The 57,671-nt window shown below is 60.5% G+C and carries 50 protein-coding genes and 1 tRNA gene (2 of these 51 cut by a window edge); 33 read left to right on the forward strand and 18 right to left on the reverse strand.

Translation table 11 applies throughout. The features are described 5' to 3' along the window. On the reverse strand, positions 1-1,652 hold the 5' portion of the coding sequence (locus tag ACTHXA_RS09450) for a DUF222 domain-containing protein (RefSeq protein ID WP_441671702.1). The gene continues 73 nt to the left of window position 1, outside the view; only the first 1,652 of its 1,725 coding nucleotides appear in the window; it begins with the start codon at positions 1,650-1,652; the stop codon falls past the left edge of the window. A gap of 265 nt (positions 1,653-1,917) precedes the next feature. Then, positions 1,918-2,436: an SRPBCC family protein gene (locus ACTHXA_RS09455; protein ID WP_441671704.1), complete on the reverse strand. Its 519-nt coding sequence runs from the start codon at positions 2,434-2,436 to the stop codon at positions 1,918-1,920. A gap of 211 nt (positions 2,437-2,647) precedes the next feature. Here ACTHXA_RS09455 and ACTHXA_RS09460 point away from each other — a divergent pair, with 211 nt between their 5' ends. Continuing rightward, positions 2,648-4,066 carry an aldehyde dehydrogenase family protein gene (locus ACTHXA_RS09460; protein ID WP_441671705.1) on the forward strand — a complete coding sequence of 473 codons (1,419 nt, stop codon included), beginning with the start codon at positions 2,648-2,650 and terminating at the stop codon, positions 4,064-4,066. Between the two features lie 214 nt (positions 4,067-4,280). Continuing rightward, positions 4,281-4,763 carry a hypothetical protein gene (locus ACTHXA_RS09465; protein ID WP_441671707.1) on the forward strand — a complete coding sequence of 161 codons (483 nt, stop codon included), beginning with the start codon at positions 4,281-4,283 and terminating at the stop codon, positions 4,761-4,763. Between the two features lie 81 nt (positions 4,764-4,844). On the opposite strand, the gene ACTHXA_RS09470 is transcribed toward ACTHXA_RS09465, so the two are convergent. Together ACTHXA_RS09470 and ACTHXA_RS09475 are read right to left on the reverse strand one after the other, a co-directional pair. Continuing rightward, on the reverse strand, positions 4,845-5,639 hold the full coding sequence (locus ACTHXA_RS09470; protein ID WP_441671709.1) for a thioesterase family protein: 795 nt from the start codon (positions 5,637-5,639) through the stop codon (positions 4,845-4,847). Between the two features lie 16 nt (positions 5,640-5,655). Continuing rightward, positions 5,656-5,727 (reverse strand) — tRNA-Arg (locus tag ACTHXA_RS09475). A 124-nt stretch (positions 5,728-5,851) separates the two neighbouring features. On the opposite strand from ACTHXA_RS09475, the gene ACTHXA_RS09480 reads away from it, so the two are divergent. Genes ACTHXA_RS09480 through ACTHXA_RS09490 form a run of 3 tightly spaced genes read left to right on the forward strand, consistent with a single transcriptional unit; the run spans position 5,852 to position 11,759 of the window. Next, positions 5,852-10,141, forward strand: coding sequence for an AAA family ATPase (locus ACTHXA_RS09480; protein WP_441671711.1), 4,290 nt, complete (start codon positions 5,852-5,854; stop codon positions 10,139-10,141). A gap of 9 nt (positions 10,142-10,150) precedes the next feature. After that, complete coding sequence (locus tag ACTHXA_RS09485; protein WP_441671713.1) at positions 10,151-10,402, forward strand: hypothetical protein; 252 nt, start codon at positions 10,151-10,153, stop codon at positions 10,400-10,402. Next, complete coding sequence (locus tag ACTHXA_RS09490; RefSeq protein WP_441671715.1) at positions 10,395-11,759, forward strand: MFS transporter; 1,365 nt, start codon at positions 10,395-10,397, stop codon at positions 11,757-11,759. Before ACTHXA_RS09485 ends, ACTHXA_RS09490 begins: the two co-directional genes overlap by 8 nt. 119 nt (positions 11,760-11,878) lie before the next feature. Here the strand turns inward: ACTHXA_RS09490 and mscL are convergent, their stop codons facing one another. Beyond that, positions 11,879-12,283 (reverse strand): large conductance mechanosensitive channel protein MscL, encoded by a 405-nt coding sequence (mscL, locus tag ACTHXA_RS09495; RefSeq protein ID WP_441671717.1) that lies wholly within the window; start codon positions 12,281-12,283, stop codon positions 11,879-11,881. Between the two features lie 78 nt (positions 12,284-12,361). Next, positions 12,362-12,952, reverse strand: a complete 591-nt coding sequence (locus ACTHXA_RS09500) for a 5-formyltetrahydrofolate cyclo-ligase (RefSeq protein ID WP_441671719.1) — start codon at positions 12,950-12,952, stop codon at positions 12,362-12,364. 48 nt (positions 12,953-13,000) lie between these two features. On the opposite strand from ACTHXA_RS09500, the gene galU reads away from it, so the two are divergent. From galU to ACTHXA_RS09515, 3 genes are read left to right on the forward strand one after another with little or no spacing between them, the layout of a single operon-like run. After that, positions 13,001-13,945 (forward strand): UTP--glucose-1-phosphate uridylyltransferase GalU, encoded by a 945-nt coding sequence (galU, locus tag ACTHXA_RS09505; RefSeq protein ID WP_441671721.1) that lies wholly within the window; start codon positions 13,001-13,003, stop codon positions 13,943-13,945. After that, the gene (locus ACTHXA_RS09510; protein WP_441671799.1) at positions 13,945-14,565 is read left to right on the forward strand and encodes a GNAT family N-acetyltransferase; all 621 of its coding nucleotides are present in this window, start codon (positions 13,945-13,947) and stop codon (positions 14,563-14,565) included. The genes galU and ACTHXA_RS09510 overlap by 1 nt, the downstream gene beginning before the upstream one ends. Beyond that, positions 14,565-16,586 (forward strand): hypothetical protein, encoded by a 2,022-nt coding sequence (locus ACTHXA_RS09515; protein ID WP_441671723.1) that lies wholly within the window; start codon positions 14,565-14,567, stop codon positions 16,584-16,586. The genes ACTHXA_RS09510 and ACTHXA_RS09515 overlap by 1 nt, the downstream gene beginning before the upstream one ends. A gap of 62 nt (positions 16,587-16,648) precedes the next feature. Here ACTHXA_RS09515 and ACTHXA_RS09520 read toward each other — a convergent pair whose 3' ends face one another. Beyond that, entirely contained in the window at positions 16,649-17,422 is a 774-nt protein-coding gene (locus ACTHXA_RS09520) for a DUF6891 domain-containing protein (RefSeq protein WP_441671725.1), read from the reverse strand. Between the two features lie 265 nt (positions 17,423-17,687). Between ACTHXA_RS09520 and ACTHXA_RS09525 the strand changes: the two genes are divergently transcribed. From ACTHXA_RS09525 to wecB, 11 genes are all read left to right on the forward strand, one after another. Then, a complete protein-coding gene (locus ACTHXA_RS09525) occupies positions 17,688-19,052 on the forward strand; it encodes a hypothetical protein (protein ID WP_441671727.1) in 1,365 nt (454 codons plus the stop codon). Positions 19,053-19,130: 78 nt separating this feature from the next. Further along, positions 19,131-20,189 (forward strand): hypothetical protein, encoded by a 1,059-nt coding sequence (locus ACTHXA_RS09530; protein WP_441671729.1) that lies wholly within the window; start codon positions 19,131-19,133, stop codon positions 20,187-20,189. Between the two features lie 106 nt (positions 20,190-20,295). Then, positions 20,296-21,741: a hypothetical protein gene (locus tag ACTHXA_RS09535; protein ID WP_441671731.1), complete on the forward strand. Its 1,446-nt coding sequence runs from the start codon at positions 20,296-20,298 to the stop codon at positions 21,739-21,741. Between the two features lie 169 nt (positions 21,742-21,910). Further along, positions 21,911-23,317, forward strand: coding sequence for a hypothetical protein (locus ACTHXA_RS09540; RefSeq protein ID WP_441671733.1), 1,407 nt, complete (start codon positions 21,911-21,913; stop codon positions 23,315-23,317). Between the two features lie 702 nt (positions 23,318-24,019). Beyond that, positions 24,020-25,579: a polysaccharide biosynthesis protein gene (locus ACTHXA_RS09545; RefSeq protein WP_441671735.1), complete on the forward strand. Its 1,560-nt coding sequence runs from the start codon at positions 24,020-24,022 to the stop codon at positions 25,577-25,579. Continuing rightward, the gene (locus ACTHXA_RS09550; protein ID WP_441671737.1) at positions 25,576-26,799 is read left to right on the forward strand and encodes a DegT/DnrJ/EryC1/StrS family aminotransferase; all 1,224 of its coding nucleotides are present in this window, start codon (positions 25,576-25,578) and stop codon (positions 26,797-26,799) included. The genes ACTHXA_RS09545 and ACTHXA_RS09550 overlap by 4 nt, the downstream gene beginning before the upstream one ends. Next, on the forward strand, positions 26,796-27,911 hold the full coding sequence (locus ACTHXA_RS09555; protein WP_441671739.1) for an ATP-grasp domain-containing protein: 1,116 nt from the start codon (positions 26,796-26,798) through the stop codon (positions 27,909-27,911). Before ACTHXA_RS09550 ends, ACTHXA_RS09555 begins: the two co-directional genes overlap by 4 nt. A gap of 72 nt (positions 27,912-27,983) precedes the next feature. Then, positions 27,984-29,381 (forward strand): glycosyltransferase family 4 protein, encoded by a 1,398-nt coding sequence (locus ACTHXA_RS09560; protein WP_441671741.1) that lies wholly within the window; start codon positions 27,984-27,986, stop codon positions 29,379-29,381. Beyond that, entirely contained in the window at positions 29,378-30,478 is a 1,101-nt protein-coding gene (locus tag ACTHXA_RS09565; protein WP_441671743.1) for a polysaccharide biosynthesis protein, read from the forward strand. The genes ACTHXA_RS09560 and ACTHXA_RS09565 overlap by 4 nt, the downstream gene beginning before the upstream one ends. Continuing rightward, on the forward strand, positions 30,475-31,569 hold the full coding sequence (locus tag ACTHXA_RS09570) for a polysaccharide biosynthesis C-terminal domain-containing protein (protein WP_441671745.1): 1,095 nt from the start codon (positions 30,475-30,477) through the stop codon (positions 31,567-31,569). The genes ACTHXA_RS09565 and ACTHXA_RS09570 overlap by 4 nt, the downstream gene beginning before the upstream one ends. Position 31,570: 1 nt before the next feature. Next, positions 31,571-32,710: a non-hydrolyzing UDP-N-acetylglucosamine 2-epimerase gene (wecB, locus tag ACTHXA_RS09575; RefSeq protein WP_441671747.1), complete on the forward strand. Its 1,140-nt coding sequence runs from the start codon at positions 31,571-31,573 to the stop codon at positions 32,708-32,710. A 41-nt stretch (positions 32,711-32,751) separates the two neighbouring features. On the opposite strand, the gene ACTHXA_RS09580 is transcribed toward wecB, so the two are convergent. From ACTHXA_RS09580 to ACTHXA_RS09590, 3 genes are read right to left on the reverse strand one after another with little or no spacing between them, the layout of a single operon-like run. Further along, a complete protein-coding gene (locus ACTHXA_RS09580) occupies positions 32,752-34,098 on the reverse strand; it encodes an O-antigen ligase family protein (protein WP_441671749.1) in 1,347 nt (448 codons plus the stop codon). Then, positions 34,091-35,434: a flippase gene (locus ACTHXA_RS09585; protein WP_441671751.1), complete on the reverse strand. Its 1,344-nt coding sequence runs from the start codon at positions 35,432-35,434 to the stop codon at positions 34,091-34,093. Before ACTHXA_RS09585 ends, ACTHXA_RS09580 begins: the two co-directional genes overlap by 8 nt. A 26-nt stretch (positions 35,435-35,460) precedes the next feature. After that, the gene (locus ACTHXA_RS09590) at positions 35,461-36,645 is read right to left on the reverse strand and encodes a glycosyltransferase family 4 protein (protein WP_441671753.1); all 1,185 of its coding nucleotides are present in this window, start codon (positions 36,643-36,645) and stop codon (positions 35,461-35,463) included. Positions 36,646-36,814: 169 nt separating this feature from the next. Between ACTHXA_RS09590 and ACTHXA_RS09595 the strand changes: the two genes are divergently transcribed. The 8 genes from ACTHXA_RS09595 (at position 36,815) to ACTHXA_RS09630 (ending at position 44,246) form a co-directional block, all read left to right on the forward strand. Continuing rightward, positions 36,815-37,399 (forward strand): arsenate reductase/protein-tyrosine-phosphatase family protein, encoded by a 585-nt coding sequence (locus ACTHXA_RS09595; RefSeq protein WP_441671755.1) that lies wholly within the window; start codon positions 36,815-36,817, stop codon positions 37,397-37,399. After that, positions 37,380-37,955 carry a YdcF family protein gene (locus ACTHXA_RS09600; protein ID WP_441671757.1) on the forward strand — a complete coding sequence of 192 codons (576 nt, stop codon included), beginning with the start codon at positions 37,380-37,382 and terminating at the stop codon, positions 37,953-37,955. Before ACTHXA_RS09595 ends, ACTHXA_RS09600 begins: the two co-directional genes overlap by 20 nt. Positions 37,956-38,080: 125 nt before the next feature. Continuing rightward, positions 38,081-39,652, forward strand: coding sequence for a polysaccharide biosynthesis tyrosine autokinase (locus ACTHXA_RS09605; RefSeq protein WP_441671759.1), 1,572 nt, complete (start codon positions 38,081-38,083; stop codon positions 39,650-39,652). A 599-nt stretch (positions 39,653-40,251) separates the two neighbouring features. Further along, complete coding sequence (locus ACTHXA_RS09610; protein WP_441671801.1) at positions 40,252-42,009, forward strand: sodium:solute symporter family protein; 1,758 nt, start codon at positions 40,252-40,254, stop codon at positions 42,007-42,009. Then, positions 42,009-42,140: a putative transporter small subunit gene (locus ACTHXA_RS09615; RefSeq protein WP_441671761.1), complete on the forward strand. Its 132-nt coding sequence runs from the start codon at positions 42,009-42,011 to the stop codon at positions 42,138-42,140. The genes ACTHXA_RS09610 and ACTHXA_RS09615 overlap by 1 nt, the downstream gene beginning before the upstream one ends. A 40-nt stretch (positions 42,141-42,180) precedes the next feature. Then, the gene (locus ACTHXA_RS09620) at positions 42,181-42,948 is read left to right on the forward strand and encodes a DsbA family oxidoreductase (RefSeq protein WP_441671763.1); all 768 of its coding nucleotides are present in this window, start codon (positions 42,181-42,183) and stop codon (positions 42,946-42,948) included. After that, positions 42,941-43,123, forward strand: a complete 183-nt coding sequence (locus tag ACTHXA_RS09625; protein WP_441671765.1) for a hypothetical protein — start codon at positions 42,941-42,943, stop codon at positions 43,121-43,123. The genes ACTHXA_RS09620 and ACTHXA_RS09625 overlap by 8 nt, the downstream gene beginning before the upstream one ends. A 130-nt stretch (positions 43,124-43,253) precedes the next feature. Beyond that, complete coding sequence (locus tag ACTHXA_RS09630) at positions 43,254-44,246, forward strand: MDR family oxidoreductase (RefSeq protein ID WP_441671767.1); 993 nt, start codon at positions 43,254-43,256, stop codon at positions 44,244-44,246. Positions 44,247-44,353: 107 nt separating this feature from the next. Here ACTHXA_RS09630 and ACTHXA_RS09635 read toward each other — a convergent pair whose 3' ends face one another. From ACTHXA_RS09635 to ACTHXA_RS09645, 3 genes are all read right to left on the reverse strand, one after another. Then, positions 44,354-45,421 (reverse strand): 2,3-butanediol dehydrogenase, encoded by a 1,068-nt coding sequence (locus ACTHXA_RS09635; RefSeq protein ID WP_441671769.1) that lies wholly within the window; start codon positions 45,419-45,421, stop codon positions 44,354-44,356. A gap of 179 nt (positions 45,422-45,600) precedes the next feature. Continuing rightward, positions 45,601-46,848, reverse strand: coding sequence for an SLC13 family permease (locus tag ACTHXA_RS09640; protein ID WP_441671771.1), 1,248 nt, complete (start codon positions 46,846-46,848; stop codon positions 45,601-45,603). A 145-nt stretch (positions 46,849-46,993) separates the two neighbouring features. Then, positions 46,994-47,332: a hypothetical protein gene (locus ACTHXA_RS09645; protein ID WP_441671773.1), complete on the reverse strand. Its 339-nt coding sequence runs from the start codon at positions 47,330-47,332 to the stop codon at positions 46,994-46,996. A 21-nt stretch (positions 47,333-47,353) separates the two neighbouring features. Between ACTHXA_RS09645 and ACTHXA_RS09650 the strand changes: the two genes are divergently transcribed. Further along, a complete protein-coding gene (locus ACTHXA_RS09650) occupies positions 47,354-48,538 on the forward strand; it encodes an FAD-binding domain (RefSeq protein ID WP_441671775.1) in 1,185 nt (394 codons plus the stop codon). 93 nt (positions 48,539-48,631) lie between these two features. Here the strand turns inward: ACTHXA_RS09650 and ACTHXA_RS09655 are convergent, their stop codons facing one another. Next, a complete protein-coding gene (locus ACTHXA_RS09655; RefSeq protein ID WP_441671777.1) occupies positions 48,632-49,873 on the reverse strand; it encodes a flavin monoamine oxidase family protein in 1,242 nt (413 codons plus the stop codon). Positions 49,874-50,018: 145 nt separating this feature from the next. Here ACTHXA_RS09655 and ACTHXA_RS09660 point away from each other — a divergent pair, with 145 nt between their 5' ends. Continuing rightward, on the forward strand, positions 50,019-51,503 hold the full coding sequence (locus ACTHXA_RS09660) for a PucR family transcriptional regulator (protein WP_441671803.1): 1,485 nt from the start codon (positions 50,019-50,021) through the stop codon (positions 51,501-51,503). Here the strand turns inward: ACTHXA_RS09660 and ACTHXA_RS09665 are convergent. Then, complete coding sequence (locus ACTHXA_RS09665) at positions 51,500-52,666, reverse strand: DUF697 domain-containing protein (protein WP_441671779.1); 1,167 nt, start codon at positions 52,664-52,666, stop codon at positions 51,500-51,502. The genes ACTHXA_RS09660 and ACTHXA_RS09665 overlap by 4 nt on opposite strands. Before the next feature lie 210 nt (positions 52,667-52,876). Between ACTHXA_RS09665 and ACTHXA_RS09670 the strand changes: the two genes are divergently transcribed. From ACTHXA_RS09670 to ACTHXA_RS09685, 4 genes are all read left to right on the forward strand, one after another. Beyond that, on the forward strand, positions 52,877-53,398 hold the full coding sequence (locus ACTHXA_RS09670) for a PadR family transcriptional regulator (RefSeq protein ID WP_441671781.1): 522 nt from the start codon (positions 52,877-52,879) through the stop codon (positions 53,396-53,398). Positions 53,399-53,488: 90 nt separating this feature from the next. Then, positions 53,489-54,295, forward strand: coding sequence for an alpha/beta fold hydrolase (locus tag ACTHXA_RS09675; protein ID WP_441671783.1), 807 nt, complete (start codon positions 53,489-53,491; stop codon positions 54,293-54,295). Positions 54,296-54,369: 74 nt separating this feature from the next. Further along, positions 54,370-54,576, forward strand: coding sequence for a hypothetical protein (locus tag ACTHXA_RS09680; protein WP_441671785.1), 207 nt, complete (start codon positions 54,370-54,372; stop codon positions 54,574-54,576). A gap of 35 nt (positions 54,577-54,611) precedes the next feature. Beyond that, positions 54,612-55,262: a hypothetical protein gene (locus ACTHXA_RS09685; protein ID WP_441671787.1), complete on the forward strand. Its 651-nt coding sequence runs from the start codon at positions 54,612-54,614 to the stop codon at positions 55,260-55,262. On the opposite strand, the gene ACTHXA_RS09690 is transcribed toward ACTHXA_RS09685, so the two are convergent. The 3 genes from ACTHXA_RS09690 to ACTHXA_RS09700 all read right to left on the reverse strand — a co-directional run. Further along, a complete protein-coding gene (locus ACTHXA_RS09690) occupies positions 55,252-55,851 on the reverse strand; it encodes an FMN-binding negative transcriptional regulator (protein ID WP_441671789.1) in 600 nt (199 codons plus the stop codon). The two genes, ACTHXA_RS09685 and ACTHXA_RS09690, sit on opposite strands and share 11 nt — an antisense overlap. Before the next feature lie 19 nt (positions 55,852-55,870). Beyond that, entirely contained in the window at positions 55,871-56,920 is a 1,050-nt protein-coding gene (locus tag ACTHXA_RS09695; protein WP_441671791.1) for a GNAT family N-acetyltransferase, read from the reverse strand. Positions 56,921-57,043: 123 nt separating this feature from the next. Beyond that, positions 57,044-57,671, reverse strand: partial view of a helicase HerA-like domain-containing protein gene (locus ACTHXA_RS09700; RefSeq protein ID WP_441671793.1) — the 3' end only. Its footprint extends 1,160 nt past the window's final position; the window shows 628 of its 1,788 coding nt (coding positions 1,161-1,788); its start codon lies beyond the right edge, outside the window; it ends in the stop codon at positions 57,044-57,046.

Genomic DNA, 57,671 nt, shown 5'->3' on the forward strand with positions numbered 1-57,671 from the left:
GACGCGGATGCCGGTGTGCGTTTTGGTGTTCGCGGGGTGTTTGCCCGCAGGGCAGTTACCGGGACGTTCGAAGGGCCTGACTGAGTCGAATTTTTTGGGGCCGCATGTTCAGGTGGCGGAATCGGTGGGTGCTGGGACCGAAATACCGGATCAAAGCGCTTGCGCCCGCCGAGCCGGGGTGTGCGCAACGGGTCAATTCGTCCAGGTGGCAAGAACCATACTGTTCCAGCACCGCGATTGTTGGTCTCGCCGGGTTCGGGAATGACCACGATGTCCCAGCCTTCGTGGGCGCGGTGGTGGCAGGTCATGCACAGGAGAACGCCGTTGTCGAGATCGGTCTTGCCCGCGTGAGCCTTCCACCAGCGTCGGTGGTGAGCTTCCGTCATCGCTGCGGGTAGGCCGCAGAATGCGCAGCCGCCATCACGCTCGGCAAGAATCTGCCGCTGCTGGGCTGTGAAATGCCGGATCTCCCGACCGTGGTCGACCACGACGCTCTTGGAATTGAACACCGACGGGATGACTCCGGAGGTCGCGGCGAGCAATCGAGCAGTTCCGGGGTCGATGACGCCGCCGCCATCGATCTCACCAAGTGTGGAGGCATCACCCGACATGGGTTCAGCGCCGAGCGCCGCGAGTGGGATACGCACGATGGTCTTAGCCGCAGAGCCGGGAACTTTACTCATATCGCAACCGAGGCTGTGCTTGAAGATGGCACTCAGCGCATCCGCCTGTAATTGGTGTAACGGCACCGCGACGAGGCTGTCCGGCAGTCCATCATTCCCGGTCGGGATGTTCTCGCCCCGGTGAGTGCGCAAGTGGTGATTCACGTCGCCCGTGAGCGCGGTGCGGATTGGTGCTGCGCTGATGGGGTCAAACCGACCCTTGAGCGTGAGGCTGCCATCGGCGTGATCCTTGAGAGTGAGGGATCGGCAGTCGCGTTTCGTTTCGATCGCCGGGGCGACACCGTTCGGATCGATCCACTTCTCGGCGCGATCAATCGCCACTTGTAAGCCGCGCCAATTCAACGAGGGAGCACTCTTGACGAGCAATTCCTCCGCCACGGCAATGTCTTCGCGGCCGGCGCGAGGTGCAACGCGCTGCGTAAACTCGACAATTTCGTGTGCGGCACTGAGCCCGATCTCACCGCGAGCGAAGGACGCCGCTACGTGTTCGGTCTCCGCCGGTCCGCGCTCATCGTGCGGTCGAAACGGGCCGGTAATCGAGCAGCCGACAGCGATCAATGAACGCGCGTCGCTAATGCGAATCTGCAGCCGTTCTTCAAGCAACTGTGCGGGATTGCGGTGTCCAGCGGCTCGCGCTAGCGCGTCCGCCCCAAGAGAGCGGTCCGAGCGACTATGGATGCTGTGGGCGAGGCTCGCGAGGAAACCGTCAAGTTGGCGTTTGAGTACACCGGCCGCGTCGAGGAGTGACACCACTGTCGCATCATCGCAGGCCGCGAGTACATCGGCGACAGCATTGACCTCATTCGCAGCATTGATCTCATTCGCAGCAGCGCCCTCACCGGCTGCTGCGCTGGCGGACTGCCAGGCATCGGTTAGTGCGGTGACGCCGCGATGAATCATCGGTGCGTGCGTGGCGGTCGGCTCCGGAAATGGCACTCTGGACGGCTCGGAGGCGTTGTTGGCGGTCACGGGTTCACCTCCTTGCACAGAGGCTCGATAGCGGTTGGAGCTTCGGACAATGCGCGCTAAGCGCGGTGAGCGTATTGCGGTCGGCAAGATCGAAGAAAAAGGAACCCACGCCAGGAGACGAGTGAAGGACGGTGTCGCTCGGTCATGAAAAAAGATTAAACCGAGCCACCGACATATCTTGTTCTCCGCTGCAAATAAGCGGAACGCAGCACATCATCGGCCGAAAACCAAACCGCGACGCTGCACTACCGATTGTGACGCTGCGCTACCGATCGCGATGCCGCGCGAACCTCGGCAACTGACCATGCAATGCATCCACCGAATCGCGAACCAGGTCGGCGTCGAGGCTTGCGGCAACGTAGTCGTCCATGCGCTGATCGAGTTCGCTGCGGAAGACCAATTTCATCACGCCGCCAATCTGGTCGCCTAGCGCGCGGGCGGCGTGCTTGTACGTGATCTTCCACGTGACTTTCGTGCCGCCATCAACTTCGGTGAAATGCCAGCCCTCGCCATAGTCGGCGAGCCACCATGGTCCCTTGACCATCCGATTGCTCGAGACCTGACCGGGAAACCAAACGTCATATTTCAGGATCACTCGCCGACCGTCATTGACCCGCTCGAACACCTGCACGCCGCGCCCGAGCTCCTGCGCATCCCGAAGCAGCATGCGCTTTTCTACGTGACTATCCCACGCGATTCGGTCCGCACCGAGGGTGTGTGCGAGTGCGAATGCCTCTTCCGGGCTGAGGGCAACGGTTGCGGACGCTTCAAGAGATTGGGCCATGCGACCAGTCTAAGAAAGGAATTGCCCTCGAGGCTGACACCGAGACGTGATGAGTCGAGCGGCAAATTGACCCAGGGTGACCGACTGTTGTCTGACCGCGCCGCCACCGCTGCAGTTCCTTGCTCGTGCACAAGCGCAACGCATACGGTGACAATACCTGGCGCTGCACGCCCCGCGGCCGCGCTCAATGAAGAGAAGAAGGGTAAATTACATGTCGTTTAACTCTGTTGACGAGCTCCTCGCCGCTATTCAGCCAACTGACGGTGGTCGTGAAGTATTCGATCCGGCCACCGGCGAGGTCGTAGGCCGCGCACCGCAGGCCACTTCGGAAGAACTTGAGGATGCGATCAATCGTGCCGAGGCAGCGCAGGTTGCGTGGGCAAAGCTCTCGCACACTGAGCGCAGTGACTACCTGAACAAGGCAGCGGACGCCATCGAGGCTGCTTCAGAGCCGCTCGCAGAGCTGCTTTCTCGAGAGCAGGGCAAGCCGCTCAACGGACCCAACGCGCGCTTCGAAGTCGGTGCCTGCGCCGGCTGGCTCCGCGCCAACGCAGCGTTTGAAATTAAGCCCGAGCTTATCGTTGAAGATGACAGCGTCCGCTCCGAAATGCACTACGACCCCATCGGCATCGTCGGCGCAATCAGCCCCTGGAACTGGCCGATGATGATTTCGATCTGGCAGTGGGCACCTTCGCTGCGCATGGGCAACGCGATCGTGGCAAAGCCTGCGAGTTCCACCACGTTGTCGGTGCTGGCACTCGAAGCCGTCATGAACGAGGTACTACCCGCAGATGTCCTCAACGTCGTCGCCGCAAACAGCAAGGTTGGTGCGGCAATTTCGAGCCACCCGAAGATCGGCAAAGTCATGTTCACCGGTTCGACTGAGGTCGGCAAGATCGTCGCCCGTGACGCGGCAGACTCGATCGCTCGCCTCACGCTCGAGCTCGGTGGGAACGACGCCGGTATCGTCCTTCCCGGTACCGATGTGAAGTCGATTGCTGAAGACCTTTTCTGGGGTGCATTCATCAACACGGGACAGACCTGCGCCGCGATGAAGCGCCTGTACGTACACGAAGACGACTATGACGCAGCGGTCGAAGCGCTCGTTGAGGTCGCGAAAAACATGCCGATGGGGAACGGTCTCGATGAGCAGAACGTGCTCGGACCGCTCCAGAACAAGGGCCAGTACGAAGTAGTGTCGAAGCTTGTTGACGCAGCTCGCGACTCCGGTGCGACCATCCTCCTCGGTGGCAACCCCGAAGAAGACCAGCCCGGTTACTTCTATCCGACGACTCTCGTTGGTGACATCGACAACGACAATCCGCTCGTTGCCGAAGAGCAGTTCGGCCCGGCCCTGCCGATCATCAAGTACTCAGACCTCGACCAAGCAATCGAGTGGGCAAACGGTGTCGAGGTTGGCCTTGGTTCCTCAGTATGGGGTTCGGATGCATCCGCGGCAGTCGAGGTCGCAAAGCGTCTTGAGGCTGGTACCACTTGGATCAACGGCCACGGCGGCGTTGACCCCCGCATCCCCTTCGGTGGCGCGAAGTCCTCTGGCTACGGTCTCGAGTTCGGCGACGCCGGCCTCAAGGCTGTCGCGCAGCCGCACGTGATCACGATCAATAAGTAACCGCCGCGATAGCAGAAAAGGGCCGCCTTCGGGCGGCTCTTTTTTTCGTACGAACGCCCGACATGGGCATTCGCTTGCAGGTGGAAGCACTGAGCCGAAGGATGCTGAACCCACTGGGCTACGATCGACGTTGAGGAATACCGGTCAACGTTGACCGTCATGTGTCCGACATTTCGACGTAGGTCTTTATGCGTCCCGGATGGAAGGCTGCCAATTGAAACGACGAGCTATCCCGGTTGCCGCAGCAGTGCTCCTCCTGGCTGGATGCGTTCCCGCTGCCGACGAGGACCCGGTTGAAGGGGAAGAAATCAGCACCCCGGCAGAAGCTGTCGTGAATGACGATCAAGATACGTCAGAACCCGATAGCGACACCGGTATCGGCGAGATTGCCAGTGTCGAAGAACTTCGCGATGCCTATATCGCGGCGGGATTTGAGTGCGATTGGCAAGAGGATATTGCTGTTGGGCTCGCTGTAGAGCAGGGATATTGTTCCGAAGGAAAGAACAACATTCTGGTGATGTATGCGAGCGAAGCTGACACCCAACAGCAGCTCAAACAGTCTCAAGAGGGCCTTGCCGATTTGGGAATGATCGCTACCTATGTCGTCGGACCGAATTGGATCATCAATTCTGACAACGGCGCGGCTGTTGCCGCTGCACTCAATGGTGAGCTCGTCGTAATCGGCGACGAGGAGTAAGCGAAGCACAGCGCGAGCGCGTTTCCTGATCGAATTCGGTCGCCGCCCGGTGCCTGTGCTGAACCACGGGCGGCGACCCCGTTACACGAGCGGCCGCAGCGTGAGGGACTGTTGCAGCGTCCCCACCGGTCCATCGAGATCGTGCACCACCGAACTCGTGAGGCCCTGACCCGAGGGGCCAAAACTTACCGTCACGTCGAGGCCGGTCCAGTCGCCGGTCGGTTGCCGAAACAGGTGCAGCGTGAAATCAACGTTGGGGAACATCCAGGTCCCTGGATCTTCACGAACCGCCACACCGTTGGCCGCGTCGAGCACTCGCGCGAAATGGGCCAATGGCGTGTCAACCTCACCGGCAACGAGCGGCAGCTCGCTGCGGAGCCAAGCTCTGCCTCGCCCCGCCGCTGTTGGGCTCGAAGCCCATGCCTGCAGGCTGCTGATGAATCCGCCCGGCCACGTGTTTTGGATGTCGAACTCCGGCATCGTGTCCGGGTTTGGCATCGGCTCGTAGCTCGTACCTTCAATCACCGCCGTGCCGGATGCCTGTAGCAACCACGCCCGCCCTCGAATAATCGCGCGTTCGCCAATTGTCGCGGTTGTCTCGATGAGTTCGATCGTGCGGCCGGGACGAATGACTTCGGTGTGAAGCGTCATTGGCTCGCGCATTATCTGGCCGAGCACTTCCAGCGAGACGCGAGAAATGAGCATCCCAGCGCCCTTGTGCTGCAGCCGCCACTGGTCCATGACTTGGATGACGAGGCCGGCGACCGGGGCGAGGTGCAGCTCATCATCTCGCCACGCCCCACCGGAGTGTTCGGTCGGGACGAACACGGATTCCGACTCGCGGGTGAAATAGGCTGCGGTGCTCGTGTCCGACATGGTGGTCCTCCCTCAGTGCCCCCGGCGAGAATCGAACTCGCGCGCACCCTTTAGGAGAGGGATGCTCTATCCACTGAGCTACGGAGGCAGTGGCGCTACGAAAAGCGCAAAAGCCATCGTACCGCCCGTCTGGGCCTGAATTCTTCCCGTGGATGCGTGAAACTCCCGCGGGGTGCGTGGTTCGACACTACTCTTCCCTTATCTTGAAGAGCGTGTGGGGGTTTTTCCGTAAGCGAAGCGATAGCCGGTCCGATGCTGATCGAGACCAGGTCGATAACGCTGCGCAAACGCAAGAGACCGATGAGATCGCCCGCGATCTCGAACTCGACGAGGGTGTCGGCGTTGGCGAAGACCCGTCGCGCTGGCTCGATCAGGTAAAAGAGGCCCGCGCGACTCGTCCCGAGGCCGATGAGTCTCCCTTCGCTCCCGAATCCGAGGGCGCGAAGGATGCCGTGACGGTCTCGAGCGACGGCGAGCAGCAAGCCGAAATCCCAGCACTGGCTGCTTCCGAGACAGCCCGGCCGGCTGCAGACGCCAGGAGCGGGCGGGAAACGGACTCCAGAGACGCGGAGCCAAATAGCAAGTTCAAGCCGAACGATGAATCGGCACCATTTGCGCGCTCGAGCAAGACCCCAACGCAACGTCCTTCACCTCAACCCACAGACGCCGCATCCGCCCGCCCCGCCACCGAGCATCCGGCCCCCGAACCACTGACACCGGACCGCCCCATCAGCGAAATGCTCGCGGAGGCACACGAGCACTGGCGGTCTGAACTCGCAACGATCGGCGGCCCGGGCCCGCAGCGCACTTTCCGGAGCCGACGCGGCACCTATATTGACCTCTCAACCGCCCACCCTTCCGGAATCGCGCCGCTACTCTCGGGCCGTCCCACAATGCTCTCGAGCTTGCTGCGGGAACCCCTTGCGTTCCGCAATGCCCTCGACGCCGCGATGCTGGTCTCGCAAAAGGGCGTGGAGCTGGAGGCCAGTCGCGGGCTGAACACGGTCAAGCTGGCCATCGGCTTCGCATCCTGGACCTCAAAACACGGTGAGGTCAACGCGCCAATCTTCTTGCGCTCCGCCACGGTCCGACGCCTCGGCCGCGACTATGAACTGCGGATCACCGGCGCGCTCTCGCCGAATGGCACCCTGTTGCGGTCGCTTTATGACGAGGGCGTGACCCTGCGCGCGAGCGAACTGATGACGCTTGCCGGTCCCGACGCGACGCTGTTCCCCGAGGATGCGTTTGACCGGCTTCGTGAAATCGGTCACGTCTTGCCCGGATTCGAAGTGAGCGCGCGGGCGGTCGTCGCGACGTTTGCTGAAGTCGCGGAATCACTGGTCAACGACGCGAACAACCTCAACCATCCGATCCTCGATGCGCTCGCGGGGCACCCGGGCGCGCGTGCGCAGCTCGGCGCATCCATGCACACCGAAACGAGTGTCAACCCCGATCGCCGCGACCCGTCCAGCGATCGGCTCTTGCTGGATGCAGACACCGAGCAAGAGCGTGTGGTCGACACGATTCTGGGTGGCTCCAACTTCGTGGTTGAAGCACTTCCCGGCACCGGCGTCACACAAACCGTCGTCAACGCGATCGGTCAGCTCGTTGACCGTGGCCGCAGCGTGCTCATGGTGACGCCACGATCGGCGTCGACTCGCGCGATCCGCTCACGCCTTAAGCAAGTGGGTCTTGACGGGCTCGCCGTCACCCCGCGAACACTGCGCCGTGACCTGATCGCAGGAATCAACCGCAATGAGCGGGCGGAGCGTCCCAGCACCGCTGAGCTCGATGACGCCCTGGTGCGACTGCGGCACGTCCTTGCCGACTACCGCAGCGCCCTGAGCAAACAAACCCCGGAATTCGGTGTCTCGCCGCTGGATGTGCTGGAAGAGCTGAGCCGACTCGAATTGCTCGATATTCCGCCATCGACCACTGCGCGACTCGACCGCGAGGTGCTCATCCGACTCGCCGACCGCCAGGAGCGCGATGCGGTTGCGAAGCGACTCCAAGAACTCGGCGAACTCGGCCAGTTCCGCTTCGGGCCCAGTGACTCACCCTGGTATGCGGTGCAGTTCACCTCGACCGAGGAAGTCGCACAGGTCCACGGCGCCGCGGTTCAGCTCGCCGACGGTCGCACGGGTGACGCCGTCGACCAGGGGCGCAAGATCGTCGCGCAAACCAATTTGCGCGAGCCCCGCACCTTCGCAGAACTCGGCGTCTACCTACGCCTGCTCGCGGACATCCGCGAGACCCTCGATCGATTCACCCCAGAAATATTCGACGCGGAACTGTCGGAACTCATTGAGGCGACAGGTTCGCGACGCGAAGGATCGAACATCCCGAACTCTCGACGCCGGGAGCTGCGCAACCTCGCACGCGAGTACGTGCGCCCCGGTGCGCCGGTCAGCGACCTGCACGAGTCGCTGAAATATGTGCAGCGCCAACGTATCCTCTGGCACCGCTATGTGCAGGACTCGGCGCAACCCAATGTCCCGACCGGAATCGAGCAGGCGCGCACGCAGTGGCGCGAGGTCTCCGCGCTCATGCGCACCGTGGACGATGCGCTCAGCGATGTCGATGAAGCAACGCTCGCCGATACTCCGCTCGAAGAACTTGACGAGCGTCTCGAATCCTTCGCGGCACAATCCGAGGTGCTGGATAACGCCGTGGAAAGGCTCAACCTCAGCGAGGCGCTGTATACAGAGGGGCTCGGTGGCCTGCTTGATGACCTCGCGGACCGTCACCTCGAAGCCGAGGTCGTCGGCGATGAACTCGAACTTGCGTGGTGGCAGTCGGTCCTCGAAGAGCAGCTGTCTTCCGAAAAGGCACTCCTCAACGCGAACACGCGCGTACTGACCCGTCTCGAGGGTGACTTCCGGGTGGTGGATGATGCCCACACGGAATCGAGTTCCAAGCAGCTCGCCTGGCAAATCGCGCAGGCGTGGAAGGTTGCGTTGGTCGACGAGGCCGATGAAGCCAAAGCCCTCCGCGAATTGCTCCGCGGCTCCGGCGTCTCATCGAACCGTCTCATCAACCGCTCCGCGAACCTTGCCGGCACGGTCGCCCAGGTATGGCTTGCGTCACCCTACGATGTGCCGCGAATCGATGAGCGCATCCGCTTCGACACCGTAATCCTCGTCGACGCGGCCGCCTGTTCGACCGCTGAGGTGGTTGGCGCGATCCGACGTGCGAATCAGGTCGTGGCCTTTGGTGACCCGGTAACGCAGTTCCCCTCCCCGTTCACGGTCGGCGTCCGTCCGCTTCTCGAGCAGAAAAATGAGCTCCACGGGATGGATGCGCCGGAGCTCGCGCGCCGAGAGCAAGACTCCGCGTTTGCCCGGCTCGCTGAATTCCTGCCGACAGTGTCGCTCACCCGCTCCTACCGAGCCGGGGGAGAAGACCTCGCCGAACTCGTCAACGAACGCTTCTACGGCGGCCGACTCCAGTCGATGCCGTGGGCCGGCGCATTCCTGGGCCATTCATCCCTTACCTATTCCTATGTCGAAGGCGGCTCGGGACTGCCCGACCCGGACTCGGGCTCGGTGGAAGCCACCGACGCCGAGGTCACGCGAGTCGTGGAACTCGTGATCGATCATGCGCTACGCCGCCCCCGCGAATCGCTCATGGTCGTGAGTGCCTCGACCGCGCACGTGCAGCGAGTCGAGCAAGCCGTGTGGTCGGCAGTGTCGAAGCGCTCGGATGTGTCGGAGTTCTTTACGCGACCGCGAAACGAACCGTTTGTGGTCACCACCATTGAGGGTGCCGCGGCGCAGTCACGCGACCGGGTGATTTTCTCCCTCGGCTACGGCATCACCCCGCACGGTCGAGTGCTCTCTGAGTTCGGGGTGCTTGGGACTCCGCTCGGGGAGAAGGCACTCGCCATTGCAATGACTCGCGCCCGCCGCTCACTGGTGATCGTGACCTGTGTGCGAGCCGATCAGCTCGATATCCAGCGCATGACAGCGGGCGCGATTGGCTTTGCGCAGATTCTTGCCGAGCTGGCCAGCCGAACCGAGCGTCCCGGTGGCGCGGCACCGCTGGATGAGCAGCGTGCGCCGATGCTCGTAGACCTCGCGCGTAGGCTCGGGAGCTTTGGGATGCGCGTCGCACTCGACTATCGCGGACGAATCCCGCTTGCCGCGGCCTACGGTAATCGCGCCATTGCCATCGACCTGGAAGGTCGCGTGCACGCCACCGGGCAGACCACGCTGCGTGAGTCACTTCGCCTGCGCCCCGACCTGCTCAAGCGGCTCGGTTGGTACTACCTCCGCGTTCACGCGTTTGAACTCTTCGCGAACCCGGAATCGGTAGCGAGGCGAATCGCGGTGGCGCTCGAAGTGCCGATGCCCGAGGAGCAGGCACCGGTCGCTGGAGAGATCACCGACGGAACTGATACGGTTCAACCGCGTGCGGAACTCGAAGTGGGGACCAGTTCGGTTCCCCGCCGACCAGAATCTTTTGATGACGTGGTTGCCGATTCGGAGACCACGCAGGAGTAGAAACTAGCTATGGCACGTCAACCTCGTCGTGTGCGCACCGAACCGAAACCCGGCGTCGACCCGACTCCGCAGCGTTTCCCTGCGACCAATACGCAACCCGAAACCATCCGGGCCACACTCGCAAGCGAAGACCAGCTTGATGTCTGGGGCGGCGCCGTCGTCGACGTGGATGCGGAAGAGAGCCTAATCGTTCGCGAAGACGTCGCCAGCGACTCCAACGATGAGCGGCTCTTGGACAACGTGCCCCCGCACAATGTCTAAGCGCGAACAGGTCACGGGGAACGAAGAAGACGATCGTGAGGCTGAACCCCAACCGAGCACCGCGGGCCAGCGCAATGAACGCGAGGACACCCGCCGAGAACTCGAATCGCTAGAAACCGGCAAGATTCCGCTGCCGAACCCGCGCGACATCAAACCCGAGCGCATCCCCACCGAAATCTGGCTACTGCTCGGAGCGACGTTCTTCGTCGCGGTGGGCTTTGGCCTCGTGGTGCCCGTGCTACCGCAGTATGCGGAGTCCTTCGGTGTGGGCGCAACCCTGGTCAGCGTTGTCGTCAGCGCCTTCGCGTTCATGCGACTCGTTACCGCTCCCATCGCCGGACCACTGCTCGACCGCGTGGGTGAGCGGTTCATGTACGTATCGGGGCTGCTGATTGTGGCGGCTTCGAGTTTCGCGACTGCCTTCGCTGCCGACTATGTGCAATTGCTCATCTTCCGCGGGCTCGGCGGCATCGGGTCGGCGATGTTCACGATTGCCTCCTCGTCAATGGTTGTGAAGTTCGCGCCACCGTCGCTACGCGGTCGCGTGTCTTCGCTGTGGGGCGGGATGTTCCTGGTCGGCAGCATTTCTGGTCCGGTATTCGGCGGATTGCTCGGGCAAGCAGGGATGCAGGTGCCGTTTATCTCCTACGGCATCGCCTTGTTGATTGCCGCCGGAATAGTCGGGGTCATGCTCGGTCGCAACGCCGGCAAGAGCGATGCCTCGCAGCGCTTGAAGAAACGGTTGCCGCCGTTCTATTTGCAGGATGCACTGAAGATTCCCGCGTATCGCGCGTCGTTATCCTTCGGGTTCGCGAACGGCTGGGCGAATATGGGGATGCGCTCCGCAGTCGTGCCGCTCTTCGTGAGCCAGATCATCAATAATGAGCCGTGGGCCGCCGGTGTTGTCGTCGCCGCGAATGCGGTCGGAAACGTCGCGGCCCTGCAGTGGTCGGGCCGCGCGAGCGACCGCATCGGTCGCAAACCGCTTATCATCGCGGGACTGGTCGTGTCATCGCTCGGGATGCTCGGGCTCGCGTGGGGTGCAGACCTCTGGTACGTCTTGCTGATCAGTGTCATCGCGGGTGCCGGTTCGGGACTGTGTTCGCCAACGCAACAAGCGGCAGTTGCGGACATCATCGGTCGAGAACGTTCGGGCGGCCGGACCCTCAGCACCTATCAAATGTCGCAAGATATGGGCTCGATCTTCGGACCGGTTGTCGCCGGGATCATTATCGACTTTGTCGGCTTCAGCTGGTCATTTGTATTGGCAGCCGTGATATTGCTCATCCCGGTGATGTTCTGGATCGCTGCGCGCGATACGCTTCCGCCCGAGACCGAAGAGTCGGCGAAAGCCTAAGCACCGCGGCCAGTCACGAGCATCCACCGCGGTTCAACTCAATTGCGGCTTGACTCAACGCAAAAATCCCCGCCCAACTCCATCCGGAGCGGGGCGGGGATTAATTCGACTCGAGCGGACTATTTGCCCTGGCCCTCGCGAGCTGCGAGCAGGTCGCGGATCTCGGTGAGAAGGTCGGTCTCGGTGATCGCCGCTTCTTCCTCGTCGGGCTTGTGACCGTGCTTGCGTACGTACATGGTCTCGTTGAGCTTGTTCATTGGCATCACGATGCAGAAGTACACGACCAGCGCAATGAGCAGGAAGTTGATGACGGCCGCGATCACGAGGCCAATGCCGAGCGATACGTTACCGATCTGCCAGGTTGCACCAGCAATTTCATCGGCGTTGAAGATCGCCGCGATAATGGGGTTGAAGATCCCATCAACAAGGGCGTTAACAATTGCGGTGAAAGCCGCACCAATAATGACGGCTACTGCGAGTTCAATAACGTTACCGCGTGCGATAAATTCTTTGAAGCCCTTCACGGCTCCTCCTTATCTCGTTCATGCAAGTGCGAATTCAAATTGCGGTGTAAAGCATAGTCGGCTACTGACGCGATTTCGTCACTCCTGCGACCATTTACCGAAGGAAAGAATGCGGGCAGGGGTGATTACCCCGGGCACCGGTTGATCGTGATCTTCTACTGGAACAGAGTCAACAATTTCATTCTCGTGCACAATTGCGATCACGAGTGTGTCGAGCCCTGCTAATGCGCGGTCGTAGAATCCGCCGCCCCAACCAAGTCGATACCCGTTCCGGTCGACGAGCGCGGCTGGCACGAAAATCAAGTCAATATCTGCCAACGGTGAGCCCGGTAGCGCCACACCGATCGGTTCGGGTACCTGCAGTGAAGGATGCATCCGAGCAGCTCCCGTATCCACCACCCAGTCGAGTTGGCCGTGCGGTCGAGCCGCGGGGAGCAGCACCTCAATACCTGCGGATTTTGCCTGCTCAAGAAATGTGTGGGTAGGAACTTCGACGGGAGAGGAAAGGAAACACGCCACCCGTCGAGCACCGACCTCCTCGACGAGATCAGTCATGAAGGCCGCCACGGGTTCGGCCATCCGCGTGATTTCTGCGGGCGTGCGCTGCGACCGTGATTCCCGAACAAGCGCACGCAAACGGCGTTTCTCGGCCGCGATGGTTTCATCCATGGCTTTAGCGTAAGGTGCTGGCACTTACGTGCGGGTAGGATCCCCAACATGACTTCACAAGTGACAAAGGCGGTAATTCCTGCCGCGGGTCTGGGAACGCGATTCCTTCCGGCCACGAAGGCCATTCCGAAGGAAATGCTTCCCGTCGTGGATCGTCCGGCAATTCAGTATGTCGTTGAGGAAGCCGTGCAAGCGAATCTCACCGACTTGCTGATGGTGACCGGTCGCAATAAGACGCCGCTGGAGAATCACTTCGATCGTGTTCCGGCACTCGAAGACGCCCTCGAAAAGCGCGGCGACGAATCACGGCTCACCGCTGTTCGCCGCACTTCTGAGTTGGCAGATGTGCACTACCTTCGGCAGGGCGACCCGCTCGGGCTCGGTCACGCCGTGCTGCGTGCCCATCAGCACGTTGGCAAGAATTCCTTCGCAGTCCTCCTCGGTGATGACATCATCGATGATGGCGGTGAGCTCCTGCGGGAGATGCTGACATTGCACGAGAAAACCGGTGCGAGCGTCGTTGCGGTCCAGGAAGTTCCGACCGAACAGGTCTCTTCTTACGGTGTTGTTGCACCGCACCTCGTGGACGGCGCACCGGAGTCGATCGAGTCGAATGACGCGTGGCCAGCAGTGTGGGTGGACGGCCTCGTTGAGAAGCCCGCACCCGAGCAGGCTCCCTCGAACCTTGCCATCATCGGTCGCTACGTGCTCCGTCACGAGGTCTTCGAAGTCCTGCAACGCACCTCGCCCGGTCGGGGCGGCGAGATTCAGCTGACGGATGCGATGCAGGAGTTGGCAGCGCGGCGTGAGGAACTTGGGGGAGTGGTGGCGGTGGTATTCCGCGGGCGCCGCTACGACACCGGAAACAAATTCGACTACCTCAAAGCGAATATTGAATTGGCTGCAGCCCACCCCGAGATTGGTGAGCAGGTGCGAGAGTGGATTCAGAGTTACGCATCGACTTTGACGAACCGTCCAACGCAAAACCGATGATGTCCACCGGGGCTGCTTTCGTCCCCACGATCGACGATGGCGTGCTTCGGATGCGGAGTATTCGAACGCGTGATGCGAGGGAACTCGAACGGGTATTGCTCGACAATCGGCCCTGGCTGCAACCGTGGGAAGCAACGCTCCCCGGGAATCAGGGCCGCTGGAATGTGCGCGGTTCGATCCGCTCGCTGCTTGACCAAGCGGCGGCACGGACGGCGCTCCCCTTTATTCTCGAGTACGAAGGCGCTCTCGCAGGCCAGCTCACGGTCTCGAGCATCCAATACGGTGCGGTGTCATCCGCGACACTCGGGTATTGGGTTGCGCAGTCCGTCGCGGGGCGGGGGATTACGCCAACTGCGGTCGCGGTGGCGACCGATTACTGCTTTCGCACCATTGGCCTGCACCGGATGGAGATCTGTATCCGTCCCGAAAACCTCGCCTCGCTCCGAGTCGTTGAAAAGCTCGGATTCCGCTACGAAGGCAAACGTGACCGGTACATCCACATCGACGGCGACTGGCGCGATCACTACTGCTTCGCGCTCGTGCAAGAGGACGTTCCCGAAGGGGTGCTCAACCGGTGGCGAAACGGCAACGTCGATGAATCGGTGGCGGCGAGGGACTGATGTCGACGGATCGCGAACAGATCGAGCAGTGGTGGCAAACACTGGGTGATGCGCAATTTCTTGCACCGCCCCAACCACTCCCGCCACGATCGAGCGACGGTGATGCGCACGATGCGGCGCTCGCGGTCATCCGCAACAACGGGCTGGACCCAAACATCGCCTACGCGGTGTGGCCTGAACGAGGCTGTTTTGATGCCGCGGGCGCGTTGACGCAGCCGGCCCGTTTCGTGACCGATGGGGATGAACAGGTCATCCAACGCAAGCTCCAGACCGTTATCAAGGGTTATCGCATTCAACGAAGTGGCTCGAGTCTTGTCTTCACGCTCGTGCACGACCGAAATGCCGAGGACGTGGATCCAGCGTCACCGGATGCTGCGACGTACCTCGCTGAACTGCAGGCCAACGAGCCCAGGGGTGCGATCGACACGTCGCAGCAGCAGTGGTGTCGCCGAGCTCTCGCCACCGGCTCAGTCTCCGACACGGTCAAAGTCGGCGCGTTCCAACTCCTCAAGTTGGCGAAGACACTCACTGATGAGGACCTCTCGCTCGCGACCCGTGAAGAGAGCCTCGGGCGAGCCGAAGCCTGGCAAGGCAACGGCATCGTGCTGCGTGTGCTCGCGCGAGAGCTCCTTGACCGCAAGCACCCCGACACGGACGTGTTTTTCAACCGGGTCGCGACGGTGCTTGGCGGACTCGAGCTTGAAAACTGGGATCACCCACGCGCCATTGCGGTGCTTCGTGAGAGAGCGCTTCAAGGTGAGGACCTGCGCACATTCTTCCGCGCGGAGGCCGCCTCTCGCGGGCTCACACCCCGCGAAGTCGGCTACGAGTTTGCCGCCGAAATTATCGAACCGTCGACGCAAGCCAAGGTGTCCGACCTGCTCTCACCGATGGCGAGACACCCGCTGCCGGAGACGCACCGATTCCGCACGGTGATTGCGATGATGCGCGATGAGCGGCTGCCAATATGGCTCCGCGTCGAGATGACCGATCACAGTGAACTGCTGCTGCCGCACGAGCTTCGTGAAGAAGAACGTGATCTGCAGGCCGGATACGACAGTCGCCACGGACTCACGCTCACCGAAGCGCGTGAACTGAGGGCGGCGTGGCAGGATGCGACGGTAGCGGTTCGGACAGCAGCCACCGACCTTCCATGGCGCGGCCCGCGCTTCGATAAGTTCGTCTCGCTCCACGATCAACTCGAGCTCATGGCGACACCTTCGGCACGGCAGCTTGAGTGGTGGCGAGCACAGCTGTTTGATCGCGGGGTGACGGAGCCCACACTGGGTTTCGCGCTCAATCTCGTCTTTGATGCGGGGCGACTCACCCGACAAGACCTCGACGAGTTGCTCACCGATTGGCAGCAACGGCTTCTGGTCAAGCCTGACAAGGCTAGGCGGTTCAACCCAGGCCTAGTAACGCTCGGCATCGCGCTTGCGAGTGATGAGCATCCGGCGGCGCGCGAGTTCTGGCGGGTCATCGACAGCCTTACCCAAGACTGGGCGCAAGACACGAAACAAATCTTGCGCGGCTGGTACGGAGAGGAAGCTGACCTCGAGGAACTCTGGGGGAAATTGCGGAAAGGCTCGATCGAAGTATCAACCGGATGGGCCGCCTTGATGGCACGGACGCGCGGAATCAGCATCCTGGATGCGTGCATGATCGGAATCGATCGGGCACTGTCTGAAAGGACGCAACCGTACGTTCGAGGAACCTTCGCAACCGTCGTGATGGCGATGGGAAATGATCCGGTGATCGCACCATTGAATCAAGCGACCTCGAGGATTCCCGGGGAGTATTTCGGTCAGCAATCGATGCGATGGGCAAACCGTGCCTTGTCGATGGCGGAGTCGGAGCACCTGCCAGAGATTCTTCGATCATGGGCAGTACGAGATCTGGAGCGACACTCACTCCTTCGCAACCCGAAACAGGTCCTGCCGCCGATGGGTGCAGCTTCGGCTGCAGACGCGGCGAATCGCATCAACGCGCTGAAGCAGCGGATTGACACCTCGATTCGTTAGCTCGTGACTCGATCGCCGACGCCAGCGCAGGCCGAGCCGCGCATTGCCTGCAGCGCTCGTGGCTACCGCTCGACCGGCATTGCATACCAGGCCATATCGTGAATCGCGATCGCCCCGGTGCCCTTGCCGTTCCAATCGGGATCGAACCCCGCATCCCGCAAGAAATCCATGAGCTTGCGTCCGACCGCTTCGTCTTCCGCCGTCTTGCCGGCGGCATCAGTCGAGTCGTAGGCGATCTTGCCGTATCGCAGGTGTAGCGTCGCCGGCCCATCGACGAGCGATTCCGTGTCCTGCGCGTGGAAGAACACGTAGCCCGCGGGGACCGGGTTCATCCCGCGAGCGATGTTACGCATATAGGAGTGACCATCGCCGGTGCTGATCCCAAAGTGCTCGCGCGCGAGAAACCCGTACTCCTCAATACGAAAGAACGCTTGTCGCAATTGACCGGACATATCGGCATCCGCGTATCGCGTTGCCCAGCGTTTCCGGAGGTCGTAGGCGCCGCGGATGATGTGCAGTGCCTGCTCGGTGGATAGACCCTCCTCCTCACCAATTTGGACGAGGCCGGATTCGATCATCGCGTAGGACTGGCGATTGTTCGAGTCCCGGGAATTGATCATGAAGTTGACGTGCGACTGCTCTCGTAGCCAGTCGGTGGTGTGGGCGAGCTCTTCCGGATCGAGCCCGTCGGGCTCTGGCGCAGATTCGGCTGCGGGATGAGTCGCGGGTGCAGGCTCTGGCACAGCGTCCTGCGTAGTTTCACTTGCTACGCCGGGATTGGGGTCGGCAGGTTCGTCGCGCTTCCGGCCGCCAAAGAGTCGATCGAAGAATCCCATGCGACCAATTTAGCGAGCGCAGTCCGAGCGAAACTGGATGTCAGCGATGGCTGCCAACGCCAACGCCCACGTCAACACCAACGCTAACGCCAACGCCGTACCTGTTCGACAGAGCGAAGGAAATCGATCAAACCTCAGAATCTACGCGCTCAGCGGTCGAAATCTGTTTCGAAGATCCGCAGATCAAACTGAGTTTTCGCTCAGAACGACGGACACTCCATTCACAATCGTCACAATATTCACAACCGCTCCTACGGTTATCTCCATGCAGGAATTCGGAGGGGCCAGCAGCATCGCACTTGCGCTGGTCGTGTTGCTTGGGGTGGGGATGCTCGCCCCATCTTGGGTGCGCGAGCATAACGCGCGCTCTTCGCAACGCAACGCCATCCGCCTGCAGCAAACGCTTCGCGCCATGGCTTCAACCAGCGAGGTCCCGGAGGTCGTAACCCTCGAAGCGAAAGCTCGCACGGTGCACGCCAAGCGCAAGGAATTGCGCAAGGTGCAGCAGATTGAGGCCGAAGCAGCACGCGCAAAAGCGCGCGCCGAGGCGGAACGCCGGGAGACGGAAGCCAGGTTGGGGATCGCGCAGGCTGAGCAGGAGCTTCGCGAATCACAATTGCGCGCCGAGTCGTGGCGACTTGCGGCCGAGGCGCGCGAAGCCAGACTTGAAGAGGAAAGAAAAGCAGCGGAGGAAGAGATGGCAGACGCGAACGCACGACGGGAAGCTGCGGCACGGGCTCGAGCTGCCGCCGCAGCGGCAGCAGCGCGTGAAGCAGCAGCACGACCCGGGAGCGCATCCGCTGCTGATCGCTGGGCCAATGGCGCATCCGGTGCTGAACGTGCCGTCGAACGTCGCCTCACCGGCGAACAGCCCACGCTCTCCGAGCACAAAAAGGTAACTGCAGCGGCCCGTCGCCGGCGCGGCAGACTGACCGCAACATCCTTTTCCGGGGCGGGACTCATTGCCGCCGTAATTGGGATTGTTGGTCTCACCGCCGGGTGGGGCCTCGCTTTGCTCATTATTGGTGTGGCGGTGCTGACGGTATCGAGTTGGATGCTCGTGCGGATCAACAGCGTGTGGAAAGCTCAGCTCGCGGCTCGAGCGGAGGTGCCGGTAGCTCGGGCAGCGACCGAGCCCGTGGTGCAGGTGGCACCAGAGCCTCAGGATCTGGTCATCTATGACGTGGAGCCGGAGCATGTTGCCGCCGCAGCTGCGCCAGACGACGCATGGACCCCGGTGCCGGTGCCCCGGCCGCTTTATCTTGACCGTGCCCACGCACAGACCCCGCCAGGCGGACCAGACAGTGATGGCCCCAAGGTCACCGATGCCGAGATAATGGAACTCCTTCGCGAAGAAGCTCGGAAGTCAGCGCAGAATATTCGGGATGCACAGGCCGACGTGCCCACGCTGCCCAACCGTGCTGTTGCGGAACCGAACACTCCGGTGCTAAACACCGATACCACGATCGCTGAACTTGACACACCCGAGGCTGAACGCATCCAGCCCATCACGGTGAACTCGGCGAGCGCGTGGTCCGAGATCGGCGACCTCGACGCACTCGTGGGCGAATATGGCGAAGGTGAGCTCGCGAATCTCGATAGCGTGTTGCGCCGTCGCCGCGCAAGCTAGTTCTATGCCGGAGCGCTCCCTTTGACATAGGATGGGGCGCTGTACGTAAAGACGTGCTGATGATTTCCGGGAGACACAGTGGCAAAAGACGAAATGGATAATCCATTCGGCGCGACCGACGACGCTTCGTTGTCGGTACCCACCGGTGTCTTTGACTCCAATGGCCCTGTGAAGTCTCGCACGGGTGCAACGAACGCGCGCGTCGCTAGCGGCGGCGCGTTTGCATCCTGGAAGGCCGCGTCGCGACAAAAGAAAGTCAATGTCATCGCGGCAATTGCTGCTGCGCTCGTGGTATTGCTGGTGCTGCCCACAGTCATCTCGGTGATCGGTATTGGTCGTCGGGATGCATTGCTCGCGCAGGCTGCTGAAGATCAGCAGATCAATATTGTCGTGGTCTCCGAGGAAGTCCTCGAAGCTGAAGACTCGGCATCGGTGGTACTCGGTGCCTACGCGATGTCCTCGGCGTTCACCCCCGAAGACGAGCGAGTTGAATTGCGTTCTCGTCTTGATGAGGTGAGCGAGGCTGTTGCGGAGAACGATGCTTCCGCAACGCAGAATGCAGCAGACCGCTCCCGTGAATACTTCGTCGACACCTATGCTCCGGCCCTGATCGGGAACGTCGATAGTTTGAAAGAAGAGTGGGGCAGCGCGAACTACACCACCGTCACCGAGGTGGATGAAGCGGTTGAGACCATTTCTTCAAACCTCGAGCTCGATCGAATCGACGAGCTCGGTGCAGCAGTAATTGAACTGTCGAACGCGCTCGGTTTGCTTCGTGAAGAGCACTACTCCAACCGCTCGACGTACGTGCCGCCGCCGCGCGATTCGAAGCCGGACAACAGCGATGATGACGTTGTTGAGGATGCGCCTGAAGAAGAGCCTGAGGCCCCGGCCGAGACCGAAGCTCCGCCCGAAGAGGGCGACCCCGAGGGCCCCGGTGCGTCCGAGGGTGATGAGAACGCGGACGCCTCCGGTGCGGAGTCGGACGCCGGTGTCGAGGCAAATGGTGATGCTGACTCCGGCGGTGGCGGTGAAGACGGTGCCGAGGGACCCGGTAACCGGGACGGCGGCGCCGATACCAGTGGTGAGCCACCAGCACCCGAGCCAGAACCCACTTCAGGATTCGGCGGACGCTAGACCGAAAGTTGCATCCCAACGTCATTCTTCGTTGAATTGGTGCGGATGTTGTCGGAAGTTGCTAGATTTACCCGCGAGTGCAGTTGCCACTTGATAAGGGGAAGACATGCGCAGATTCTGGCGAGGGGCGATTGCCACCGCATTAGGCGCTCTGCTCATTGCCTCGGGCGGCACGATCGCTGCCGCCGCTGAGGCTGGACCGCCAGATCTCCCCTTTGATCCGCACGAATACGGTGATCGACAGTGGGTTGGGATGCCCAGCCACACACAGTGCGCGGCCGACGGCACCGGATCGAACGAACTCGTCATCAGTTTTGCGGAGACCTGGACTGGTCCCACTGAAATCGAGATTAAGGCCACGTCTTCGATCTCCGACTCGGCTGCCGATTCGGAAGTGATCTGGGAAGAGACGGCCAAGATCGAGCCGGGAGAATGGGACTCCTTTACCGTGCCTATTGAAGACGGTGGCGTGCGCATTTGGATCGACGAGGCGGGCCTGAACTATAACGGCAACATTGGCAGCGAATGTCAGAGCGCTCCGGTGCAGCCCGACCGCGATGGCAACACAATCGAAATCCCGGACAACGACGACCTACAGTACTACGTCGCGCCGCGGAGTGTGAACGGGGAAGCGGTCCAGGGAAAGTGGGGCACGACCACCTTCTCAGGGTTCTATGCGGGTGAGCAGCTGCTGGAAGAATTTGCCACACCGGTCACCGGTGAAATTGCCATCCCTGAGGAGGGACTGCGCGTATTCGCAACCGGCAAGTACGGCGTGAAGATGCAGTTCTCCTGGACCGACGCCACGGTGTCCGATTGGGAGTTCGACTACGAAACGAGTCCCGAGACGCCGCAGACTCCGGGTACACCCACCCAGGATGGCAACACTGTGACCATCCCCGAGTCGCAGAGCTTCACGTATGAGGATGCGAGTGGCGCAGTGTTGTCTGCGGGCAAGGTTTCGATGACAGGAGATCTCGTTGTCATTGCGGTGCCGAACGAGGACATTGAAATCGCCAAGGGTGCGGTGACGCAGTGGTCCTTTACCTTCAACGCGAAGCCGACGGCAACTCCGCCGCCAACGACACCGCCGACCGGTGCCGGACCGTCTTCAACCGACCTGACCGCCGCAACACGTGGGTATACCCAGGCGCCAACGGAGGCTGCCGCGGGAGATCCAATCACGGTGACCGTGGGCGATATGTTCGCGGGTGAAGAGGTCAACATCATCGTTTTTTCGACGCCACGTGACCTCGGCACATTTATGGTGAGTGAAAAGGGCACGGTCCTGGTAACCATGCCGGATGACCTCGAGCCCGGTTCGCATCGGATTGCCATTTATGAGCTCAGCGGTGAGGTCATTGGCTGGGATCCGATTGTCGTCACACCGCGGGCTGGTCCACCGAGCGAAACACACACGGCCTCCGAATCGCTGGTCGATAGTGGTGTCGCGGTGCCGATCGGTACCGTTGCGATGGCGGCGCTATTGCTTGCCGCGGGCATCGGGGCTTTCTTGGTCGAGCACCGACGAGACCGAGAAACTGAAGCCTAGGGCCTGCGAAGTCAGGGACACCGGGTTTGGCAATACCCGACCGCTCCCACCTGCGCTGGATGCTACGTCCGCCGGGAGTGCGCAATTGCGCTTGATCAGTAGGGCAAACCGTGTCGAATTGTTAGGCTCACAATTCGAACTATCGTTGTGGTGAGGAAGCAGAACAGTCGTGGATAACCCGGAATGGCACCAGCGTCGCCAGCCTCCTCATGATGGCCAACACTCAGGCGACTACGACGGTCAGCAGGGCGACTACGGCTCGTACGGCGGCGAACACGGCCAGGATTATTCCGGCCAGCACGTCTACGGAGGACAACCCTACGACGGCCAGGGCTACGACGACCAGGGCTACGACGGTCAGCAACACGTTTTCTTTGACCCGAACCAAGGGCAACAATCATATGACGCGCAGGACCAAACGCCCTCGCAGCCGCCGTATGAACACGACGCGGCCGTGGCGAACCAGTCTCTAGGACAGGGAACTGCGCATCCATTTGAGGAACAGGATGAGGCGCCCGAAGAAGAACCTCCTAAGCGCCGCGGCGTCATCTGGCTGGTATCGATCTTGGCGGTGGTGTTGGTCGCCGTGGTGGTGGGCGGTTTCGTGTTTTTCAATAACACGAATGAGACCGTGGACAGCGTCTTCAACTTCGAGGCCAATGAGCGAGGCCCTAAGTCCACGACTGGCGGAAAGCTCAATGTTCCGCAGGTGAACGATCCCGCCGAATCAGTTCGGGAGTACCTCACGCATATCGAAGAGGGCGACTCGGCCGGTGCGAGCCAATACGTTGACCCGGGCACATCCCTCGCGGACAACGATGTGCTTGCTACGGAAGCTCTCGACAGCGCACAAACAAAGATCCGTGTGGTGTCTACCGAAACCATTGACGAGCAGGATGGCGATGCGAGCGTCCGGGCGACGATGTCGCTCGAGGGCGCTGAGTTCGAGCACATCTTCACACTGGCACTGGTCGATACCCAGCAGGATGGCGAAACGGTCAAAACCTGGCGCATCGATGATCCCTTGGTCACGCCGGTGGAAGTGGCTACCGATGGTGTTCAGGCGCTGCAAATCGGTGATTTTGAAGCGGGAGTCGGGAATTCCGCGGGCTCAACATCCGTGTACTTGTATCCCGGAATCTACTCGTTCTCGGTGAATGCGGGGGAGTACTTCTCGGCGACGGGCAATCAAAACGTTCGCGTGACGACCCCCTCGGATGCGCCTGATGCCCTAGTTTTCTCGGTTGAACCCAATGACAGCTTCGAACAAGCCGTACTTGAGCAAGTGCAGGACCGCATCTACACGTGCACTCAGGTGCCGGGCAACATGGATGAAGAGTGCCCGTCAATAACGAAGAACACCGCGCTCGAGGAACTCACGGTTGTCGAGCAGGCCAGTGGCTTCCAGAGCTTCACCGGTACTTCGTTCGTCTCGAGCTCAGCCACGATCGGAGTCGTTGATTCTGCCACCGACTCCAATCCGAGCCCGTCACAACGCACGAGCACGTTCAACGTGTACGGCGACATCACGATCGTGGATGGCACACCGCAGGTGACAAATCTCCGTTCGTACTAGCGAGCCACGTTAAGCGCTGGTCACTCTGGTGACCAGCGCTTTTTTCTTGTGGCGCAACTGGTGTACATAGATAATTCAGGAATCGGGTAATGAATTGCACGGATTACAAATGAAATGCTTTGGGTTGCCAATAACGGCGATACTTTTATGCGTATTGCACGCCAACATGTGAATTCGCACCATTAATTCTTTATTTTCGACGCAGTTGCAATGTCATTTTTGGTGAATTGGATTGCCGTGCGCGCAGTGTGGTTATGTTTCAGTTTCCTAACCGAATCGCTGCGCGCAGATCAAACGCACCGGGTTCCAATTTGAGTATTGTGGGGGACATCGCCCCGCGCTCTGGGGCTGTTTATAGCCAATGATCAGCCATTAATGGCTGAGCTTCGAGGGGGCCTGGTTCGAATGAGCCCAAAATTGTCGATTAATCAAAGATCGCAGGGATACAGGGCGTTCGCCGGTTTTATTCGTTCTTCGCCACAGATCTTCATTGACGTCCTTGCCTGGATAGTCGCGTTTATTGCGGTACAGTCCCTTATTCTTGACTTTGAAATTGCCAGAATCTCATGGGGTTCAATGGTTTGGATTTTCCTTTTCGTGGGACTCCTGCAATTTGGCTTCGGCTGGCTAGGATTTCTCTACCGTGGGAGATATTGGTATGGCTCGTTTGAAGAAGCGCGATCGCTGAGTCAAGCCGTCTTGATGGCCGGAGTATCGATTTCCATTATCGTGATTCTGTCTGGTCAGTGGCTTGAAATACCTCGGAGTTCTGGACTCGCCGCAATCCCGTTTGCACTGCTGCTCATGTTGGGCGTTCGATACTTGCGGCGCCTCATTACCCAGGCACGACAGCTCCCCAAGGGTGCTTGCGAACCCACGCTGATCTATGGCGCAGGGGAGCTTGGCTCACTGCTTGCCCGGCGGATGCTCTCTGACACTCGAGCCGAGTACTTCCCGGTGGGATTTGTCGATGACGACCCGAACAAACGCAATTTGCAGCTGCACTCCGTCCGGGTGCTCGGTTCTATTGATGACCTCTCGCCCATCGTCGAGCAATCCAAAGCCACGGTAATCGTGGTGGCCTTCGGCGAAGCAGAACCGGAACAATTCCGCAGTCTGCAGCAGGCCGCCGAGGAACTCGGGCTTCGTGTCAAGGTCATGCCGTCGCTCAATATGATGCTGCAACACGGCGCCCATCCCGGAGATCTACGCGATATCTCTATAGAAGACCTCCTCGGTCGCGCTCCCAATGACACCGGCGTTGAGAGTGTTGCCGGATACCTCAAGGGTCGTCGCGTGCTCGTGACCGGAGCGGGCGGCTCGATTGGTTCGGAGTTGTGTGCGCAAATAGTGAAATTCGCGCCCGCTGAATTGATCATGCTCGACCGCGATGAAACCGGGCTGCAGCAAACACAAATCGCGATCGCTGGTCACGGCCTGCTCGACACCAAAGACGTTGTACTCGCCGATATTCGTGACGCGGAAGCAATCAAGGAACTCTTCGCCAGGAGGGCTCCGGAGGTCGTGTTTCACGCGGCGGCATTGAAACACCTCCCAATGCTCGAGCAGTATCCCGATGAAGCGTGGAAATCGAATGTCATCGGTACCTTCAACGTGCTGGAAGCGGCGCGTCTCGCGGGGGTCAATACCTTCATAAATATTTCCACCGACAAAGCGGCGAATCCCTCGAGCGTCCTCGGGTATTCGAAACGTCTCGCCGAGAAACTCACAGCCTGGTACGGCGACCACACAAAACAGCGGTATCTGTCGGTGCGGTTCGGCAACGTCATTGGTAGCCGCGGCTCAATGCTTCCCACGTTTACCAAACTGATTGAGCAGGGCGGTCCGGTTACCGTGACGCATCCGGATGTCACCCGGTATTTTATGACGATCCCTGAAGCCTGCCAGCTCGTCATGCAGGCCGGTGGTATCGGCGGTGCCGGGGAAGTGCTCATTTTAGACATGGGCGAACCGGTCAACATTCTCGCGATCGCGAAACGAATGATAGCCATGTCCGGTAAGGACATCGAAATTGTCTTTACCGGCTTACGTGAGGGTGAAAAGCTCCACGAAGAACTGGTCGAAGAACAAGAATCGGTCAGCAACCCGTTTCATCCGAAAATCGCACACGCGAATGCCGGCCTCCTGGCACCGGCAGATCTCGAGCAGCGCGAGTGGGACATCTTAATGAAGCGGCGCTCGGGATCCATTCCGGTTGAAGAGCTCATCGGGCAGCACGCGAAAAGTGGAGTTGCGGGATGACACTCAACGCAGTGCCTCGGCATTCAACAGCGCAGCAGCGGAGCTTCGCGCCTGCAGGCCACAACACCGCGGGGAGCGCGCACTCGCCCGTGTACCTCTCCGCACCCGATACCGGGGTTCTTGAAGAGCAAGCCGTGATTCGAGCAATGCGCTCCGGTTGGGTTGCCCCGGCAGGACCGGAGTTAGACGCATTCGAGCAAGAGATGGCGGATCGCGTCGGCGTCTCGTATGCGGTCGCACTCAGTTCGGGCACGGCCGCGCTTCACCTGGGTCTTCTCTGCCTCGGAGTGGAACCGGGGGATGTCGTGCTCACCTCAACACTGACCTTTGCTGCCACTGCCAACGCAATTGTGTATTCGGGAGCGGAACCGTACTTCATTGACGTTCTCCCAGAAACGGGCAATCTCGACCCAGAATTGCTGGAGCAGGCACTCGCTGCCTTGAGCGATCAGGGCGAGCGAGTCGCGGCCATTGTGCCCGTGGACCTGCTTGGGAAAGCCGCCGATTATCACGAAATCGAGCGGATTGCCGAACGCTACCGCGTGCCGGTGCTTGCCGATGCTGCCGAGTCCTTGGGAGCAACGCATCGCGGGCGGCCTGCTGGCAGCTTTGGTCAGGCCGCGATCCTGTCCTTTAACGGCAACAAGATCATGACCACCTCCGGCGGCGGAATGCTGTTGACGAACGACGAAGACCTCGCACAATCGGTGCGCTACCTCTCGACGCAAGCCCGGCAGCCTTCCCTGCACTATGAGCATCACGACATTGGGTTCAACTACCGGCTCAGTAATGTCCTTGCGGCGCTCGGGCGCGCACAGCTGCTTCGGCTTGACGAGATTCTCGCGAAGCGTCGCGAGATTCGCGAACGGTACCGGGCGCTCGTGGCGACGATCCCAGGTATCTCCATTTTTGGTGGGGATGCGGATAGTGAGGACAACTGTTGGCTCACGTCGCTGGTTATCGACGAAACCAAAACCACCGGTGGGTGGAACGCATCCGAGCTGAGTGACGCATTGAATGCGCAATCGATCGAATGCCGACCGCTGTGGAAGCCCATGCACTTACAACCCGTGTTTGAAGGCCACCGTGGCGTCATCACTGGCGTCGCCGAGCAATTGTTTTGGCGTGGCCTCACCGTTCCGAGCGGCTCCTCGATGACCTCCGAGCAATTCGGTCGAGTTATCAGCACAATCACCGATTTCTTGGCGGTTCGATCATGACCAACCTCAATATCTTGATTGCTTCCGGCGGCCGACGCACCTACCTCGTGCGCTGGTTTCAAGAGGCGCTCGTCCGCAACGGGGTTTCCGGTCGCGTCGTTCTGGCCGATATGGACCCATTCGCTCCGGCACGAGCAATCGCGGATGAGTTTGTGCGGGCTCCAGCCGTGCGAGATGCGAATTATCGCACCTGGCTCGCGAGGACGCTGCGCGACCACAGCATCACTCTGGCGGTGAGCGTCAACGATTTTGAGCTGTCGTGTTGGGCACAATTACCGCGAGAGGATAGTGATTTCGACCCGCTCGTGCGGCTCGCAGCCAATGTCCACCGCGTCGTTGAAGACAAGCTCATGACTGCCGCGCTGCTCGAAGACAACGACGTGCTCAGTCCCGTCACGCTCCTCGCTAAGGATGCAATGAAATTGTCCGCGCGCGAGCTCGCGTGGCTATTCTCTACCGAAGATATCGTCGTGAAAGGCCGCTATGGGAGCGGCTCGCGCGGTCTCCAGTGCGCGACGGTAGAGGAACTCCGTTGGGCCGTCGCCAAGGCACGAAACGACGTAACCGATCGCGATGGCGCCACACCGGAAGACCCGGAAATTGCGGACGAACTCATCGTGGTGCAGCCGCGCATCCACGGCCAAGAATTTGGCGTTGATGTCATTAGCGACTTCGACGGCGGCCATGTCGCGACGTTGCCGCGAAAAAAGCTCGCCATGCGGTTTGGCGAAACCGACCGTGCCGAAACACAAGATACAACGCAGTTCGCCTTGCTCGGCGAGCAGGTGAGCCGTGCGCTCGATCACCGTGGGCTCATCGATCTCGATCTCATGCGTGATGAGCAAGGCAATCAGTGGGTTATTGATGTCAACCCGCGGTTTGGCGGCGGCTATCCGTTCTCGCACGCTGCTGGTGCGCACGTTCCCGCCGCGTACGTGGCGTGGGCGCTCGGACGCGGACACGAAGCGGAGTGGGTCGAAAGCGTGGCCGGAATCGTCGCATCCAAGTACATCGAAGTGATGCCGGTACCGACCGCCGTGACAGCCACTGCCGTCCCAAGAATTCCGGTCCTAACAAAACGAGCCCTCACGAGCGAGGAGAAGACCGCATGAATCCCCAACCTCGTGCCAGCAACATCCTGGAACACACGACGCCCAGTAGCGCCCTCGCAACGTAGGAATGCCATGACTGTTATCGAACGCACCACGCAGCCAGTGCCGGCGCTGCCAACGCACCCGACCTCACATTCGGGCCCCGTCCCATTTACGCACGTATCCGACCGGGAGGCAGCTGCCGGCGGGGCAGCAACCGCCAGCAAACGCATCCTGATCGTGAGTCAATATCTCTGGCCAGAAGCGCAGACCCTCCCCGACGATCTTGCCCGTGAACTGACCGCGCGGGGCCACCGGGTGCGGATCATTACCGGATTCCCGAACTACCCGGAAGGAAAGATCCACGCGGGCTATCGACAGCGCTGGCGGATGATGGAGCGACGCCAGGGATCTCGAGTATTGCGAGTGCCACTGGTCATCGACCACTCGCAGTCCAGGCTGCGCCGGACGTTGAATTACGCAACCTTTGCGGTCTCGGCGGCGTCCGCCCGAGGCTTCGCGCAGGGTGCCGATGTCGTATATGTCTACGCGCCGCAGATGACTCCCGCATTTGGGCCCTGGCTGTGGCGGATGCTTGGCGGCGCGCCGTACGTTCTTCACGTCCAGGATCTGTGGCCGGACTCCATTGTCGGTTCGTCAATGGTGGGTGGCGGTCGTGTTGGCAATGCGATTGCCGCAGCGCTCGCACCGTGGTTGCACCGGGTGTATAGCCAAGCGGCGGGGGTCGTCGCGATTGCGCCCACCATGGTGCGCATGCTGCGCGAGCGCGGGGTACCCGCGGAACGGACGCACCTGGTCTATAACTGGGCCGAAATAGAACCGGATGCGAACGCGAGCGACAGCGCCGGTCCGAGTGCGGTGGTGCCGCACAAGGATGCGCGAAGTCGGTTCATCTTCGGCGGAAATACCGGCGAAATGCAGGATCTTGAGACTCTCGTGCGAGCGGCACATGCCTGCCGCAAGGACGATCTCGAAGTGCTCATTGTCGGCGACGGAGTGGCACTTCCGCGGATCCGCCAGCTCGCGGCCGAACTCGGTGCAGCCAACGTGAAATTTACCGGTCAGGTGTCGAGCGAAGACATGCCGTACTTCTACCAATCGAGCGACTTCGGGCTCGTCACATTGAAAGATTTGCCGATTTTTCACGGCACCATCCCCTCCAAATTGCAGGCCGTTCTGGCTGCAGGACTGCCGGTGGTGAGCACGGTGCGCGGTGACGTGCGATCGATTGTGGCGGACAACCGCATCGGCTTCGTCGCGGAACCGGAAGATCCCGAATCGCTCGCGAACGCGCTGAGGCAGGCCGCATCCCTCACCGACAGCGAACGCGCAGCGCTGGCCGACCGGGCCCGCACGACCTATCGCGAGCAATTCACGATTGCTTCCGCGGTCGACAAAATGGAACGCATCCTCGTTACGGCCGCTGCTCAAAAGCCGTCCAGTATCGCAAGAAAATGGAGTAAGTCATGACCGATTCCTACGAGGGCAAAGTGGTGTTGATCACCGGCGGCACCGGATCATTTGGCCACACCGTTACCAAGAAACTGCTCGATCGCGATGTTGCCGAAATTCGCGTCTTTAGTCGCGATGAAGCGAAACAGGACCTCATGCGCTACGAACTCGGTGACAAGCGTGTGCGGTTTTACGTGGGCGACGTGCGCGACTACGACAGTGTGTTCCGAGCCACTCGCGACGTGAACTACGTGTTTCACGCAGCCGCCCTCAAACAGGTGCCATCCTGCGAATTCTTCCCGATGGAAGCGGTACGCACCAACGTGATCGGCAGCGACAACGTGGTGCGTGCGTCCGACATGAACGGTGTGCAATCGGTCGTGTGCCTCAGCACGGACAAAGCCGTCTACCCCGTAAACGCGATGGGTGAGACGAAAGCGTTGATGGAGAAAATTGCGCATTCCCACGGACTCAATAATCCGAATACCGACACGACCGTCTCGTGTGTGCGCTACGGCAATGTGATGTATTCGCGGGGTTCGGTGATCCCGCTGTTTATCAACCAAATGAAGCAGGGCAAAAACATTACCGTCACGAACCCCGACATGACCCGCTTCATGATGTCGCTCGAGAGCTCAGTCGACCTCGTCGAATTCGCGTTCCAGCACGCGCGTCAGGGCGACCTGTTCATTCGTAAGGCGGCATCCTGCACGATTCATGATCTGGCTCAGGCGCTGCTCAACCTGTTCCGCTCCACCTCAAGCATTGAGATCATCGGTACCCGGCATGCAGAAAAAGTGTCGGAAGCACTCGCGACCCGCGAAGAACTCGCGCGCGCTGAGGACCTTGGTGAGTATTTCCGCATCGTCGCCGATAATCGAGATCTTAACTACAGCATTTATTTCGATGAAGGTGATCGGTGCCAAACCATGTTCGAGGATTACGACTCGCACACCGTTGAACGCATGAGTGTCGCCGAGGTCGAGGCGCTGCTCTTGACGCTGCCCGAGATCCGCCACGAACTCGCGCTCGCAAGTCTCACCGACCCGATTACGGGTGAAGTCCCCGTGATCGATGCAGGATGGCACACGAATGCTCCGGTGACGACGACATGACCAAAATTGCGCTGTCGGGCGGGAACGGGTTCCTCGGCTGGCACGTGCGAGCCGCCCTGCGAGAGCGTGGCATCGACAGCGACCAAATTGCGGTCGGTCAGGGGTTCGAACTCGCCGAAGCGACCGCGACGCTCGACGGCGCCGAGCGGTTCGTGCACCTCGCGGGCGTGAACCGCGCCGAAGAGGATGAGGTCCGCGACGGAAATCGTCACTTTGCGGAGCAGCTCGCGCGGGCCATACAGCACGCCGCATCGCCGCCACAGACCGTCGTGTACGCGAATTCAATTCAAGCCGGCAATGGCACGGCCTATGGGGATGCGAAAGAAGCCGCGGCGCGCATCCTGGCACGTGCCTGCGCTGCGGCCGGTTGTGAGTTCATTGATGTCCATTTGCCGAATCTCTTTGGCGAACACGGAAGACCGTTTTATAACTCGGTCACCGCGACCTTCGCGTATTTGCTCGCCGGCCGAAGCGAACCGACTGTCGAGGTGGATCGCGAACTGACGCTGCTGCACGCGCAAAACGCCGCTGATTTGCTGCTCGGGACGGGCGAACTTGAGCGGCAATCCGAACTCGAGGAACACGAGACCGTGGTCGGGCTCTTGCATCGGCTCACCGATATCTCGACGACCTATCGCAGTGGCGAAATTCCAGACCTTGACTCGGCATTTTCGCGTGACCTCTTCAACACCTACCGTTCCTTCGTGCATCCGGAGAATACTCCGACCCCGATTACGCAGCATTCGGATGCGCGCGGCGCGTTTTTCGAGATTGTGAGGGCACACGGCGGGACCGGGCAAACTTCGCTATCGACCACGAATCCGGGAATTACCCGCGGGGAGCACTTTCACCGACGCAAGGTAGAACGCTTCACGGTGATCGAAGGCGAAGCGATCATTCGGCTGCGAAAACTCTTCTCCATCGACGTGCACGAATATCACGTCTCGGGCCGCACACCGGTGTCGATCGATATGCCGACGATGTGGACACACAACATCACCAATGTTGGCGATGAGACACTCTTCACAACCTTCTGGACGAACGATATTTTCGATCCAACCAGCCCGGATACGATCGCGGAAGCAGTGTGACATGGTCGAACGACTTCGAGTAATGACGGTGGTGGGGACCAGGCCCGAGATCATTCGGTTGTCCGCGACGATCAAGCTCCTTGATGAGCACACCGATCACATACTGGTACACACCGGGCAAAACTACGATTACGAACTCAACGAAGTGTTCTTTGAAGACCTCGGATTGCGTCGGCCCGACCACTTCCTCGGGGCGGATACGTCCTCGCTCGGAGCTTCGCTTGGATCGATCCTGCAGAAAACCGAGGTCGTGCTGCTGGAAGAGAAACCCGATGCGTTTCTTGTGCTCGGTGACACCAATAGCTGCATTTCGGCGGTGATCGCGAAGCGGATGCGCGTGCCCGTCTTTCACATGGAAGCTGGCAACCGCTCGTTTGATGACAACGTGCCCGAGGAGACGAACCGTCGCCTCGTCGACCACGTGGCCGACTATAACCTCGTGTATACCGAGCATGCGCGCCGCAATTTGCTGGCGGAGGGCATCCACTCGTCACGAATCTTGCTGACCGGGTCACCGATGCGCGAGGTGCTCGAACAGAACCTCACCGAGATCAATGCGAGCGACGTCCTTGATCGCCAGGGGCTCACGCCAAACGGGTACTTCCTCGTAAGTCTTCACCGTGAAGAGAACGTTGATCTGCAGGGTCGTTTGCGTGAGGCACTCGATTCTTTACACGCGATCCGCGAGGAGTACGGTTTGCCGATCCTGGTATCGACCCATCCTCGGACGCGCAAGCGCCTCGAAGTGCTCGAGTCACAAGCAAAAGACGGCATCACGTTTCATGCGCCCTTCGGCTTTCACGATTACATCAAGCTGCAGCTGGAAGCGAAGCTCGTGCTTTCGGACAGCGGGACGATCAGCGAAGAGTCCTCAATCCTGGGTTTTCCGGCGGTCACGATGCGTGACTTCATCGAGCGACCGGAGTCCTTGGACTCGGGCGTGATCGTGACGACCGGTCTCGCACCCGGACCGGTACTCGAAGGGGTGAGGTTTGCACTCGCCCAAGCGGGCGCCCCGAGGATAGCGCCGGCCGAATACGAGATCGACAACACCTCGACGCGAGCGGTGTCGTTCATACTTTCGACGGCACACAGCCACGTGCGCAGACTCGGGCTGCTGCGAGGGAGTTGGGGCGTGTAACTTCGCGCGTGCTCGGGTCGGTGTCCGGGCCAGTATGAGCGCTAGATTTCTGGGTGAGCTGACGGATCCGTTCGAGTGGCCGTGCCGGCCGCGTGTGCCGTGCCGGCAGCTCTCTTCTGCGCAATCAGCACGAGTAGTGCGATGATCAACCACGAAATTGTCGAGACACGATTCGCGGTGAGCGGCGCGAATCCGAGCCCGGCACCCACCGTGAGTACTGCGAATAGGAACGCGAAGATCCGTTCGCGCCCGGCGAGCCGCCACGAGAGCCAGAACAACCCCGCCAGCACCGCAAGCTGGCAAAGTAACCCGACTATGCCACCGACGACGAGGGCTTCGGCGATGAATCCGTCGTAGGGTGCCTGCCAGCCACTTGCGCCGACACCGCTGATGGGGTTGACCCGCAGCGCTTCGGCAACCACGGTATTGAACATTGAGTCTTCGGTGAAGCGACCCGCGCTGTAGAGATCAAGCAAACCACCGTCCTGGGTCTCGAACAGTCGCCCGAGGTACTCGGCACCGGTCCAATTTGCGAGTATCCCTGACATTAAAATGGTGAAGATCATCGTGACAAGCCCTACGAGCAACGTCAGTTTCCGGTGGCCACGCTGACTCCAGATCCAGTAAATTAACACGATCGGCAGCGCTCCGAGAACGAAAATCTTGGACACGCTCAGTAACCCACCCAGCGAAATTAACGTGATGAGGAGCAGCTGCCACAGCATCCGGTGCCGCCACGCGTAAACAGTCGCGAGGCCCGCAATGCCGTAGAGCGCTCCCGCTTCCGCTGGCTGGTTGAAGATACCCGTATACCGGCCCATTTGTTCGGAATTCGCCGCGACATAGAACTCGCCGGACCCACCCCAGAACGGTTGCAGTATCGGCGAAAGCTCAAGCCACGTCGACATGATCGCGAGGGCGCCGTTGAATGCCATGGCTACCGCGACGATCTTGAGCACGAGTAAAAACATTGATTCGGCGTCGTCGATCGGTATCGCAGCCCAAATGAGGAGCATGATCACAAGCGGCAACAGCACATTATCGAGACCGGCAAGCACGCTGCCGCTCGCGAACGCTGCGGAGACCCGTGTTGGGGCAGCGATTCCGACCAAGGAGATGAGCACGTAGGCGATCCACGGCAGCATGAACGCGAGACCCATGCTCGGTACCGAGCGCCGCAGAATCAACGGCGTGAGCAGCAGCACGAATCCGTAGACCGCGAGTTGTTCCGTGCGGATATTGGCCGAAAGATACGGTCCAAAGGTGGCGATGTTGATGATCGCAATGAGCGCCTTGGAGGTGGGGGAGGCGGTTCTCGCGGCCAGCGCAGGCCCGGTGGCCGGTTGGGTGTTTGGCTGAGAGCTGCGAAGCTGGGATGGGTTAGTCATCCTTGCCCCCAACCGTGACCTCCGAGCCGGAGGGTTTTACGGGGAAGAGCGAAACCACCGAAAAACGCGGACTGACTTTTCGCAACTGCAACAGCATGACGGCCGTAATGATCGCTTCGGTAATGACCACGGCGATCGCGACACCGATGCCACCGAGCCACAGCACGACGGGCAGGATGTACACGATGTGCGCGACTAATCCGGCGCCAACACCGATCGTGGAGCGGCGTGCATGGCCGGCCGCCTGTAAGAGCGTTTCGGCCCAGCTCGCAATCGCCACTAGCGGAAGTGCGAGCGCGAGGACTCGGACGATATCGCCCGCGAGTTCGTATCCTGGTCCGAGATACCAGTGCAGCACTGCTGGTCCGAAAATCACGCAGAATACGGTTGCCGCGCTCATCACGGTTAACGTGGACCAGAACAGGATGCGTGAAAGCCTGGCTGAGGCGGGTTGGTCGTGTTCGTTGAGCGATCGAACGAGGCGCGGAAATACTGCCTGTTGGATGGGGTCGGCCGGCATGCGTGCCGCGAGCGTGAGTTTGTCGGCACCGGTGTAATTCGCGACGGATGCGGGCCCGGCGATCGCGCCGAGAATCACGGTATTGAGTGCGGTGTAGATATTGAAAAAGACGTTATTGAGAAATGGTGCAAGCCCGTCCGCGAGCGTGAAGTGGAAACTTGCTCTGGTGACGAGTCGCTTTCGCGTATAGAAGCCCTTGACGCCGAACCGGATTACGGCGTAGATTCCAGCCGGAATGACCCAGAAGACCTGGGTGAAAAATGCGAGCAGCGTGTCTTCCGGAGTGCGCACGAGCAGCGCGAGAATCCCGACCATGAGCAGGCGAGACGCGACCTCGACCACGGCCCCCTCTTTGAGCATCCGCAGTCCCTGAAACGCCCAGCTCGGGAAGAATGCGCCGATGAGGATCGAGACAATCGAAGCGAGCACCATGATCTGCAGCCGCCAGGGGATCTGGACGAAGATGAGCGTTACCAGAAATCCAAGGAGTGCGATCGCGGCAAGTATCAGTTGGTAGGTGAGCACGTTTTGGATCGTGCGTTGAATAGTCGTGCGGTCGCCGTCTGCGAGCGCGACTTGGCGATTTGCACTGATGAGGAATCCGTACATGCTCGCGGTGGCGAGTAGCGAGTACACCGCGAGGCCGATGGCCACTTCGCCGTAGCCCGCGGGGCCGAGCGCGCGCGACATCACCGGGATCGCGATGAGGGGAACTCCGGTACCGATGACTCTGAGCGCAAACAGCGCGGTGGTATCTGAGGTCAGGCTCGGACCCGGCTTGGAGCCGGTTCCGGATCGCGGAGTGGAAGATGCCATGGCGGGAGTCGGAATGTAGCGTCGCGTTAGCGTGCGGCCGGGAGCGGTTCGCGGATGAGATCGAACACGTGCGGGCCCTTGTCTTCATTGCGCCAGCGTTCGTACGCTTGGCCGGCATCGCGAGACGCTTCGAGCCAACCCGCTTCGCCGCGGGTGTGAAAAGCACGCATTGCTGCCGCCCACTGGTCCACTTCGCGCGGTTCGATGACCGTGCCGCCGCCGCTTGCCAAGGTTTCTGTCCACGGCGTGTTTTTGCCACAGAACACGGGCGAGGATTGCGAGAGTGCTTCGGCAATGACGTGTCCGAAATTTTCCGTGACTGTGGGCAAGAGCGTCGCGTCGGCTGACTGCAATGCATGCAAGGCACGCTCGCGGTCCACCGCGCCGTGCATTGTTACCGTGACGTGTGGTGGTAGCGCGTCGAGCAGTGCGGCGCACCTTGCCTCGTAGGCTGCATCCTCATACCCGCCGTAGACGTCCAGGGACACCGGCTCGTCCAGCTGTTGGAGCGCTGCCAAGACAATGTGCAGACCCTTGTTTTCGACAAGGCGGCTCAAAAATACGAAGCGGCACGGGCCGGGTTGCCGCGGCGATCGCACGTGCGCGGTGATTGGGAGCGAGGTTTCATTTTCTTTTACAACAATGCGAACGTTGTTCCCGAATTCACGCCTGATCTCATTTGCCTCAATTTCGGTTGAAGCGTGCCAAATAACTCCGTGGTGCAGTCGAAAGAATTTATACATGCGAATAAATGCGCGCTTCTTACCGGATTTAATGGCCAGTGCACCGGAATGCAACTCGCCACGTGGTGCGAGCATGAAGGTGGCGTTATGCCACTGTCCCAGCTTTCGCAGGATTTGCGGAAGAACCGAGAATTCCGAATCAAAGAAACTGTTAATATAAACTAATTCCGGGTGATGGTGTTTAATTACCGCGCGTTGTGCCTTCAAGATCGGTAATAGCCTCGGTGTCGCGTACCAGACCGTGGTGCCGTAGGCTGCTTGCCACCGGTTGGGATGCTTGGTCAATGGTGAGTTGTCGCCGAGGTCGGCGTTGAGACATACGACTCGTGCGTCTGTCTCGTCAGTCGCCGCGTGAAGGAGCGCAACCAGCGTTTGAATAGGCCCACCGCCGCGATACGCGGGTGGGAAAAATGGGGTGAGTACGGCAACGCGTCGTGTTGTCGAGCGCGCATCTGCAATGCCAGGCATATTGTTTCCTTCAACGTCGAGATTGCGAGAATCTCCATACTTTTTACAATACCGAAATATTCGCTGATGGAAAGGTATTTGCTGCGAAAGCGGCGCTAAGATTTGTGGTACGAGCAGAGATCGAACAAAAGCGTTTATTTCAGCTGCTGTTCCACGATGAGGTGTTTGCATGGCATTACGGATATTGACTGTCTGCACGGGGAATATATGTCGCTCCCCAATTGCGCAACGGCTATTGCAGCAGCAGCTTCCTATCGCCGGGCTGACCGTGCTGAGTGTCGGTGTGCGCGCGATCGAGGGGCAGCCAATGACCGAATCCGGGCTCGAAGTCGCGCGGCGAGTGGGCGTCGAAGAGCCCGAATCGCACCGCGCTCGACAGCTTCGGGCGCAAGACGTGACTGCGGCAGACCTCATCCTGACACTTGACCGGACGCACCGCCGACGAGTCGCAAAACTCGTGCCGAACGCGAGCCGGCGGACCTTTACCGTGCGTGAATTTGGGGCGCTCGTGACGAGCATGTCCATCCTGAAAGTAAGGAGCTCGGTTGCTGATCAGCCGTATCCGGCAACGGCGGCACTCCAACTTGCGCTCTTGAAGCGCGGGATGCAGCCGCGACCGCAACATCAGGAGGACTATGACGTGATTGATCCTTACGGTCGCGCTTTCGAGGTGTACGAGCAAGCCGCGGGCGAACTCGTGCCCGCGATAGAAATGATCACCGGATACTTCACCGATGCAGTCGACTGGCGATAATCGACGTCCGCGGCTGCACCTCTGGCCCGCATTTGCGTTCGGCATCGTGGGGATCACAGTGCTCTGGATCGCGGCGGGGGTGTACTTCCTGCGCTTCCCACCGGTTGAGGAAGAGCCCGTGCAGGCGGACGCTATTGTCATCCTGGGCCCGGCTGATCCACTTCGTACAACAACGGCCACGCAATTGATCCGGCAGGGATACAGCGATGTCTTGGTCGTGTCCGTGTGGGAACCACCCGGCGAGCGACCCGCGCACCTTGGCATGTGCGACCATCCGGCGGAATATGAGGTGCACTGTTTTTCTCCGGATCCGAACGAGACTCGGGGCGAAGCACAAGCCTTTGGCCAACTCGCTGAAGAACACGGTTGGGAATCTGTCCTGATAGTGACCATGCGTACGCACATGATGCGTGCCGAGTTGTATTTCGCTCGGTGCTTCGACGGCGAGATCGCGATGGTCAATGACGACATTGATCGGCCGACTGAGTATGTGTTGAGTCAGTTCTTTTATGAGACCGGCGCGTTCGCCAAATTCGCGCTTATTTCATCGTGCTGACCAGCACAAATTGCTCTACCGTGCACGGTTTGACACCGCTCTAGGCCTGCTGCGCCGGGTAGCATTTTTTGATACTGAGTTTTTACTAATCCCTGGAAACACAACGATGCGTGGAAGGCGGCACCGTGGAACTGCGCGAAGTATTGAACATTCTGCGAAAACACTGGCTGCTAATCGTGTCGTTGAGTGTCGTAGGCGTACTGGCCGGCCTCGGTCTTGCGCTCGTGACGCCCCCAAAGTATGAGGCCACAACACAGCTCTACGTGTCGGTACGCACGAGCGAGGCGACCGCGACCAGTGACCTGGTCCAGGGTACGAGCTTCGCTAGGGATGCGGTGATCAGCTATGTTGACGTCGTCCCGAGCGCAATCGTCCTCGATCGAGTCGTCGAGGACCTCGACTTGGACATGACGAGTACGGAGCTCGCGGAGCAAGTGGTCACGAGTTCCCCCTCGGACTCGGTGCTCTTGAACATACTCGTGACTGACGAAGACCCGGACCAGGCTGCCGAAATCGCCAATGCGATCGGCACGGTATTCATCGATGTCGCGGTCAATGAACTCGAACAGACGGATGCGGGCAATGAAAGTCGCGTCTTGGTCAAAACCATTCAGCCCGCGATCGCAGATCCCGCACCGGTGAGCCCGAATTTGCGGCTGAATCTCGTGCTGGGGCTTGTGCTCGGACTCATGGTAGGGATCGCGATCGCGGTATTGCGCACGCTGCTTGATAACCGCATCCACTCCGTTGCCGACGTCAAGGGGGTTACCGAAACCCCGATCCTCGGCGGGATCTCCAAGGCCTCGGAATCGACGACAAAACCGCTCATCGTGCATGATGATCCGAGGAGTCCCAAGGCAGAAGCGTTCCGAGGTATTCGCACCAACCTGCAGTTCTTGAATTATGACGGAGCTCGTCGGTTCGTGATAACGAGCCCGGGGCCGGGGGAGGGCAAGACGACCACGGCCGCAAACCTCGCGATTACGCTTGCCGATGCCGGTGCCTCGGTCGCACTCGTGGACGGAGACCTGAGGCGGCCGATGGTGGCGACCATGATGGGTCTCGAAGGAGCCGTCGGCCTCACCGATGTCCTGATTGGCTCGATTGAGCTGGAAGATGTTTTGCAGCCCTGGGGTGTTGACGGGCTGACGGTGCTTCCTGCCGGACGAATTCCACCGAATCCAAGCGAGTTGCTCGGTTCAGAATCGATGGAACTGGTCATCAACACGCTCAGTGAATCATTCGACTACGTGCTCATTGATGCGCCGCCGCTACTCGCCGTGGCCGATGCCGCGGTACTTTCGCGGCACGCAACCGGTGCGATCCTCATCGCCGCTGCGAGACAGACCACGCGGCAAGAATTGACCGGCGCGATTGAACGGTTGGATGCGGTGGACAGTCGCCTACTCGGCATCATCCTCACCAAGGTGCAGGGCCGAGGTCGCAGCGGGTACGGCTATGGCACGTATGGCTACGCCTACGAACAGGACTCCGAAGTAGGCGAGGACGCTCCTATTGCACACGAGAAGGTCAAGGATCCGGTCGACGCACTCATACTGAGTAAGAAGACCCGCAAACGACAGGTGACCAGTGCATCCGCATCTTCGGTGGTGTCGGCGCAGAGCGAATTCGATTCGCTGCTCTCCGATGAGCCCGTTGCGCAGCGACCCACCGTCGCGGCACGTCGGACCCGCTGACGCGCCTTTCGAGCGCGACCTGCGAGCGAGCGAAATCTGTCGCTGAAGTTGCCGCTCGAGTCGTGCGGCATCGCGCGGGAGTCGCGCGACCTATACCGGGAAGTGCTCAGGAAAACCGCCTGAAATTCTCAATTTGCTAAGCTAGCCCAGCCACTCGCGGACATCGCGGGTAGAGGGTTGCCGTAATCGCCCCTCCGAAGGCATCGAACTAGTTGGCCATGCGAACTACTGACCGAGAGTGTTCAGCACGAACACTTGGGGCCGGTAATTGGCGATGGCAACGCACTGTCAACACACGACGCTGTCCGAAAGGAAATGCACTCCGGGTTGCTCGCGCACGCACCATCGCGCTGCAGTAATCCAGGTTAGTTCGCCTCAATCCCGCCTGAGCAGAGAAAGGTTCCAATGCCACCCGCACGGCAGATTCAACTCCGTCCGCGTCACATCGTCTGGTACTCAACGAAGAAACCACACTTCAACGCACCCACTTAGCGCACTCGCTTCTGTCCCCGGGCCCTCGTGGCCTCAATTCAGAATCGAAAGTGAGTACTTAGGTGGAGAACCTGCAACAACTCTCGGGTCCCGTCGTGGTGACCCTCATGCTCCTGTTCTTTGGAGCGAGCCTGTACATGTCCATCCGCATCTCCAAGAAGCGGGAGAACGCCGACGGGTACATGACCGGTGGCGGCAAGATCGGCTACGGCATTTCTGCGGCATCGATGACCGCGACCTGGATCTGGGCGGCGTCAATGTACGCGTCCGCCACGTCTGGCTACACCTACGGTGTGTCCGGCCCCATTCACTATGGGCTCTGGGGTGCCCTCATGATTCTCATGATCTACCCCTTCGGCCGGCGAATCCGAAAAGTCGCGCCGCGCGCGCACACGATCGCGGAGGTCATGTTTGCGCGGCACGGCCGCTCGAGCCAGCTCATGCTCGCCGGGTCGAACATCCTCGGCAGCGTCATTAGCCTCACCTCGAATCTCATCGCTGGTGGTGCGCTGATCTCCATGCTGTCGCCGTTCACCTTCAGCCAGGGAATCATCGGCATTGCGGCGGGCGTGCTGCTCTATACGATTTGGTCGGGATTCCGCGCATCCGTCCTCACCGACTTCATGCAGGTGATCCTGATGCTCGGGGCAGTGATCATCATTATTCCGGTGGTGTTCTTCGCCGCAGGTGGCCCGGAACTCTTCGAGACGGGCAAACAAAACCTCACTCCACAGCAGCAGAATTTCTTCTCTTCGGACGCGTTCTTCAACCAGGGTGCGCCCTATATCGCGGCGGTGCTCGCATATGCGATCGGTAATCAGACGATCGCGCAGCGCCTCTTTGCGGTGCAGGAAAAGTACATCAAGAAGACCTTCGTTACCGCGACGATCGGGTACGGCGCGACGATTATCGGCATCGGGATGCTCGGTGTGATCGCCCTCTACGCGGGTATCCAGCCCATGGGCGGCGATGTGAATAACCTGATTCCGCAGATGGCGGCGACTTACCTGCCGCCGGTGCTGCTCGGGGTGTTCTTCGTGATGATCATCGGTTCACTCTCCTCGACCGCCGATGCTGACCTCACGGCGCTCGCGTCGATCATGATGACGGATGTCTATGGCCAGAACATTGCGGGCAAGAAGAACGCCAACCCGCGGGTCATGGTGATGATTGGCCGGATCACGATGATCGTTGCGATCGGAGCTGGATTGTTCTTTGCGGGATCGCAAGTGAATATCCTTGACCTGCTCGTGTTCGTGGGCGCGCTGTGGGGTGCGCTGGTGTTCCCGGTGATCGCGAGCTTCTACTGGAACCGCGTGACCAACGTGGCGTTCACCGCAGCAGTACTCACCGCACTCGCGTTCTTCTTGCCGGTGCGCTTCGAGTGGATCGCACTCACCGGTGGTGTCGCAATCATCTCCGACGTACTGGCAACCCTCGGTGCTGGCGTGGTGGTTGGGCTCATGCTCTTCGGCTTCATCGGGAAGCGTTGGGCAATCATCATCGCGTCGATCGGTACGATCGCGGTCGCACCGTTCGCGATCGGCTTCCTGCACACCTATCCCATCCTGTCGGCATCGCTCATTGCCTATTCGGTATCGACGATCGTTTGCGTGGCGATCACCGTCATGAGCAAGAAGGAACCGTTCGACTTCGCGCTTATCGCTGAGCGAACTGGTGACTTCGACACGAGTGACACCGAGGTAGTACCTGCGGCGGTGAATGCACCGAAGCAGGTGGATGCCTCGGTATCGACCCACCTCGAGGCGAATCGGGATGCCGACCGCGGCGCTACGGATCGAAACGCCGTTCGGGCAGCTCGAGGCAAAGCATCTGATTCGAATGACCTTGAAGGGAGGGCGTAATGGAGACCTTTCTCATGACCGCCTATGTAATGGTGTGGCCCGTGATTGTCGCGGGCACGCTCGCAGTGATCGTCGGAGCGTTCGTGCGCGACTGGTGGAAGGCGCGCAAGGAAGGCCGCGACATCATTTAGCGGGGAATATTGCGGGGGAGTGGGCGTTGGGATCTATTGAGTGACCATCCCCACAAAGCGAGGCAATATGGCCGAGAAGGCAACCGCATCCGAACCCATCACCATCGATATCTGGACGGATGTCGTATGCCCGTGGTGCTATGTCGGTGAGGGACGACTGCAGGAAGCCATTCGTGCCGAGAACCTCGAGGACGTTGTGCAGATCTACGCCCACTCCTTCGAACTCGACCCAAGCGCGCCGGAAATGGAGAGCGCCGAGAACAATATTGCGCACCTCGTGAAGAAGCTCTCGCGGCCGGAGGCCACGGTGCGCCAGATGGAGGAGCAGATTCAAGGTCTGGCCGGGGCGATCGACCTGCCCTATGCCACGGATCGCCCGATGGCGAATACGCGTGCCATCCACCGCCTCGTGCAGGCCGCCGCGGCGATTGGCCGGGGCAATGAACTGTTTCGGACCCTGCAGCGCGGCTACTTTACGAATGAGTTGAGCGTCTTCGACAAGGATGCGCTCGTTGCCGAAGCGGTCAAGGTCGGCCTCACGGAAGAAGTCGCCCGCGAAGCACTCAACGAGTCGAGCGTGTATGAGGATGCGGTGGCAAAGGACATTGCCCGCGCCCGCCAGCTCGGGGTGACCGGGGTTCCGTTCATGGTGTTCAACCAGAAGTATGCGGCGCCGGGCGCGATGGAAGTGGATGCCTACCGCCAGGCCCTGCGGACGTTGGTTGCGGAAGCGAGCGGTGCTGAGGCGAGCGATGCGGCGGGCGATGGCACCGGTCAGAACGGCGCGCATGGAGAGCACAATGAGTAACTCGGACGAGACTGTCGCACCGATTAACGCCATCGCAGCGGTCGACACCGTGCCGGAAGTTGCTCCAATTGCAGAAACCGAGGCACCGATCGAACTCGCAACGCTGCCCGCGCTCAACTCTCTCTTTGGCGACGCATCGGGCACAAGTTGCTCGGTCGACGGGGTCTGCGACTAGGACTCGGCCACTGAGCGTCTGCAACTTTGACGCTGCAACTGTGACTCAGCAACTGTGAGTCAGCGACTGAGACACTGCAACGGAGACCGAGACATTTAGGTTGTCGCAATAGACCGGAGGGATTTCACCCGTGCGTGCAGTAGTAATCGAATCCAAGGGCGCCGAAGCCCGCGTCGTCGAAGCTGAGGAAGCGGAGCTGCTTGACGGCGAGGCGACCGGCGAGCTGGTCGAACTCGACGTGCTCTATTCGAGCTACAACTATAAGGACGGAATGGCGCTCGCGAACCGCGGGATCCTGCGTTCCTATCCGGCAATTCCGGGCATCGACATCGTGGGCCGAGTGACTCGGTCCGATTCTTCCGACTGGGCTGTGGGTGAGGAAGTGGTGCTCAACGGGGACGGCATTGGCGAAACGCTCCGTGGTGGCTTTGCCACTCGCGCGCGCGTGCGGCCGGATGCGCTGGTGCGACTCCCCGAATCAATCAGCCCTTTTCGTGCTGCGGCAATCGGTACCGCGGGGTTCACCGCTGCGATTGCGGCGCTCAAGCTCGAAGACGTCGGGGTGGTTCCCGACAGCGGCGAGGTGCTCGTCACAGGTGCGGCCGGCGGCGTTGGATCGATTGCGATCGCGCTGCTCGCCCGCGCGGGGTATCGCGTCGTTGCCTCAAGCGGCCGAAAAGACGAGCAGGGCGAGTACCTTCGCTGGCTCGGAGCATCCGAGATCATCGATCGACGCGAGCTCTCGGACGAAGTGGGCAAGCCGCTGCAATCGGAACGCTGGGCTGGTGCGATCGACTCGGTGGGCAGCACCACCCTGGTCAACGTCCTCGCCCAAACCAAGTACGGCGGCACGGTTGCAACCTGCGGTCTGGCGCAAGGCCCCGATCTTCCCGGCACAGTCCTGCCGTACATCCTGCGCGGAGTGACGCTCACCGGTGCGAACTCGGTCTACGCGCCGCGTGATTTGCGGGAACGCGCCTGGACGACGCTCGCGGATCGGCTGGATCTGGCCAAGGTCGACGAACTGACCACGACGATTGGACTTGCGGACACCATCCCGTACGCCGAGAGAATCCTCGCGGGGCAAACCCGCGGTCGAACGGTGGTCGACGTCGACGCCTGAATAAGCGGCGGCTGAAGAGTGCGCCGCCACCAGGGCAAGCGTGAGACAGAAGTGGGGTGGCAGGTGCTGCGTACCCCCAAAGAAAAGAAAATAACGAAAAACACTCCTTAACCCCCGGGGGAGACGAGGATCTGAACCCCGGGGTGGTTGTGGTTAATGAGGGTATCGAAGCCCTTATCGATGAGGTCGTCGAGAGCGATCTTGCCGGTAATGAAGGGTTCGAGGTTGATCTTGCCCTCTTCGACGAGCTTGATCGTTTCCGGATGCGTATTGACGTAGGCGATCGTGCCACGAAGGTCGATCTCCTTGAGCACGAGCTTTTGGAAGTCGAGTTCTCCCTTGTGGCTCCAGATCGACACGATGGTGAGCACACCGCCGGGGCGAAGCGCATCCATGAGCGTGTCGACGACGACCTGCACACTCGTGCACTCGAACGCAACATCGGCGCCACGATCGTCGGTGAGTTTACGAACTTCCGCGGCGACGTCCACCTGGGTCGGGTCAAAGACGTGATCGGCAACGCCCGCATCCAGCGCCTTCTGACGGCGCAGCTCGCTGAGCTCGGACATAATCACCGTTGCCCCAATGCCCTTGAGGACAGCCGCGGTGAGGAGCCCAATGGGGCCAGCGCCACCGACGATCGCAACGTCACCTGCCTTTGCGCCCGAGCGCTCAACAGCGTGAGCACCCACAGAGAGCGGCTCAATCACTGCGGCTTCGTCGAGTGGAATGGACTTGTCGATCTTGTGCACCCAGCGGCGCCGAACCACGATCTTCTCGGCGAGGCCACCACCGCGGCCACCAAGCCCGATGAAGTTCATATTGGGCGAGATGTGATAATCGGTGCTCTCGGGACCGGTGTCGACGTCATCGCTGATGATGTAGGGCTCCACGACGACGTGATCGCCAACCTCGAGGTCCGTGATGCCTTCGCCGATTTCGTAGATAACGCCGGACATTTCATGGCCGAGGGTGACCGGGGCGGACTCTCCCGAGATTGGATGCGGGTGTCCCTGCGGCGGGACGAAATTTGCGCCGTCCATGTACTCGTGGAGGTCGGTGCCACAAATTCCGCACCAGGCGACATTGATGCCTACCGTGCCGGGTTCAACGGTGGGTTCGTCAATGTCTTCAATACGGATGTCTTCTTTACCGTAGTAGCGTGCTGCCCTCATCGTGTGCTCCTTAGATTCGGAATCGAATTGGTGACGTGGCGCACCGCTGTGTACGGCGCATCCACGCCCATTACGGAATGTAGACCTTGAGTTTGTTAATCAACTCGGCGCGTGTGCGTGACGGTATGACGACGATTATCGCGTGAGTGACGGCTGATTTTCGGTCGCCCGGTCGTGCGCTACATCCCCACCCAAGTCGGCACCGCGACGACCAGCCAAGCCGCACCGGGGCCGACGAGACACATTGTGCCCGCGTACTTGAGCATCCCGCTGTAGTACTTGTCGCGCACATCGCCGTCGACATTGGCGAGGAGCATTGCGCCGTTGGTCGAGAACGGGCTGATATCGACGATGGTCGCGGCGATTGCGAGTGCGGCGACAAAGCCACCGACGTGCACGTCTCCGGATGCGATGAAGGGCCCGGCGAGGGACATCACCACGCCAATGATGCCGAGCGATGATGCGAGCGCGGAGACGAATCCGGCCATGTAGAACAGGAGCAGCGCCGCGATCAGTGGGATGCCGATGCTCGCGATGCCATTCGAGACCCAGTCGACGGTTCCTGCCTCTTCGAGCATGTGGATGTAGGTGAGCACACCGGTAATGAGGACGACCACCGACCAGGAGACTTTGGCGAGTGCCGCTTTACCGGCGCTCGGGCTGACGATTGCGAGCACCACGCCGAGCGCCATCGTGATCACACCGATGTCGAGACCAAACCCGATCACCAAGATTGCCATGACGGCGAGCAGGATGAGGGTGAAGAGCTGCATGCCGTTGAGCTTCACATTGACGGTGCCCTCTTCGACTTCGGCATCGGCTTCGGTCCGCGGACCGGGGCGACGGTGCATGATGAGGTAGGTGATCGCCGCGAACACTAGATTGAAAATGAAGGGTGCGAGGAAGAGGCTCAACGGGTCGTTTTCGAATCCCATGCCGTTGAGCTCGTTCGAAATGAAGACGCCGTAGACGCTCAGTGGGGAGAACGCGCCCGCGAGCGCACCGTGCACGACGAGGAGCCCGGTCATGAACTGGTTCACGCCGTTTCGTCGGGCGAAGCGTAGCGCGAGCGGCGCGATGATGGCCACGGCGAAGAGCGCACCGAAGGCGATGAGGATTGCGGTGAGGAAGAAGAATACCCAGGGCGCGATCGCGAGTTTGCCGCGTACAAGTTTCAGTGACCATCGCACCAGAACATCGATCGCGCCGTTATTCTGCGCGAATCCGAAGAGGTAGGTGAGCCCGACGAGTGTCACGAAGAGGTCGATCGGGAAGCCGATGAGGGCATCGTCGAGTCTCAGCCCAAGGACTCCGACACCCAAGACCGCGGCGGCAAGGAAGCCGAGGAATCCCATGTTGACGTCCCGCCAGGTGGCGATGATGAACATGAGGGCGAGCAGGATGAGCGAGATTATCTCGGGCGTCATGGGACTCCTGACGTGGATGCGGATCGAACCGGCTGCAAAATGGAGCGTTCCAGAAGTGGTCGCGTGTTCCGTAGTGAGCCGGGTAATAACTTAGTCGTCTTTTCGACAGGTGTCGGGAGTATTTAGGGATGGTGTATTGACAGGCTCAGCATTCGCAATACATCCGTGCCGGATAGCCGGGGCCGCGTTCGGTGACAAGGCGTGTGAGGTCGATGCCGAGATAGGGGTTCATCGATTCAATGCGAATCGTCGACCACGTGTATTCGAGTTTCAAATTCGTCTTCGTGCCGGGCACGGTCAGCCTCGTTGGCTTTTCGCCAAGGTCTTCGACTCGGATGCTCGGCCAGGGTCGCTGCCAGTCGCCGATAAAGTCTCGATCGCTCAAGGCTTCGTCAAGGTTTGCCTGGAGCACATCGGTCTCCGCCGGCTCGATCGTCGCCGTAACTCGGCCAACGCCCAAGCTTGCTTGGAATCCTAGACGCATGAGTTGCTACGCGAGCCGCCAATGCGCATCCTGATCGTCGGAACCGGAATCGCGGGCCCGACCCTCGCGTACTGGCTGGTGCGCGCCGGCCACGAGTGCACGATTATCGAGCGCGCCCCGCAGTTGCGACAGGGCGGTTATCTCATCGACTTCTGGGGCGCCGGGTTCGACGTGGCTGAACGGATGGGGATCGTTCCGAGGCTCATGGAGGTCGGCTATCAGGTGCGCGAACTGCGCGAACTGGATGCGCGGGGTCGCGCGACCGCGCGCATGGACCCGGGCAAAGCCATCGCCGGTACCAACGGAAGATTCGTGAGCCTCGCGCGTGCTGACCTCGCAAAAGCGATCTTCGACGCATCCGCAAATCACGTGGAAACGGTTTTCGGGGATACCGTCACATCACTGTCCGAAGACGGCGAGCGGGTGCGGGTCGAATTCGAGTGCGGCCCCGAACGCGAGTTCGACCTCGTGGTCGGCGCAGATGGGCTCCACTCGCGAGTGCGAAAGCTCACGTTCGGCGAGAATCCGGCATTCCTTCGACCGATGGGCATCGCCGTGGCCTCGTTCGATATCGAGGGATACGAACCACGCACTCCGCTTGTTGGCGTCACGCATACCGAAGTTGGGGCGCAGCTACTGCGATTCACGCTACGTGACGGCGCGACGATGTTCGCGCTGACCTTTGCCCACGACAGCGATCTGCCGACGAACGATCCCGCACGCGGCATCGAGTTTCTTCGCGAACGGCTCGGGTGGATGCGCGGCGAAACTCCAGCAGTCCTGGCGCGGCTTCCCGAGGCGCGCACGTTCTACCTCGATCACGCGAGTCAGGTGCGGTTGCCGAGTTGGTCTCGCGGGCGGATTGCGCTGGTCGGGGATGCGGGCGCCTGCCCATCACTCTTGGCCGGACAGGGCTCGGCGCTCGCGATGACAGAGGCGTACATCCTCGCTCATGCCTTGAGCCAGGGTGCCGAAGTGAGCACAGCGCTCGAGCGATATGAGCAACAGCTCTTCAAATTTGTGCGAGCGAAGCAGAATGCGGCGACGCGCATGGGCATCGCGTTCGCGCCGCGAAACCGAGCACAACTATGGGCACGAAATACCGCGATCCGGATCGCGGGGCTGCCGCTTGTCGCCGACCTGGCGGTGCGGCGAGGTCTCGTCGACCGGATTGCGCTTCCCGATTGGCCGCATCCGGTCGATTGACGCCGGGCGCCGCATCCGATCGCAGCATCCGACCGCCGCAAGCGATCGCGTGCAGTCATCGCCGCAACTGATCGCGTGCTGGCGGCGCCGAAGTCAGTTGCTGAGCATCCCCGCCGCCGGAACCGCAGCATTCACTCGTTCGGCCGCGCGTTCTCCGCTGCGGAGTGCGCCTTCCATGAGGCCGCCGTACTCCGGGTCCGCGTATTCGCCAGCGAAATACACGTCGCCAACCGGAGCCTCGAGTGCAGCGGAATCTTCCGTTGAGAACGCTGGTGAATGCGCCGAGTAGGTGCCGAGCGAAAATGGGTTGTCTGCCCACACCGTAACGACCGCTCCGTCGGCGATGCTGCGGTCCTCGCGCAGGTTGCGGACATTCTGCAACCAGTCGCTCGGATCAACCTCAACCCCCGCTTCTGTGATGGCTTCCTTCGTGCCAATAAACCCGTTGAGCACCGGCGGTACCGAATCCGTGGCATCGATCGCGGTCCACGTCCAGTATCGTCCTGCCACCGACATCATTGCCGAGGTCTCGGGAATCGACGTGAGTGGGGCATGCATTTTGGCTGCGTGCCCCTGAACCACACCGCGCATCGCCTGTTGGCGCGCATCCGTGGTGGGAGCATCCACGAGCGCCGAACGAAGCACCCCGATGGGTACGGCCACCACGGCCGCGTCGAACTGCTCGGTCCCAGCATCCGTAGCGACTTCGACTCCGCCGCCGGGAACCTGGGTCACTCGGTTCACCCTCGTTTCGTAGCGAATCACCTCGCCCACACGGGCCGCCAGCGAGTGGGCGAGTGACTGATTGCCACCGGCAATGCGATAGCTTTTCAGCGGTTTGAAGGACGCCACGTGATGAAGTGCAGCCGTGGTCACCTCGGAAGCCTTGACGGCAGTGGAAATCTCGATCCGTGACCGGAACGCATCCACGAGTGCCGGCGCCGCATCGAGTTCCTGCAGCACATTTTCTGCCGTTGCGTCCGGCCCCAATGTCGAAACGAGCTCCGCTGCGATCGAGCCCAGGGCAGTGATATCTGCGGCAGTCACGCCGGGCACATCCTGTGGCTCGCGGATGTAGTAGCTCATGCCGGTCTCGACGAGTCGCAACCCAAACTCTTCCGTGAGCTCTCGCATCCGGTAGTAGTCGGGCAATACGAATTCGGCGCCGCGTTCGATCGTGTGCTCGCCGAATTCACTCTCGAGTGTTTCGGACCACACGCGACCGCCAACACGCTCACGTGCTTCAAACACCGTGATCTCGTGGCCGAGGTCAACGAGACGATTTGCCGCAGCAAGTCCCGCATAGCCCGCACCAATAATTGCTACTCGAGTCATAAGAAATCGCTCCTTCGCGCCGTCCGTACGTCATTGTTCGAAAAGACTATGACCTCATCGAGATGCCCTGTACCGTCTTCCAAAACGAACTTTTGCGACTTGGTCATACTCCAAGACGACACCGGAGGAGTGAAGAGTGGCACCGATGACTGTGGGAGACCTCATCGCCATGCAACAGCTTGGCTGCGAGGCCATCGCGGGGCAGGACGGTTGGGGCGCCGCCATTTCTTGGGCGCACGTGTGCGAACTTCCCGATCCGTGGAATTGGTTGGCTCCTGGCGAGCTCCTGATGACCACGGGGATGTGCATCCCCGCCGATACGGCAAAGCAAGTTGATTTCGTTGGACACATGTCGAGAAGCGGCGTTCCCGGAATGATCATCGGTGACGATCAGAAAGCGCCGCCGCTGTCGGCGGCGATGCTTGAGACTGCCGATGCCGCAGATTTCCCGATATTGCTGATGTCCCACGCCGTCCCCTTCACGGCGATTGCCCGAACCGTGGCGGCGGCCGATCAGCACGACCACTTCAGCCGCCAGGCACGGCTCAGTCGCCTCTATGAAGTCGCCCGATCGGCAACAGATTTTGAGTCCGCGCTGCTCGACCGACTCTCGGGTGAATTGGGGCTGCGCTTGCACATCGTCGATGTGCAGTATCGGACCGACATTATGCGTGGCGAACACCAGCTTGCTGAGGAAATCCGCACCGCGCTGTGTGATGAAGTCGCAGGGAAGCTCGAGCGGCTCCCGGCCAGAATCGCGATCGATGTTGACGAGAAACGCGCTGCGACCGCCTTTTCGATTGCCTCCCGTCGGCCATGCATGCTCGTGCTCGAAAGCGACCAAGACGTTGTCTTGGATGCGTTTGTGCTCTTGCACGTGCAGAACATGGTCGGTGTCGAGGTGGACAGGCTGACGCAACAGCGCGAACTCGAGGATGACAAGCGCGAATCGTTGTTTCTGCAGTTAATTGACGGTGCGATCGGGGCGGATGCGGCGACCCCTCGCCTCGAAGAAGCGGACCTTGCGGGCACCGAATGGAGCGTCGTCGGCTGCAGCAGTCTCGAACTGGCTGCGCATCGCACCATCCTTGGTGACGCGCGGATACCGCTTTTGGCCTGTGTCCTTGCCGATGAGGGGTTTGTGCTGGTCGCGACTGCGAGCCTGACCGCGGTGACCGAGGCAATTGGTTCGGTCGCCACACACCTGGGTGTTTCGTCACCGACTTCGGCCGTGCAGAATATTCCGGATGCGGTGCGACAGGCCCGCTGGGCACTCGACACGGCGCGGAGCTCGCGCTTGCCCGTGGCCGAATACTCCACGGCAGCACCGCTGTTTTTGCCGCGAACAATCAGCGAGGTGCACCTCGCGACCCGGACCGTTCTGGGGGAGCTCTTGGACTATGACGGCGCGCACGATGCAAGCCTGATCGCCACGCTCGAGGCCTATCTCAGCGAAGATCGCAGTTGGACGAAGACCGCCGCGACCTTGCAAATACACCGGCAGACTCTCGCGTATCGACTCAAGAAAATCGAAACGCTCACCGGCCGAAGCACGAAAAGTTCGCGGGATATCGCCATGTTCTGGATGGCGCTCAAAGCCTTGCGGATTGGGCAGTCCGGAATTATTTAGCGCTTCAGCCTCGGTTTCGGTGCCAGTTTCGCGATCACCGAGAGGAAATTTGGCGTGTAATCATCGAGCACCTCGGTGATCCGATTCAGGTCGAGCTTGCCCATGTGAACGTGCTCACACAGTCGTAGCCACCCCTCACCTGTCGCGGCGGTGAGCGCAGACGCGACACTCGCATTCACGACGCTGCCGGCCACCGGGATCAACTTAATGAAGCTGCGTGCCAACGCCTGACCGGTGACCTGCGCACTGAGCTGGGCGAGCGTGGAGACCGAGAGCATCGTTTTCAACTCAAGGTCGTAGATCGTCGCGAGCCGTCCCATCATCGTCATTTGGATCGGCGCCAGGGCCACCGCATCCGTAACCGGAATCGGGACCGCTGCGGCCGCTGCTGCCGCTGCCGACGCCGCCACGATGACAGGCCGCGCCATTTCCCGCTTCCACTGAAGGTTGAGTTGCTGCGCAATGCGAAAGGCATCCTTCTCGTTTTCTGGCGACAACTTCAGGGTTTCGGCCACGAGATCACCGAGCCCATGCCCCTCGCCCTTTCCGTGATTGTCCTGCGTTGACGTGAGGATGACGTCTCTGATCGGCAAGTGAATCGGCTGGCCGTCCACGTGCGGGTTCTCGAGCCAATCGCGGAACTCCTCGGTGTTCTTCGGCGCGGAGTAGTTCCGTGTGACCGGATTCCGCGTCCAATTCACCTTGGTGAGGACCACAATGACCGGCAGCCCCGCCGCATCCAATTCCCGAATCATCTCGATATCAGGCTTGGTGAGGCGGTCCGCATTCGACAACACGCAGTACCACACCACCGAAATCTGCTCATTGGCGGGACGCTGCGACACGGTATGGAGGTGCTGGCGGAGTGTCTCCGCGGGGGAGAGCTGCGAGCCGATTTCGAACCCCTCGAAGTCCCAAATGCCGAGAGAATCGTCATGGTAGTAGTGGACGCCGCTTGTGACGGGCAGCCCCTTACCCACTTTGGCTAGGTCACGACCGAACACCGCGTTCACGAGCGAAGATTTACCGACGCCCGTGTTACCGACGATCGCGAGATTGAAGCGGCCATAGTGACTTCGCGCCTTTGTCGTTGCTTCGAAAAATGGCGAGCTATCGACCTGCGGTGCGTCTTTCCGTTGCGGATCAGACGGGGTGGAATTCATCGGTCGCCTCCTAGTCTGGGGATCGCTATTGAACGGTTCCAATACCGACGACTGGTACCTCTGAGAAGTTAACCACCGATCTTGCCGCGAATCTGTGGATGCGATGCCACCGGCGATCGCAAAGATTGCGATTGCCGCGGACTTGCATTCCGAAAAGGGCGGAGCGGCTGGTACTTGTGTAGTCCTATATGTGCGCAGTAGGATATGGGTATGGAGTTGAAACACGCAATCCTGGGGCTGCTGTCCATCCAGCCAATGAGTGGCTACGACCTCGGGCGTGCGTTCGCGAGCTCGGTGGCGCACTTCTGGCACGCGGACCAATCCCAGATCTATCGCACCCTCGACCGACTCGCCGAGGCCGGGGCGATCGACACCGAGGTGATTGCGCAGCAGGACAAGCCCGATCGAAAGGTGCATTCCCTCACCGCACTCGGCTACGAACAGCTCGATACCTGGCTCGCGAGTCCGATCGAAGTTGCGAAAACGAAGGACCCGCTGCTCGCGCGGCTCTTCTTCGTGGATCGTCTCGGGCGGCAGGAGGCGCTGCGCATCCTCGACGACTATGAAGCCCTGGTTCGTGAGCAACAGGCGCAACTGCAGCGCATCCCCGCCATCGATCAGAGCGATGTCGCCGGCGTGCTTCGATCCGCCACCCTCCGATACGGCATCACCGGCGCAGAAATGGAACTCGTCTGGCTTCAAGAAACCCGCGACCGGCTCGAAGCGCTCTGACGCGTCAAGCCTGCCGAGAACTAGTCGCGTCAACCACCCGAAACAGCGTCAAGCACCCTCAGGCAACGCGAATAGGTAAGGCGAATCGTCATGAACGCATCCCAGCCCTCGATCTCCCAACCCGAGCATCCGCTCGATCTCGACCCGCGCATCCTCGAACACGGCCCAAAGACCGGTGAAACCATCTTGTTTCTGCACGGCGGGAATATGGCTGGCTGGACCTGGTACGGCCAAGTCGGTCGACTGCCGGACCGGCACATTCTCACCCCGGACATGCCCGGCTACGGCAGCCGAACCGACGAGCAGTGGGTGAGTGCCGCGGCGACCGCCGACGACATTGCCGAGCTGATTCGAGACCGTGCACTGGACAGGAAAGCACATGTGGTCGGGCTTTCTCTTGGCGGATTCGTTGCCGTGCAACTGCTTCATCGGCATCCCGAGCTCGTGCGTTCCTGCATTGTGAGCGGATCGGCGCTCACCGGATACTCGCGCTTCGAGCGGGCGACGGTGCGGATGCAATTGCCGCTGTGGCGACAGCGCTGGTATTGGGCGGCGCAGGCTGCGCTGTTCCAAATCCCCGCCGATTCGCGGAAGCTCTTCGCTGGAGACGGTTCTTCGCCGAGTGCCGAGACGAACCGGGCGATGGCCCGAGACATCCTTCATGGCGGGCTACCCGCGGGAGGATTTCGCTATCCGGGGCCGCTCCTCGCCGTCGCGGGCGAGCGTGATACCCCTTCGGTGCGTGCGGCATTTCCGGCCCTGCGTGCTGCGCTGCCGCAAACGCGAACCTGGGTAGTGCCGAAGATGCACCACGCCTGGAATGCGGAGGACCCGGAACTCTTCACCGAAATGGTGACGAAATTTGCGGATAGCGGCGAGTGGGAATGGGCGGAGTAGGCGGCGCAATTTTGGCAGGGGCGCGATTCGCTCACGTTCAGGTGACGGCTGCGCGCAACTGAAACACTAAACGCATGTCGAAAGGTGGAAGGACCCAAGCTGCACGGATCGTGCTTGTTGCGCTATCGGCAGTCGGTGCCATTGCGGTGCTCGCCTTGGTTGGATCCATCGTGCTTTCCGGCGACCTGAAAAGTGTGCTGCGGATGATCGCACTCATTGCGGCTGCGGGCGCCGCAATCCTCGGGATCACATTCGCGTTCGTCGGTGGGCGACGACGATAGCAGCCCGTGTGGCGGCGCTATGTCGGAGGATGCGGATGGTTGAGTCGAGTGTGTGCGAGGGCTTCGGCGGGCAGCGGCCCGCAGCGGAACGCCGTGTGGGCGGGCTGCCCTGGGTCTGGGGTGCGCCGGTTGCGGCGACGCTGCCGTTCGAGTTGCGGGGCCGGGCCGGGGCGGATGCGCGGCTCGTCACCCGCTCGGTCGTCGCGAGAGCGGATGCTGCGGCCGTGTATCGGTGGCTCACACAGCTTCGCCGGGCGCCCTATAGCTACGACTGGATCGATAATTTCGGGATACCGAGCCCGCGGGAGTTCGATCCGCGGTTTGAGAACCTCGAAGTCGGGCAGACCGTCATGACCATATTTACGCTCGTTCATTTTGAGCCGGGGGAGTCGTTGACGCTCGAGATGAAGTCCGGCTGGCCCACTCGTCTTTTTGGCCCGTTGCTCGTGCGCTATTGGGTCACGAAGGTGGATGCGTCGCATTCGCGGCTGACCGCGGCGATGTGGCTGCTGGCCTCGCGAACGCGACTTGATCGCATCCGGCAATACCTGCTCGCCTGGGGTGACCTGATCATGATGCGGAAGCAACTGCGGGTGCTCGGGGCGCTCGCGGAAGGTGACCAGCGGCGGGGTAGCGCCTCAGTGAGGTCTGTTGGGATCTCACCTCGGTCGGGCGCTAATGGTTGAAGCGCCGCATCTCCTGTGCGAGCTGCGGATTCGATTGGTCGAGTTCGCCCGTGACCCGCTCGATGATGTGCGGCTGTTTATTTTGGCTGAGCTTTGCCCGCGCATCGAAGCGGGATACGCGCATCCGGAGCCCCACCGCGCCGCGCGCGAGGTTCCGGCTCCACTGCTCGTCCTCGTCGAGGCTGCGGCCTTCGGGAAAGGGCTGCTCAAGGTAGTCGGTCAGCTGCGAGAGCGCCTCGTAGGTTTCCTCTTTGTCGAGCAGTTCCGGGACGCCGTAGAGGTGGGCCGTCACGTGGTTCCACGTGGCGGCGAGCTGCCCGGGGTCGTACCAGCTCGCGGACACGTAGTCGTGCGGACCTTGAATGATTACGAGCACCTCGTGCTGACCGATCTCGTGGTTTCGCTCATCCGGCCGACCAAAGTGCGACAGGATGGTGAAGTCTGCTGCCTCCTCGTCCACCATCACCGGATAGTGCGAGGCCACGAGGCCCTTCGAGGTGGCGGATACGAAGGTCGCCCACGGATGCTCACGAATGAGTCGCTTCACCTCTTCGGGATCGGTCAGCAAAAAGTGTGGCGTGTGCTTCATGACTCGAGGTAAGCCGTTTTCAAGTGTTTTCGCAATCAGGTATTGCGGGCAGTCTATTTTCGTCCTTGCGGTAGGCGGGGAAGAAGTCACTGAGCCCGCCGACTCGCTCGTCGTGTTCGACTTCCCACTTCGCGCAGAGCCGACCGTATTCAATCGGGTTTACGACCACGCGACAGGTCGCGAATTCGCTGTTGGTGGTCGTGAACCCAGCTTTGAAATGACGAAGCGATTCCTGCATGCCACCGCCGAGCACATAATTGCTGTCACCGCGGGTGTGTGCCCATTCGAGTACGTCGTCAAAGATAAGCACTTGTGGGACCTTGTGATAATACTGGGCGTCTGTCGCCCCGTAGAGATATTCCACCGTTCCGTCAATTTCAGTGACAAAATGCGCCCCGGCAAGTTCATCATTCATTTTAAGGATCCACAACGAGCAATTCTCTTTTACCGTATCGCGGAGATTATAGAAATACTCCGCTGAATAGCGATAGTCAGGATGCGCTCCCAATCGTTCCATTGTTTCGGAATAGATCCGGTAAAACGCATCAAGATATCGCCAGTTCTCATCAATATCGGAATGGTGGCCTTCGGTTCTCGCTTTCCGGATGTTCCGCTGGTGGTTCTTGCGCATCCCAGCGCGGATCTCCTCGAGGGGTTTGTTGAGCGGAATCCAATAAATGGGCGTGTGGCGGACTATTCCGGCAACATCGGAAAATGCTTCGAAGTGCGAGACAAATAGCGGATGTGACCGAAGGAACAACGACACCACATTTCGGTCCCGGAGGTCGGCGAGCAGCGCGCGGATTGCCTCGTGTCGCCACTCCATACTGGCGTTTTCGCTCCACACCGGAGAAGCGAGATCGGAGGGGGAGGTGGCATCGAAGAATCCCTCGTCGAGTGGTTTCAGGATCAGCGGAATCAGTAATCGCTGATCACCTTCGGTGACTACAAGAAGTTGAGTTTCGGTACCGAGAAACTTATCCTGAGCGGCGTGATATTCTGCCGTATGCCAAATATCATGCCGAATTCCAGACAGGAATAATTGCCATTTAGGATTGTCTGAATCCAAGAGTTGAACTTGCATCGATGCACAGCTTTGCTCGAAGTAATAGATCTGGTAACTGTACGCCCGAGCGAAACAATAAACTTACCTTTTAGCGCAAGGATGCCGTACCTCAGCCGGCTTCCCAGGCTACTTCTTGAAGAGCATCCCAAATAACCCGCGAGTGACCTCGCGAACGACGGTCTTGGTCGCGCCCGATCCGAGCACCTTCTCGACTGTCGACTTGCCCTTCTTTGTGGTCTTCTTTGCCGACGTCGTCGACTTTGGTTTTTCTTCCCGCTTCTCGGCGGCAGCCTCTTCGGCTTCCTTCTTCGCAGCCTCGGCTGACTCGTTCATTTTCTTCGCGAGGATTTCGTGTGCCGATTCCGGATCGATTGGAGTGCCGTACTTGTTGAGGAGCGGTGAAGCGGCAACGGCTCGCTGAATCTCCGCCTCGACAGTCGGGTCCATCGAACCCTGTGGGGCACGCATCCGAACCCAAGCAACCGGTGACGGCGCGCCCTTTTCATTCATGACCGTGACAATCGCTTCACCCGTCGCGAGTTGCGTCAAGGTGTCTTCGAGGTCGTAACCCGAATTGGGATAGGTACGAACGGTCGCGCGCAGCGCTTTCGCATCATCCGGTGTGTGCGCCCGCAACTGGTGCTGCACGCGCGAGCCGAGCTGCCCCAGCACATCGTTCGGCACATCCTTCGGCGTTTGGGTGACAAAGAAGATACCGACGCCCTTCGAGCGAATGAGTCGGACGGTCTGCACG

The sequence above is a fragment of the Gulosibacter sp. genome, assembly GCF_052090685.1.
Taxonomy (GTDB): Bacteria; Actinomycetota; Actinomycetes; order Actinomycetales; family Microbacteriaceae; genus Gulosibacter.

Coding starts and splice junctions, on each gene's coding strand:
- ACTHXA_RS09590 (WP_441671753.1), bottom strand. CDS start 36,645: ATGCCTGGCATTGCAGATGCGCGCTCGACAACACGACGCGTTGCCGTA.
- ACTHXA_RS09675 (WP_441671783.1), top strand. CDS start 53,489: ATGAACGCATCCCAGCCCTCGATCTCCCAACCCGAGCATCCGCTCGAT.
- ACTHXA_RS09645 (WP_441671773.1), bottom strand. CDS start 47,332: ATGCGTCTAGGATTCCAAGCAAGCTTGGGCGTTGGCCGAGTTACGGCG.
- wecB (WP_441671747.1), top strand. CDS start 31,571: ATGGTCGAACGACTTCGAGTAATGACGGTGGTGGGGACCAGGCCCGAG.
- ACTHXA_RS09655 (WP_441671777.1), bottom strand. CDS start 49,873: ATGACTCGAGTAGCAATTATTGGTGCGGGCTATGCGGGACTTGCTGCG.
- ACTHXA_RS09585 (WP_441671751.1), bottom strand. CDS start 35,434: ATGGCATCTTCCACTCCGCGATCCGGAACCGGCTCCAAGCCGGGTCCG.
- ACTHXA_RS09610 (WP_441671801.1), top strand. CDS start 40,252: ATGCTCCTGTTCTTTGGAGCGAGCCTGTACATGTCCATCCGCATCTCC.
- ACTHXA_RS09680 (WP_441671785.1), top strand. CDS start 54,370: ATGTCGAAAGGTGGAAGGACCCAAGCTGCACGGATCGTGCTTGTTGCG.
- ACTHXA_RS09615 (WP_441671761.1), top strand. CDS start 42,009: ATGGAGACCTTTCTCATGACCGCCTATGTAATGGTGTGGCCCGTGATT.
- ACTHXA_RS09560 (WP_441671741.1), top strand. CDS start 27,984: ATGACTGTTATCGAACGCACCACGCAGCCAGTGCCGGCGCTGCCAACG.
- ACTHXA_RS09665 (WP_441671779.1), bottom strand. CDS start 52,666: ATGAATTCCACCCCGTCTGATCCGCAACGGAAAGACGCACCGCAGGTC.
- ACTHXA_RS09555 (WP_441671739.1), top strand. CDS start 26,796: ATGACCAACCTCAATATCTTGATTGCTTCCGGCGGCCGACGCACCTAC.
- ACTHXA_RS09535 (WP_441671731.1), top strand. CDS start 20,296: ATGCGCAGATTCTGGCGAGGGGCGATTGCCACCGCATTAGGCGCTCTG.
- ACTHXA_RS09690 (WP_441671789.1), bottom strand. CDS start 55,851: ATGAAGCACACGCCACACTTTTTGCTGACCGATCCCGAAGAGGTGAAG.
- ACTHXA_RS09485 (WP_441671713.1), top strand. CDS start 10,151: ATGGCACGTCAACCTCGTCGTGTGCGCACCGAACCGAAACCCGGCGTC.
- ACTHXA_RS09500 (WP_441671719.1), bottom strand. CDS start 12,952: ATGGATGAAACCATCGCGGCCGAGAAACGCCGTTTGCGTGCGCTTGTT.
- ACTHXA_RS09490 (WP_441671715.1), top strand. CDS start 10,395: ATGTCTAAGCGCGAACAGGTCACGGGGAACGAAGAAGACGATCGTGAG.
- ACTHXA_RS09595 (WP_441671755.1), top strand. CDS start 36,815: ATGGCATTACGGATATTGACTGTCTGCACGGGGAATATATGTCGCTCC.
- ACTHXA_RS09460 (WP_441671705.1), top strand. CDS start 2,648: ATGTCGTTTAACTCTGTTGACGAGCTCCTCGCCGCTATTCAGCCAACT.
- ACTHXA_RS09455 (WP_441671704.1), bottom strand. CDS start 2,436: ATGGCCCAATCTCTTGAAGCGTCCGCAACCGTTGCCCTCAGCCCGGAA.
- ACTHXA_RS09520 (WP_441671725.1), bottom strand. CDS start 17,422: ATGGGATTCTTCGATCGACTCTTTGGCGGCCGGAAGCGCGACGAACCT.
- ACTHXA_RS09565 (WP_441671743.1), top strand. CDS start 29,378: ATGACCGATTCCTACGAGGGCAAAGTGGTGTTGATCACCGGCGGCACC.
- ACTHXA_RS09470 (WP_441671709.1), bottom strand. CDS start 5,639: ATGTCGGACACGAGCACCGCAGCCTATTTCACCCGCGAGTCGGAATCC.
- ACTHXA_RS09635 (WP_441671769.1), bottom strand. CDS start 45,421: ATGAGGGCAGCACGCTACTACGGTAAAGAAGACATCCGTATTGAAGAC.
- ACTHXA_RS09515 (WP_441671723.1), top strand. CDS start 14,565: ATGTCGACGGATCGCGAACAGATCGAGCAGTGGTGGCAAACACTGGGT.
- ACTHXA_RS09640 (WP_441671771.1), bottom strand. CDS start 46,848: ATGACGCCCGAGATAATCTCGCTCATCCTGCTCGCCCTCATGTTCATC.
- galU (WP_441671721.1), top strand. CDS start 13,001: ATGACTTCACAAGTGACAAAGGCGGTAATTCCTGCCGCGGGTCTGGGA.
- ACTHXA_RS09660 (WP_441671803.1), top strand. CDS start 50,019: ATGACTGTGGGAGACCTCATCGCCATGCAACAGCTTGGCTGCGAGGCC.
- ACTHXA_RS09510 (WP_441671799.1), top strand. CDS start 13,945: ATGTCCACCGGGGCTGCTTTCGTCCCCACGATCGACGATGGCGTGCTT.
- ACTHXA_RS09685 (WP_441671787.1), top strand. CDS start 54,612: ATGGTTGAGTCGAGTGTGTGCGAGGGCTTCGGCGGGCAGCGGCCCGCA.
- ACTHXA_RS09570 (WP_441671745.1), top strand. CDS start 30,475: ATGACCAAAATTGCGCTGTCGGGCGGGAACGGGTTCCTCGGCTGGCAC.
- ACTHXA_RS09525 (WP_441671727.1), top strand. CDS start 17,688: ATGCAGGAATTCGGAGGGGCCAGCAGCATCGCACTTGCGCTGGTCGTG.
- ACTHXA_RS09600 (WP_441671757.1), top strand. CDS start 37,380: ATGCAGTCGACTGGCGATAATCGACGTCCGCGGCTGCACCTCTGGCCC.
- ACTHXA_RS09650 (WP_441671775.1), top strand. CDS start 47,354: ATGCGCATCCTGATCGTCGGAACCGGAATCGCGGGCCCGACCCTCGCG.
- ACTHXA_RS09670 (WP_441671781.1), top strand. CDS start 52,877: ATGGAGTTGAAACACGCAATCCTGGGGCTGCTGTCCATCCAGCCAATG.
- ACTHXA_RS09580 (WP_441671749.1), bottom strand. CDS start 34,098: ATGACTAACCCATCCCAGCTTCGCAGCTCTCAGCCAAACACCCAACCG.
- ACTHXA_RS09625 (WP_441671765.1), top strand. CDS start 42,941: ATGAGTAACTCGGACGAGACTGTCGCACCGATTAACGCCATCGCAGCG.
- ACTHXA_RS09545 (WP_441671735.1), top strand. CDS start 24,020: ATGGCCGGAGTATCGATTTCCATTATCGTGATTCTGTCTGGTCAGTGG.
- ACTHXA_RS09550 (WP_441671737.1), top strand. CDS start 25,576: ATGACACTCAACGCAGTGCCTCGGCATTCAACAGCGCAGCAGCGGAGC.